The following is a 42,595-nucleotide window of genomic DNA, read 5'->3' on the forward strand; positions in this document are numbered from 1 at the left end:
CTTGCGGCGGTCCATCAGGTACTGGATCTCCGGGGAGTCCATGCCGGGGTGGTAGTACGGCGGCCGGTAGAGGTCCGCTTCGAGCTGGTCGTCCGTGATCGGGATGCGCAGGTGGTCGCGGAAGGCCTTGAGGTCCGCGAGGGTGAGCTTCTTCATCTGGTGGGTCGCGTTGCGGCCCTCGAAGTGGGTGCCCAGGCCGTAGCCCTTGACCGTGTGCGCCAGGATGACCGTGGGCTTGCCCTTGAACTCGGTGGCGGCCTTGTAGGCGGCGTAGACCTTGTTGTAGTCGTGGCCGCCGCGCTTGAGGTTCCAGATCTGGTCGTCGGTCAGGTCCTGGACCATTTCCTTGGTCTGCGGGGTCTTGCCGAAGAAGTGCTCGCGGACGAACGCGCCGGATTCGGCCTTGTACGTCTGGTAGTCGCCGTCGACGGTCTCGTTCATGATCTTCACGAGCGAGCCGTCYTCGTCCTTGGCCAGCAGGTCATCCCACTCCCGGCCCCAGACGACCTTGATGACGTTCCAGCCGGCACCGCGGAAGAACGCTTCGAGTTCCTGCATGATCTTGCCGTTGCCGCGGACGGGACCGTCGAGGCGCTGGAGGTTGCAGTTGATGACGAAGTTGAGGTTGTCGAGCTTGTCGTTGGCCGCCAGCTGCAGCAGGCCGCGGGACTCGGGCTCGTCCATTTCGCCGTCGCCCAGGAACGCCCAGACCTGCTGGTCCGAGGTGTCCTTGATGCCGCGGTTGTGCAGGTACCGGTTGGACTGGGCCTGGTAGATGGCGTTCATCGGGCCGATGCCCATCGAGACGGTGGGGAATTCCCAGAACTCCGGCATCAGGCGCGGGTGCGGATAGGAGGACAGGGCGTGCCCTTCCTTGGACTTCTCCTGGCGGAACCCGTCCAGGTCCTCCTCGGAGAGCCGGCCTTCCATGAAGGCGCGGGCGTACATGCCGGGGGAGGCGTGGCCCTGGAAGAAAACCTGGTCGCCGCCGCCGGGGTGGTCCTTGCCGCGGAAGAAGTGGTTGAAGCCGACCTCGTACAGGGTCGCGGCGCCGGCGTAGGTGGAGATGTGGCCTCCGACGCCGATGTCCGCCCGCTGCGCCCGGTGCACCATCACGGCGGCATTCCAGCGCAGCCAGGCACGGTATTTGCGTTCGATCTCTTCATCGCCAGGGAATGCCGCTTCCTGGTCGACCGGGATGGTGTTGACGTAGTCCGTGGTGGTGACCATCGGAACACCCACGCTCTGCGCGCCGGCCCGCTGGAGCAGGCTTCGCATAATGTACTGGGCACGTTCGGTGCCTTGTTCCTGAATCAGGGTATCCAGGGACTCCAGCCATTCGGCGGTCTCTTCCGGATCACGATCAGGCAGCTGGTTTGTCAACCCGCTGAGGATATGGGAGGTATCTTCTCCTGCAGCCACGTCCACCTCACTCTTCATCGTTGAATGGTGATCAATATTTTTCATTATGTGGAAAAACTTTCTTGCATTTCGAGATTATCGAGAGAGGCTGGGACGCGTCAACATCAGCGGCGCATCACCGCGGCCCGGCAGTCACAATCGGTTGAAAGGTCGGTACACAAAGCAACGCGGGGTCAGATACGGCCCATAAAGCAGCCCGGCATCGGCCGTACCTGACCCCGCGTTGCCTTGGCGGTCAGGCTGAGGTGAGCAGCCTGCCCCACCGCGGGGAGAGCAGCGGGGCGCCGGCCATTTTGAGGCAGTGCCACAGGGTCACGGCCACCGAATCGAGCACGGGAACGCCCATGGCCGCCTCGATTTCCTCCGCGACGTTGGCACCGTAGAGATTGGTGCAGAGGTACACGAGCGCGTCCGGGTTCTGTGCCGCGAGTTCCAGGGATCCGGGCCGCATCTCGGCGTCGGAGACCCGGGCGAATGATTCGTTGTCGCTCAGGCCGAGGAAACGGTGGTCAAGTGTTTTGATCCCGTCCCGTTCGTAGGACGCCACGATCCGTTCGTTGACGTCCTCCGTGTACGGGGTGAACAGCCCGATCCGCTCGGTGCCGAAGGACCGGAAGGCCTCCATGTACGCCAGTGTGGAGGTGGTGGCGGGAATGCCGGTGGCGTCCTGTATTCCCTTGACGAGTTCGCGGTCGTGATCGGCGCCGAGCCACGATCCTGAAGTGCCGTTCCACGCGATGACGTCGACGTCGGCGGTCGCCAGGATCTCGGCGGCAGCCCGCATTGCCGGGGCATCAAATTGCCGGTCGGAGGAATCGTCGAGGGCGATCCGCGTGACCTGGATCCTGGCGAAGTGGATTGTCACGTCGTCGCGGTCGCCGAGGATCCGGTAGCTTTGCGGCTCGAGGCAGGTGTTGGAGGACGGCACGATCATGCCGATACGGGTGGGGCGGGTTGCGGAAGGCATGGGTGCTCCTAGCGGGCAGCGGGGTAGACAGCGGCGGGGGCGGGGGTGGCGCTGACGGGGGCGGTGGCCGCGGCCGCCTGGTGCTCGCGGAAACCGTTTCGGGCCACAAACTGGCCCACGGGGCCGGGGTCATGGAAGCCGCCGGCGTCCAGCACGACGCGTCCGGCGGACACCACGACGGCGGGCCAGCCGGTGAGCGTCCTGCCGTCGAACGGCGAGAAATCCGTTCCCATGTGCAGGGCAGCGCCGTCAACGGTGCGTTCCTGTGCGGGATCGAAGACGACGAGGTCGGCGTCGTACCCTGCTGCGATCGTTCCCTTGCCCGGCAGGGCGTTGATCCGGGCCGGACCGGCGGCGAACACTTCCACGAAATCCTCCACCCGGGCTGCCCCGCCGGTGGCGTCCATCATGGCGGTAAAGGTGACAGGCATGCGGGTTTCCACTCCCGGCAGGCCGTGCGGCATGGCGCGGATGTCATCGGACCGCTCGCGTTTTTGCGCGAGGTCGTAGCAGGAGTGGTCCGAGGCCACCGTGTGGATGGCTCCGGCGGCAAGCCGGTCCCGCAGCGCGGCGACGGTCTCGGGGCTGCGCATCGGCGGGCAGCAGGCGTACCACTCGGGGAAGGACGTGCCGTAGACGGTGTCGTCCAGGGTGAGGTAGTGCGGGCACGTTTCCGAGAAGGCGTCCATTCCGTGGCTGCGGGCCCCGGCGACGAGGTCTACGGCCCCCGGCGTGGACTGGTGCACAAAGTAGACGGGAGCGTTGGTGTACTCGGCCATCGCCAGGGTCTCCTTGACCGAGATCTCCTCCGCGAGTTCGGGCCGGGTCCGGTGCAGGTGTTCGATGCCGATGCGGCCGTCGTCCGCATGCTGCTGGGTGCAGTCGGCAATGATGGGATCGTGTTCGGCGTGGATGTAGGTAAGGCCGTCGAGCCGGACCATCTCGCGCATGACCTTCAGGATGGTGTCCCCGTCGGCCATGGTGGTGCCCCGGTTCGTGGTGTACATCTTGACCGAACGGACACCTTCGGCGGCGAGCTGTTCGAGCTGCCACGGCACAGTCTCGTCCCACTGGACCACCGAGCCGTGCAGGGCGACGTCGCAGCGGGACTCGCGTGCCAGTTCCTTCTTGTGCAACACCGCGGCCAGCGGGGTCTCGCGGGCGTCGCGGGGGATGCCGAAGTCGATAATGGTGGTGGTGCCGCCCCAGAGGGCAGCGGTGGATGTTGTCCGGTAGTCGTCCAGGGTGCGGAACCGTCCGGTTACCTGGGCGACATGGCAGTGGCCGTCCACGCCACCCGGAATCACCAGCTGGCCGGCGGCGTCGATGCTCCTGGCGGCAGCGGGGACCGGCTCAGAAGCGTCCACGAGCTGGACGATCGTCCTGCCGTGCACCACGACGTGCACATTCTGGCGGCCGAAACTGTTGACCACGGTGCCGTTGGCAATGACAAGGTCTGGGGTGTGGGACATCGTTGTCCTCCTTCGAGAAAGAAAATTAGTGGGACGGTGCGGGCAGCCGGGTGGCGTGCTGCGCCGTCGTGAGGGCGGCATCGAGGTTTTTCGAAAGCCCCTTGCGGGCCTTGACCGGTGGCGGCGCGAAGGCGCCGGCCCGGTGCGGACCGGACTGGAGGTTGACTACGGACTGGGCCATCTGGATGCCAGCGGAAATGCCGTCCACCACGGGTACGGGGATCTGGCCTGCAAGCTCGCGGGCAAGTCCGGCGAGCGGCGCGCCGGCGAGGATCACGACGTCGGCCCCGTCCTCGGCGACGGCCTGGCGGCTGAGCGCCAGCAGGGTCTCCTTGAAGTCCTGCTGCACGGAACCGATGCCGTTGAGGCTCTCGTTGATGGAGCGGATCGAGGCCAGCCGGCCGGCGAGCCCGAACCGTTCAACGCAGTCCAGATACCAGGGCCGGATGCGGTCCGAGATGGCGATGATCGAGAACCGGTGCCCCTGCAGGGCGGCGGCGCAAAGTGCCGCCTCGGTAATTCCGATGACGGGGACGTCGGCGAGTTCCTTCAGCGCCGGCATCCCTGGGTCGCCGAATGCGGCGACCACCACGCCGTCGACGCTGGCGCCGTCGCGAGTGTACTCTGCGATGATTTCGGCGACGGCACCGGCGGCGATCAGCGATTCAAAGCGGGTTTCGATATATTCGACGCCGTGGCCGGCGGTCCGGACTACCAGTTCGGTTCCGGGCGAGGCTGAACGCCGGGCTTCGGATTCGATCAGCGAAGTGACATCGTTGCTGATGTTGGGGTTGATGACAAGGAGTTTCATTACTTCTTCCGATGAAGGTCGGGTTCCGTCCGGCGGAAATTCTCCGGAAACTGTTCCCGGTATTTGTCGATGTGCGACGCCGACTGGGCAGCCGCCCGGTCAGGGTCACCGCTGGCGATCGCGGTGTAGAGCGCCCGATGTTCTTCGATGAGTTCGGGGAGGTCGCTCACATGCCGGAACAGCCAGTGCATCCGGCCCTGGAGGGGTTCGAGCGCCGATTTGAGGAAGCCGTTGTTGGCGATCCGGGTGATGGCATCGTGGAATTCGCTGTTGGCCCGGTGGGCGTCCATAATGGCGCCCTTGGCTAGAGAGAGCTCGGCCACGTCCAACAAGGCTTCCAGCGCACTGAGGTCCTCCGGTGTGGCGCGGGCCGCGGCCAGCCTGCAGGCCAGCACTTCGAGCGACTGGCGGACGTCGAAGAGATCCTCCACGTCTTTGGGGCTGAGCGAGCTGACTTCGGCCCCGCGAGCGCCGCGGTCGCTGACCAGGCCTTCCTGGCGCAGCATTCGCAGCGCCTCGCGGACCGGGAGGCGGGAGACGTTGAATTCGGCGGCGAGGTCGCGCTCCACCAGCCTGGTGCCGGGAACGTAGTGCCCTTCAAAGATCCTGTTGCGGAGGGTGTCCCGGACAGCCTCCCGGAGGGGGCGTTCCTTGTCCTGGGTTTCTTCTGCGGTAAGCATGGTGCTCCATTTCGGGTTCTTTATGGCACTGCGTTCCCGGCTTCGGGAACTGGTGTTTCGTGGCCTAGCTTAGACAGGGAGCCGCTTGTTGTAGTTCAGGGTCAGCACGGATGCGCCCATGATGATCGCGGATCCCACGAAGTACAGCAGCGCCCAGGTGTATGAGCCGGTGGCACCGACGATCAGGCCGACCGCGATCGGCGTGACGAAGCCGGAGATGTTGCCGCTGAAGTTCATCGCGCCGCCCAGGACGCCGGCGTTGGTCCGGCCACCCAGGATCGAGGGGATGCTCCAGAAGAGGCCCACCCAGCGAAGGAAGAACATGACGACGGAGAGCAGGACTACCGCCGTCGTCGGGTCGGCAACGACGGTGACACCGACAAGGCCGCCGATCACTACGACGCTTGAGGTGCCCAGGAGGGTGCGCATGACGCGGTTGGCCGAGGCGCCAGATGCCCGCCATTTGTCGGCGATGGTGCCGCCGAGGATTTCGCCGACGAAACCGGCGCCGAAGATCACGAACGTGGACCAGCCGATGGTCTTCAGGTCAAAGCCCTTGGCCTGGGCCAGGTAGAGCGGGCCCCAGGTGAGCAGGCCGTAGAAGACGCCGTTGAAGCCCAGCCAGCCGAAGCACATGGCCCAGAAGGAACGGAACTTCAGGTAGGGGAGCAGGGCGCGCTTGCCCTTGCTGCCGTCGAGCTCGGCTTCGGCGTCCTCGGCGGCGTGGGAGGCCTCGATGTACTCGGCCTCGGCGTCGTTGACTCCGCGGTGCTGGCGGGGGTTGTCCCGGACGTACCACCAGACGGCGAGGCCCATGAGGACGGTGGCGGCGCCGGCGATGATGAAGGAGCTCCGCCAGCTGCCCGTCGAGGCGATCAGGCCTGCGATGAGGATGCCGCCGAGCCCGGCGCCCAAAGGGGCTCCGGCGTCAAGGATGGTGGCGCCGCGGCCGCGTTCCGATTTGTGCATCCAGATGGCATTCAGTTTTCCGCCGGCCGGCATGACCCCGGCCTCGGTGACGCCGATGCCCAGGCGGGCGATGAACATGCTGACAAAGCCTCCGGCCAGGCCGGAGGCCGCCGTTGCGGCGCCCCAGCCGACGCAGGACGCGGTCATCACCTTGCGGGGGCCGAACTTGTCGATCAGCCAGCCGACCGGGATCTGCATGAGGGCGTAGGTCCAGAAGAAGGCTGAGAGCAGGAGGCCCACGAGCTCCGGGGCCATGTTGAATTCCTTCTGGATGATGGGCAGGGCAACAGAGATGGATCCCCGGTCGATGTAGTTCACGGACACGAGGACCAGCAGGAGTAGGAACATTTTCCATCGGACATTCGTGCGCCGTTGCACGCCGTCCTTGGAGCTTGTGAGGTCATCGGGCTGTACTGCTGTTTCGGTATTTGGAAGAGACACAACTTCTCCTTGATAGAGAGTAAACATGCCGGCAGGTGATGGGGGATTTGTTTGAGGGTCAGGATGCCGGAGCGTGGGGCGTCCTGTGCGCGGGCCCTGTGTCGATCGCAGCGGTTGATAGGGCTGATGTCAGCGCTGACATCAGGTTCGGATCAGGTGCAGAATCTGGGAGGGCGGGGCCCGGCAAGCTTTCTTGTTTTGGGATCCCGATTTGGGATCCCAAAATTCAGATTAGGAGTGACGTGGGCCACTGTCAAGGGTCATGGGCCGGCTGGGCCGGTTCGCCGCGAAAATGTCGTTTGTGACTGGCCCTGGGGGCCGGGCGGGCTGCGCCGGAACATGGCTGCGCCGGAACATGGCTGCGCCGGAACATGGCTGCGCCGGCCACCAGGCAGGGAGGCCTGTTCCCGGAGCGGTGCCGGGGCCGGTAGGGGTGTGACGTGGTGCTGGCAGCCGGTCTTGGCTGCTCCGGGCTTAGCTGCCCCGGTAGGTGGAGTAGGCGAAGGGGCTCAGCAGAAGCGGGACGTGGTAGTGGGCCTGCGCTTCGGACACCGCAAAGGTCAGTGTGACTTCGGGAAAGAAGGTCTCGGTCCCGGCGGCCGCGTAATAGGCTCCGGTGTCGAAGCCCAGGCGGTAGGTGCCGGAGCCCAGGCTGTCGGGGCCGAGCGACTTGACGCGGCCGTCATCGTCCGTGGCGCCGGCCGCGATCCTGACCCAGCGTTCGCCGTCGAGCATGTCCAAGGTGACTGCGACGCCTGCGGCGGGCTTGCCGGAACCCGTGTCCAGAACGTGGGTAGTGACGTGGGAAGTGCTCATGCGCCTATCAGTCCTTCGAGTCGGAGTACCGCGATTTCGCGCAGCTGCTGGCCGATGACCACTTGTTCTTCTTCGGGAGTGTGGGAGAGCCGGGCGTTGAGGGCCGCCAGGATCTCCTCGCGGCTGCGGCCGGCCGCGCGGATCAGGAAGACCTGGCCGAATTTCTCTTCATAGCTCCGGTTCCCTGCGGCGATGGCTGCGGCGACGGCCGGATCCGGAGCGCCCAGGCTCGCCTGCTCCGATTGGGAGAGCCGGGCCTCAACGCCGTTTCCTGCGGCCCGTTCGCCGATGCGGGGATGGTGGGCCAGCGCGGCTTCCACCTCCGCCTCGGTGAACGGTTCCGCCGCACGGCCGGCGGTTTGGAGGAGGATTTCCGTACTGTCGAAGGGCCTCAAGCCGACGATCTCCTCAATCCATCGCTCGATGTCCAGGCAGGGGCGCAGGGCGGCGGCGGCCTCCGCGCGTCCGGCGGCATTAAAGTCGTCCAACAGCATGTGCCAGATCCTTTGTGTCAATGCTGGCATCCACGGTGTAGGGCTATACGGACAAAATATTCGTATCGTGGAACTGTTATTTCAGCATATGCAAAAGATTGAACCGTACCCGTCTGAGCTGTGTCAACCAGGGGCGGCTCCGCGGCGGCCCCGGTCAGCTCGCCAGGAACCGCAGCAGAACCTCGTTGATCTCCGCGGCGTGGGTCCACAGCATGCCGTGCGGGGCGCCGTCGATCTCCACGTACTCGGCACTCGGCAGCGCCTTGGCGAACTGGCGGCCGGCGACGTCGATCGGCAGGATGTTGTCCGCCGTGCCGTGCACAATGAGGGCCGGGACATCGATCTTGGGGATGTCGGCTCGGAAGTCCGTGAGCCAGGTTGGCTGCGCCGCCGACGACGCCGTGGGCCCACCCCCGGTGGCGAGGTTCCAGCCCGCGTTCAGGACCTCCTGGCTGAGCCGGGGAGTGCCCAGGAAAGTGTCGCTGTTGTAGAAGTTCTTGAAGAATTCCGTGAAGAAGGCGTACCGGTCCGCCGTCACGGCCTCCATCAGCCCGTCGAACACCGACTGCGGGACACCGTCGGGGTTGTCCTCGGCCTGCAGCACGTACGGCTCCAGCGAGGCCAGGAACACCGCTTTCGAGACCCGGGCGGACCCGTAGGTTCCGAGGTAGCGGCCCACTTCGCCGGTGCCCATGGAGAAGCCCACCAGCACGGCGTCGTTCAGGTCGAGGGTGGTCAGGAGGGTGTTGAGGTCCGCCGCGAACGTGTCGTAGTCGTAGCCCTCGGTGGGTTTGCTGGACTGTCCGAAGCCGCGCCGGTCGTAGGTGATCACACGGTAGCCCGCGCCGAGCAGCGCCGCGGTCTGCTTTTCCCACGACGAGCCGTCCAGCGGGTAGCCATGGATAAGGACCACGGCCTGGCCGGATCCGTGGTCCTCGTAGTAGAGCTCAACGTCTGTGCTGTTTTCGGTTCCAACCTTGATGTAAGCCATGCCAGCGGTCCTCCCGGTTCGGCGCAATGCGCGGTGGTTCGGTGGTTCGGTGTGGGGTGGTTCGGTGTGGGGTGGTTTCGATCTGGTGTGCAGTCAGTACGTGGGCTCCACTTTAGCGGCCGGAACTCCCGCCGCCAGGGCCTGTTCACCATCCGGAACGAGGAAGTCCTCCGCCAGGTCGGCCCACTGCGGCCGGAAGGAATACAGGCAGCCGAGCCGCAGGCGGGTCGCGGCGGCGTAGGCGTCGAAGCGCGCCGGGGTGACATGCAGTTCCTCGGCCGTTGCGATGACGTGGCGGCGGGCGGTTTGGTACCTTTCGGCGGTCAGGCGGTGTTGGTGCAGGCGCAGCTGAAGGTGCACGGCGATGTTGCCGAGGTCGGCGGCGGCCTCGGCGCGGCAGGCTTCATCGAAGTCCAGCAGGCCCAGGGGAGCGCCGGGATCCAGGGTGAAGATCTGCTTGTCGTGAAGGTCCCCGTGCGACCAAACCAGCGGATCCGGATCGGTCCGGAGCAGCTTTTGGGCGGCCTGCCCCGCGGCCCCGCGGACGGCCGCGCGCTCCGCTTGCGCCGCCGGAATGTCCCCGGCGTGCACCAGCCACAGGTGCACCGTGTGTTGCAGTCTCGCCAGTTCGACGGCGGCCGTCCGGACAGGGAGCGCCTCGAGAGTGGGGCGGTGCGCGGGCGCCAAGGCCAGGGAATGCTGCCGGACCCAGGCCCGGGACCATTTTTGCCAGGCATTTTCAAAGACCACATCGCTGACCGCGGGGTCGATTCCCAGCTCGAACAGGGAACGGCCGGGCAGCGTCATGAGGGTGAGGCAGCCAGGGGTGGAGGAAACAATTTCCGGTGTGAGGAAGTCCCCTGCGCCGAGGAGCTCGTTCATCCGTTCGTGCCTGCCCACCGCTTCGTCGGACTGGCGGGCCCGGAAGAGCTTGAGGTGGTGCTCCCCGGCTCTGACCACGGCACGCTTATAGGCCCGGTGCACCACCACCACCCCCAGCGGCGACGCGCGCTTCAGGGCGGGCAGACGCCGGTCGCGGCCGTCCCGCAGGAGCTCCAGCTGGCCCGCCCGGAGGTGGGCTGCCCGGACCCCTGCCCGGCCGGGAACCCCCAACTCCAGGACATAGTCCTCCGCGGAGTCGTCGGGCCAGGAGCGGATGACCTGCCATTCGGTGTTGTCAGCATCCAGGATGGCGGCCGGGACGGGCGGGTGCCAGCCCATGGGGATCAGCTCCGGGATCCGAGGGGCCGGCTGCTGGCCAGGACGGTGGATCCGAAGGACTGACGATGCCTAACCCGGTCCTCGAGAACGCGGGTCGCCAGCGATGAGCCCGAAGGAAGCGAAGAACAGGCCAGTCGCAGCCAGCGTGCGTCCGAGTAGGCATCGAACCGATCCGGGCTGACCTGCAATTGCTCGGCCACGGCCAGCACCTTTGTGTGGGCCTTAAGGTATCGCGCCGGCGTCAGGTTACTGCGCCACATGCGCCGCTCCAGATGGAAATCCAGGTAGGCGAGGTCGCGGGCGGCCTCGGCCCGGGCAGTATCGTCGAAGTCCAGCAGCCCGAACGGGGACCGGCCGTCGCCAGCGATGATCTGCCGGTCATGCAGGTCTCCGTGGGCCCATACCAGCGCGTCCGGTACCGAGCCGAGCAGGTTCGCCGTGACGTAATCTGCCATGGCGATCAAGGTGCCGCGTTGGGTGGACAATTCCGGAACATTCTCTGTGTGGCGCAGCCATAGTTTCAACCAACGGGCCACGCCCCTCGCTTCCACCTCCGGTGAATGGACCGGCAGGGCGCCCAGAACGGTTTGTCTGCTGACGTCAGACGCCGCGCTCAGCTGGGCGAGCCAGGCGCTGGACCATTCTTCCCATGCGCCGGCAAACTCCTTGTCGCCGATCGTGACGTAGTCCTCGCCGATTTCGCCGAGCGTCGGTCCGGAGAGGGCGCTCAAAACGAGGGTGTCCGGGGAGCTCTGAAGCACCTCGGGCGCCGTAAAGGCGCCGGCGTCCAGCAGGAGGTCCATCTGGGCGTACCGTTCGGCCGGGACCGCGGCCCTGCCGGGCCGGAAGACCTTGATGTAGCATCCCTCCGCCCGGATGATCGCCCGCGTGTAGGGCCAGTGGGAAATGATTTCCCCGCGCTGTCTTTCGGTCCGAAGGGCCGGCAGTTCGGGATCGTCCTCCGGCAGGATCTCAAAGTGGCCATGGCTCAGATGTGCTCCCCGAACGCCGGGCCGGTCCGCAGTCACGACCTCAAGCAGGTATTCTCCGGGTTCTTTATCGGGCCACGCGTTGTGAACGCGCCACGCCGTGCCGGCGTCGTCGGTGTATTTCCAAAGCGGCGGGTGCCAGCTCATGCGATCAACTCCAGGGCCCGGCGGATATGCCAGCTCGTGTCGGCCGGCCAGTCGCTGGCCCGGTTCCTGAACGGGTCGACGCTGTTCAGGAACAACCGGAAGGCCGCCCAGGTCTCCACCCTGGCCTGCGATACGTGCCCGCCGGCCTCGCGGTAACCGTCGATCAGCTGGGCCGTCTTGCGGCCGCCGGCGACGGGCCCGACGCCGGCGGGGTCTGCGATGTCCTCCACCGCGGCAAAGGACCCAAGGTCCCTGGCCGGGTCGGAGGTCCTGACTCGGTCGAAATCGATGATGCGGACGGCCGGGCCGTCCACCAGTACCTGGTCCGCCGAAAAGTCACCATGGACCATCACCGGCTGTTGCCTTCGGGGGCCGGCGGCGCCGACAGCTGCCAGGAGCCGGCCGGTGAGCGCGTCCACCGGAGCCTCGAGCCCGGGGAGCAGGCAAGTGATCATGGACCGCGTGGCCATGAGCTGGCGTACAAGGTCCTCCATGTCCGCCATCGGGTCCGCCCCGGTTCCCGCGTCCATTCCATGGATCGCCGCCAGGGCTTGGCCGGCCCGGTAGGCGGCCGGATCGTTGTCGACGCCGCCCAGGTCTCCGTGGCCCCAGTCCGGGGAGGCGCTGATGCCGTGCGCGGCGCATTCCGGGTCGGCGAGTTCGGGCAGGACCGGGATGCCGTGGCTCTGAAGCCGCTGCCGCAGGCGGAGGCCTTCGGCAGCTTCGTCTGCTTGGACGGCGGTCTTGACGACGACGGGCAGTGTCGCCGATGGGATCCTGACAACGAGCCTGCGCTCCGGGTTGTATCTCAGCACGCTGACAGGGGGGTCCAGGAAGTGCCCTGCCGCGGGGAGCGCTCCGAGCCGTCCGAGTCCGTGGTCCCGGAGCCACCGCAGGTTGGGGCGCAGCGGCCAGTCCTCTTCGATGGGGCCGACAGCCACGACGACGTCACCGTGCGGACGGTCGGGCTGGACAAGCCGGATGCCGCCGTCGCGCTTTTGCGAGCTGTCTGCCCGCTGCTGCAGTTTCCCGACGTGCTCCGGTGTTGTGGTCAATGCCCAGCCGTAGCTGCCGGCGGCGTTGCCGGTCCGGCGGAAGGCGACGAGGGCGGAGGTGTGCGGTTTGTAGCGGGTCCTGATGATCCGGATACTTTCGCCCAGTAGCTCGGAGAGCAGCTCGTCGTCGAGCACCCAGTTCAGGGCCGGGATCCGGGGGTCACGGGCCGCCAGGGCACGGTCAGCGTCGCGCCGCTGCGCCTGCAGCCACTGTTCCTGCAGTCTTTGTCCCTGCGGGGTGCTCATGTCGGCACCTTGAACAGTTCACCCGGCTCGGGGGTCTGCTGCCTGTGGACCCAGCCGGCAAAGCGGGAATCCGGATCGGCCAGCAATGACTGCGGCGGCCCGTCTTCCAGGATTTGGCCGTCTTCGAGCCAGATCACCCGGTCGCACGATTGGGCCGAGTTGACGTCGTGGGTGATCGTGATGGAGGTCCGGCCCTCGGTGAGTGTGTCCAGGGCGCTGAGGACCGAATCCCGGGATGCCGGATCGAGCCCGGCGGTCGCCTCGTCCAGGATCACGATCGGGGCCTTGCGGAGCATGGCACGGGCGACGGCCAGCCGTTGACGCTGGCCCCCGGAAAGATTGTTGGCCGCCTCGCCAAGGACGGTTTCGTAGCCCTGGGGCAGCGCGCGGATGAAACCGTCGGCCTGGGCGAGGGCCGCCACGGCTTCGATCTCCTCATCGGTGGCATCGAGGCGGCCGAACCTGATGTTCTCCCGGACGGAGGTTCCGAACAGCACGGAGTCCTGGAGCAGGATGGAGACGTGGGCGCGGACGGAAGCGATCTTGAGGTCCCGCAGGTCCTCGCCGCCGAGGCTGACATTCCCCTTCCACGGGTCCACCATGCGAAGGATCATGCTTGCCAGTGTGGACTTTCCGGCCCCGGAGGGCCCCAGCACGGCGCAGTGCTGACCTGCCGGTATGGTCAGGGTGATTCCCTTGAGTACCGCGGTTTCCTCGAAGTGGCCGGCCCAGACGTCATCGAACACAATGTCCGGGTGCGGGTTCCTGAGGGCGACGGCGTGCGGTGACTCGGGCACGTCACTCTGGGCCTCAAGCAGGTCCGCAACCCGTTCCCCGGAGGCCGTCGCGCGGGCGATGCGGCTCGTGTACCTGGCCACATCCTTGAGTGGCCTCAGCCCGGTTTTCAGGTAAGTGAGGAAGACGACCAGATCACCCGGGGTCATCACGTGCTGCATCACCCTCCATCCGCCGGCAGCCAGGACCACCGCCGTCGCGATTCCCGTCAGGACGTCGGTCTTCCGTTGCAGGCTGGCGGCCAGCCGCAGCGTGACCACGCCGGAGCCAAGTGCCGACTGGTTGCTCTTACTGAAGCCCGAGCTGAGGGTGTCTTCGAGTCCATACGCCTGGACTTCGCGCATTGCGCCCAACGTCTGGGCGGCAGTGGTGGCCAGGGCGCTTTCACCCTTGCGTGACTTGCGGGCCGCGGTAGTAATCGATCCCGAGTTCTTGCGGGACACCAAAACGAATATCCCGATGGACAGGAACGTCACCAGTGCGATCAAAGGATCGAGCCAAAGCATAATGAACATCATTGCTATCAGCGACACGAAATTGCCGATGAGGGGGAGCCCCGCAGTGACGGCCACATCCTGCAGCCGGGACACGTCTCCGACGAGCCGCTGGACAGTGTCGCCGGTGGAGGCGCGGCTGTGGTGGCGCATCGACAGGCCCTGGAGGTGGCGGAAGGTTCGGGCGCGCAATTCGGAGGAAATCCGGGTACCCACCAGGGCAAACGAAATCGCGGACACGTAGCCGGCCACGGCCCGGATCAGGCAGATGACAACCACCGCGCCGGCGCAGAGGAGCAACACCTCCGCGCTCGCCTCCACGCTGAGCGGGGACCTGCGCAGATTGGCGCCGAGTGAGTGTGAGACGGAGTCCAGGACGATTTTCACCGGCCACGGCTCAAGAAGCCGGAAGAGGATTTCCACGGCCATAGCAATGAATCCCCAAGTGATGAGCAGCCTGTGCCCGCGCAAATGCGGGCGGACGCACCGCAAGGTCCGCCGCAGCGGTGAGAGTTCAGCCGGTGGGCTGGTGCGGGTCCGTCGCCACAAGGTCCGCCAGCTGCGGGGGTGCGAATGCCTGGCAGTGGTGGTCATTGCCTGGCCAGTCTGCGTGCAGGCGGCAGCGCCTCGGTGATCCGGGACAGCACCCCGCTCCAGCTGAACCGCTGCACGGCGTCGTTGCGGGCCTCGAGCCCCAGCCTTTCCCGCAAATTCGGGTCTTGGCCGAGCCGGAGGAGGGCGTCCGCGAGCGCGGCGGGGTCCCCGGGCGGGACGAGGATCCCGGTGCGGCCGTCCTGGATGATGGACGGGATCTGGCCCACGGCGCTCGCGATCACAGGCAACCCGGCTGCCATGTACTCAAAAACCTTCAGCGGCGAGAAGTAATCGTCCTGGCCAGGTCCGTCCGGGGGATAGGGTGCGGCGGCGGCGTCGAATTCTGCCAGGAGGCCGGGCACCGCAGCCGGCGCGACGGGGCCCGAGAAAACCGTCGGCACGCCGAGGGATTCGGCGAGGCGTTCGAGGTCCTGCCGGCCGGGGCCGTCACCCACCACATGGAGCTGCCAGCGCAGGCCCGGGTCGGCGGTCTGCTGGTTGGCCAGGGCGACACCGTGCAGCAGGCCGGGGACACCGTGCCAGGGCTTCAAGGTTCCGACGAACCCGACGGTGAGGTGGTCCGGATTCCGGCGGCCGGGGCGGCGGGCCGTGATCCGTTCGACGTTCACTCCGTTAGGCGCCAGCACGGTCCTGGCGGTCGGCACCCGCGCCCGCACCCAGCGGACCACGGGATCCGAGACGCAGGCCACGACGTCGGCCGTCGCGGCGTTGCGGCGGAACACCGTCTCAGCCTTCTTCACGTCGAGCAGCTGGCGGTACCGCTGCTGCTCCTCGATCAGCGGCGCATTGACCTCCAGCACGGACGGCACGTCCAGGATGCGGGCCACCACGGACAGCGCCGGGCTGAACAGCGAATAGCGCTCGTAGAACAGCCCGCAGCCGTTGCGCAGGACCTCGTCCGCCAGGCCCAGCGCGGCGTCCTGGACCGCCCGTTCCCGCGCGGAGGCGGGGACCGATTCCGGTTTGACCTCGACGACGTCGAGATCGGCAAGATCGCTGGGCCGCTCGGTGCCGAGCAGGGTGCAGTAGACGGTGACGGCGGCGCCGGTGCCGCGCCACGCCCGGACGATTTCCTGGACATGGACGGAGGAGCCCTTGGTGCCGAAGACAGGAACGCCGGGGTCGGCGCAGAGATAGGCCACGCGGGTCATGCGACTCTCCTTTCAGAACGGGAGAGGGACCTCAGGAGCTCGGCCTGGCGCTGGACGTCGTAGTCCTCCTCGATCAGGGCGCGGGCGTTGCGGGACATGGCGAGCCTGTCCGTGGCAGGGGAGCCGAGCTGGCAGATGCCGCGGGCCAGGGCGTGCGGGTTGCCCGGCCGGACCAGGACCCCGGTGGAGCCGTTCCGGACTACTTCGGGGATCCCGGTGACGGACGTGCTGACGCAGGGGACGCCCGTGGCCATGGCCTCGAGCAGGACCGTAGGCATGCCGTCCGCGTTGCCGTCGGCGCCGACCACGCAGGGCGCCACGAAGACATCGGAGGAGTGGAGCAGCTCGTGGACCTGGTCCTGGGTCTGCGGGCCGAGCAGGCGGACATGGGCGCCGAGTCGGAGCTGGCCGATGCCGGCCTCCAGTTCCTCGGCCAGGAGCCCGGTCCCGGCGATCCGGAGGTCCAGTTTGACCCCTTGGTCCAGCAGTTCGGCGGCCGCGGGCAACAGATACTGGAAGCCCTTTTTCTCCACCAGGCGCCCGACGGCGGCGATGCGGAGGGTGGCTTCGAGCGGCCGGGGCTCCCGGTACGGGAAGCGCTCCAGCTCCAGGCCGTTGCGCACCAGATGGAGCCGGGCGGTCGAGGACGGGAAGCGGCGGCGCAGGTAGCGCATGTTGTACTGGCTGATGGTCACGGCGTGGTGGGCCTGCTCGAGCTTGAGCCGCAGGTCCTCGTCCTGGACCGATTCATGGAAGATATCCACCGCGTGCGCGGTGAACGAGAACGGGATGCCGGTGATGAGGGACGTCAGCCGGGCCACGGTGGTTGATCCCGAGGCGAAGTGGACGTGCATGTGCCGGATGTTGCGGTTCTGCAGCGCGGTGGCCAGGTTGATGGCCTGCACGGCGTCGTCTGCCGAGGCGGCGGCGAGTTCGCCCAAATTCCGGCCGACGGCGGCTGTGAGCCCGGCCGCGTCGGCCATCCGGAGGCTCTCCCACAGGGCCACAGTCTTGATGGGGCGGTCAATGTACGTCACCGGTGCCTGGACCCGGGCGAGCTCGGGGTGGAACCGGGGGTCGTCGGTGGGACGGAGCGAGAAGATTTCGATCCGGTCCCCGGCGGCCTCGCGGGCCAGGATCTCCGAAACGATGAACGTTTCGGAGAACCGCGGGTACATCTTCAGGACGTACGCCGTCCCGGGTTCAAACGGCGACACGGCTGGCACCTTTCACGCTCGCTGCGGCCTCGCTTTCGTCCGCGCTGAATTGTTCGGCACTGGCCCGTTCGGCGGTGACCTGATCGGCGCCGTCCCGATCCGCTTGGGCCAGCTCGGTAGTGGCCAGCGGCCGCAGCAGCTCGGCGGCCAGCTGCGGAACCCGGATCAGGCCGTCCAGCACCGCACGACGGCGGTCCACGGTGGTGCCGATCCGGGCGGCCAGCCAGGCTGCCAGGATCTCCGGCGTCAGCGTGCCAATCTCGTGTTGCTCCAGGTACCCGGCCGCGGCGAGGGACTCGGCCCGGATCCGCTGCTCGGCGCGCGACTGCGTGCGGGGCACGATCAGGGCCGGGACAGGGGTGCTCATGATTTCGCACACCGTGTTGTAGCCGCCCATGGCCACGACGGCGCCGGCGTGCCGGATGTGGAACACGATGTCATCGACTGCGGCGACCACTTTGACGCCGGGGCGGGCCCGCTGCCGGAGGTCATTGAGCTGCTCGGCGGGCATCTGGGGCCCGGCGACCACGAGGTGTCCCAGCCCGTCCGGGACCGGGGTGGCGACGGCGACGCGGGCCAGGGCATAGCCGTCCGAGCCGCCGCCGACCGTCGTCATGCAGTACCGCCCGGGCATGCAGCTGGTGCCGGAGGCCGGAGGGCGCCCCACGGCCAGGTAGCCCGTGTACCGGATGAGCTTTCGGAGGGCGAACGGTATTTCGCCGGCGGCCACGGGATCGTGGACGGCGGGATCGCCGTAGACCCAGATGGCGTCGAACAGGTCCTTCACCACGCGGGGACCGCCCACCCTGGCCCATTCGGCGAGGGCCGCTGCGGGCGAGTCGAGGACCTCGCGGAGGCCCAGCACCACGCGCACGGGCCCGGCGGTGCGGGCATGGCGCAAGGCTGTTTCGAGTTCGCCATGAACGCCCGTGGCGTGCCGGTCGACCACCACGAGGTGGGGGGAGAAGCCGGCCAGCGTTGCCTGCAGCAGCCTGGCCCGCAATGGCACGAGCTCCCCCATGGGCAGGGTCAGGTTCCGCGGCAGGTAGCCCGCGGAACCCTTCGCCACACCGGGAAGGAGCACCCAGTCCCACCCCTCGGGCAACCGGAACGCCGGTGCGAGGGCTGTGCCCGTGATGAGGATTCCGGTGACGGGGCGGCCGATCAGCCCGGGAAGCTGATTGTTCAGTGCGTGGGCCAGTGCCAGATTCCGACGCACATGTCCCAGGCCCACTGAATCATGTGAGTACAGCACTATCCGCAGTGGCTCCACAACAATCCTCCCCCGCCCCCGGTGCCCCCGGACAAGGCCGCGGTCGCGACTGTGTCCGGGCAGGTGCTGTCTGATGTTAAGCATCAGCGTGCGCCCCGAGAGTGAGGGTGGGATGAGGGGAAGATGAAGGATTCCTCATCCAAGGGCCCGCTTTTGCGGCGCCGCGCTTAGGCACGGGCACCAGCGGGTGCGGTTCAGAGGGGAGGTGCGGGCCAGAGGGCGGGGGCAGGTCAGACGGCGGGGCAGGTCAGACGCGGACGCCGGAGGTCTGCAGGGGGATCCGGATCAGGAAGGTGGCCCCGTGGCCGTATTCGGATTCCACCGTGGCCACGCCCCCGTGTGCCTGGGCGATGGCCGCGACAATGGCAAGGCCCAGTCCCGAGCCCTCCACGCCGCGGCCCGTGTGCGCCCGGCCGAACCGTTCGAAGATCCGTTGCTGGTCCTCGGCGGCGATGCCGATCCCGTCATCGCGCACCCAGAGCACGAGGGTGTCCTGCGGGGGCAGCGAGGTGCCGTCGTTCGCCGTCGGGCGCTCAATCCGGGAGCCGAGCGCGATGGTGGAGGACGGTCCGGTGTACTTGACGGCGTTCGCGGCGAGCTGGACCAGTGCCTGGGTGAGGCGCTGCGGGTCCGCCTCCACCACGTAGTCGGCTCTTTCATCGATCTGCCAGTGCCGGTCGGCCAGGACGTGCACTTTCTCCATGACCTGATCCAGGAGTTCCGGGACCCGGACGGGTTCACGCTGGATGAAGCCGATCTCGCCGGAGTTGGCGAGCAGCAGGAGGTCGTCCACCAGGCGCTGCATCCGGTCCACCTCGTCCAGCAGCACGTCCCTGGTGGCGATGACATCGTCCGGATCATCGACCGTCACGAGCTCGAGGTGCCCGCGGAGAATGGTCAGCGGGGTCCGCAGTTCATGGCCGGCGTCGTCCAGGAACTGCTGCTGTTGCTGGGCGCCCTCATCGAGTCTTTCCAGCATGGTGTTGAAGGTCTTGGCGAGCAGGGTGACGTCGTCCTCACCTTTGCGCACCGTCACCCTTTGCGTGAGGTCCTCCGGGCCGACCGCCCGGGACGTCTCGCGCATACGGCGGAGCGGATCGAGCAGCCGGCCCGCAACCACGCTGCCGATCACCGCTGCAGCCAGGAGCATGCCGAGGGCCACCAGCGAATACGTCCGGACCGAGCTGGCGTTGTGCTCGCGCTGGTCGCCCGCGTCCCGGCCGACCAGGAAGAATGTCCCGGGGGCGCCCTTCATGGGCACCACCACTGTCCTGAGTGGACGGCCGTCCGAGTTCAGCTCGCCGAAGGACGCGCCGGCCGGGTTGCTGAGCTGGGCAGCATCGGCCAACATGCTGTTGTTCAGGAGGTTGCTGTCCCCGTTGCCTTCAACGGTCCATGCCACATGCCCATCCACTATCCCTGCCATGACCTCGTTGCTGCGCGGCTCGATATCCTCCGCGGCCTCGTGAAGGGCACTGACGTACGTCCTGTTGGCGTAGTCACCGGACGTTTTCTTCTTTGTCTGGACGACCTTGACCACGGCATTCGCCTTGTCGAGAACCGCCTGGTCGGTCCTGGCATCAGAGTCCTGGAACTGGACCACGAACGTGACCATCCCGGCTGTGACCACCCCGGCGAGCATCATGCCCAGCATGGCGGCCACCACCCGGAAACGCACCGAGTGGATCTTTGCGCCCCAGCCGGACGGGTCCTGGGTTTCCGCCTCAGGGAAGGCAACCGCCGGCGCGGCCTGGCCGTCTTCACCGGGATGTTCATCCAAGGTGGCCACTCTGTTCCCTTCCTGCGCGGATCAGCTTGCTATGCCTAGCTGAGGCGGTACCCGGCGCCGCGGGTGGTGAGGATCCGGTCCGCGCCGAGTTTCATCCGCAACTGGCGCACGTACACATCCACCACGTTGGACGTGCCGTCGAAGTCGTAGCCCCAGACATGGCTGAGCAGTTGCTGCCGGCTCAGGACCTGCCCGGGGTGGAGCAGGAACATTTCCACCAACGCGAATTCGCGGGCAGAGAGTTCCACCATCCTGCCGTCGACGCTGACCGAGTGGGTGAGCAGGTTCAGCTCCAAGTGCCCGTAGCGCATGACGCTTCCCGCCAGCACATCGCCGGTGTCCGACTTGCGGATCCGGGCCTTGATGCGTGCCACGAGTTCCTCGAAGTGGAAAGGCTTGACGATGTAGTCGTCGGCGCCGCCCTCCAGCGCTGCGACGGTGTCGCTGGATGATCCGCGGGCCGTGAGGAAGATGACCGGGATGCCCACCTGGCCGCGGCGCAGCGCCGCGAGGACGGCGTACCCGTCCAGGCGGGGGAGTCCGATGTCCAGGAGCAGGAGATCGAATTCGCCGCTGGAGGCGTAGTCCACGGCCGTGACGCCGTCGGCGACCACCGTGGGCACGTAGCCGGCCGCGCGCAGGCCCTTTTCGATGAAGCGGGAGATGCGTTCTTCGTCTTCTGCAATGAGGATGCGGGTCAAGGTGACTCCCTGGACAGCCCGGCTCCGGAAGGCTCCCCTAGCCGCGCATCTGCACGGTCCTCTTCGCGGGATCCTGGGCCTGCTCCAATACTGCGGCGTCTCCTACATGTGACTGGGAGGAATTCCGGGGCCCCAGCAGCCTCGATCAGCCCGGAGTGCGGGCCGCACCCGTGCCCCGTTGTGTGGGGCCGGCGGTTGAGCTGGCGCGGACCCGTCAGGGCGGCGCCGCGGCCCGTGCGGGACCGCGCGCTGGACAAGAGGCCCCTGCGTCGGGGCGACTGAACGTTCTTGATTCAGAAGGAATGGACATCTGGTGCTCCTCCAGAGGACGGCCCCACGGCGTGGGGTTCCATCGGGCAGCTGCGGCTGAGACTATTCCCGCTTCTTTCATCCTGCCCCCGTAATGGAGCCTGCGCCACCTCTGATCGGTTGATTTTCAGCCTGTTAACAGCTCACTCGCAGGAGCGGGCCCCTGCCGGCCCGTTATTGCCCAAAAAGCGCGCCGGTGAGCTGGTGAGTCAGGTCGTGGATGAGGTCCAGGCGGTCCGCACTGTCGGCGTCGTCCGGGCCCCACGTGTAGATGACCACCGCGTAGGAGCGGTCCCCGGCGCTGAGCAGGGCGGCGTCGTGGACGTAGCCCTGCACCACGCCGTACTTGTGGTGGACCGTGATGCCGGGCGCGACGGCGGCCGGGATGAGGTCCTCGTCATTGGTGTGCTGCATGTAGCCGAGCAGCTCCGCGGTGTGATCGGCGTTGAGCAGCTTGCCCGTGGTGAGCTGCGCCAGGAGCCGCGCCATGTCCGTCGGGGCCAGCAGGTTTTGTTCGGGATCGTAGGTGATGCCGAGGGTGGCGGCGTAGGCGGTGAGGTTGGGGTAGCCGATGTCCCGCATCAGCAGGAGCCATGAGTCGTCGCTGCTGGTGTTGATCATGGCTTTGAGCTGGAACGCGGCATTGAACGCGCCCAGGGGAGCATCGAGTGACTTATCGCCGGTTTCCACGAGGTGGTAGTAGGCGGCGGCCGTCAGGACCTTCGCGGTGCTCGCCGCCGTGTAGGGTGCCACGTCGCCGTAGCTCTGCAGCTGGCCGTCGCGGGTGTCCAGCACGGCGACGCCGATCCGGTGGTCGGGGTGCGCGCCGATGATCCGCTGCATCTCGGCGGGAAGGTCGACGGCGGCGGCCGCCGGGGCTGCCGGTGCGGTCTCCGCCGGCTCCTGCTGCCGGGCGACGGTCAGGACGTCACCGGTCAGGAAGTCGCGGGTCAGGAAGTCACGGGTGTGGGAATCGCTGCCGGGTGCGGTGCGGATCGCGCCGAGGACCACGACGGCGACCAGCACCAGCACGGCGGCGGCCCAGACGAGCACCACGTTCCTGCGGTGGTTGGGAGCGGCCGGCCGGGGGCCCGGATTCGTCATGTACGTGGGCCTTTCCGGACTCGACTGGGTGGTGCCTCCGACGTTAGGCCGGGCCAGGGGCGAAGTCCACGGAGCGCGCGGCGCGCGGCCCAAGTGGTACAAAAATCCCGGATGCGGGTCCACTACGCTGGCATTCATGACCCGGAAAATTACTGTCAGCCTGCCGGACGCCGCGCTGCGTGAGTATCTTCAGCCGCACCCGGACGTCACCGTCCTGGAGTGGGACCTCGCCGGTGAGCCGCCCCTGCCGCGGATCGACATCGTGGTCCCGCCGTACATGGGCGGCCCGGAGGTCCTGCGGAGCCTGGCAGCGGTGGACACGGCCCTGGTGCAGAGCCAGTCGATCGGGTACGACGGCGTGGCGGAGTTCCTGCCGGCCGGGCGGGTCTTCGCCAACGCGTCCGGCGTGCACGAGACCTCCACCGCGGAGCTGGCCCTCGCCCTGATCCTCGCCAGCCAGCGCGAACTGCCCCGCCTGATCCAGAACCAGCAGGACGGACGGTGGGACGCCCGGCCCACGGCCAGCCTGGCCGACCGCCGCGTCCTGATCGTTGGCTACGGCGGGGTGGGCAAGGCGATCGAAGACCGGCTGCTGCCGTTCGAGACCACCGTGACCCGGGTGGCCAGCACCGAACGGACCGATGGCCGAGGCCGGATCCACGGCATCGCCGAGCTGCACACGCTCCTGCCGGAGCACGACATCGTGGTGGTGGCGGTTCCGCTCAGCGACTCCACCCGGCACCTGATTGATGACGCCTTCCTCGCGGCCATGCCGGACGGCGCCCTGGTGGTGAACGTGGCCCGCGGCCCGGTGGCGGACACGGAGGCCCTGGTCCGCCACACCGCCTCCGGCCGGATCCGCGCCGCGCTGGACGTCACCGATCCCGAACCCTTGCCGCAGGACCACCCGCTCTGGCGGACCCCGGGCGTCATCATCAGCCCGCACGTGGGCGGCGCGAGCTCGGCGATGCGCCCGCGGATGGGCCGGCTGCTGCAGCGGCAGATCGAGATCATGCTGGCGGGCGAGCCGCCGGTGAACGTGGTGCTGAACGGCTAATCGGTCGCGGGCCACCGCCCAGGGCGTGTCGCTTTAGCCCTCCTGGGTCACGGCCGACATGTCGCCGACGCCAGGTGTGCCGTCGGCGAGCGCGTAGCGCTGCAGCACCGCGCCCTTCGGTGAGGCGACGACCGGCTCGATGAGCCTGAGGTTCGTCGGAACCACCCCGTCCGCGAAGACCTTCTTTCCGCCGCCGAGGAGGATCGGATACACCCAGAGCGTGAGTCGGTCGAAGAGCCGCTCGGCAAACAGGGTCTGCACGAAGTCGAGGCTGCCGATGACGTGGATGTTCTCGTGCCGGTCGCGCAGTTCGCGCACGGCGGCGACGATATCGGGACCGAGGAGCGTGGAGTCGGCCCACTCGAGGGCCGGCGACTGGCGCGATGCCACATATTTCGGGATGCGGTTGAACAGCCGCGCGATCTCACCGTTGGCGTGCGGCCAGTACCCGGCGAAAATGTCGTAGGTCCGGCGCCCGAGCAGCAGCGCGTCCATCCCCGTCATCCCGGAGGTGACCTGCCCGCCGACCACCTCGTCAATGAGGGGCGCCTGCCAGCCGCCAAACTCGAACCCGCTGTCGGTGTCCTCGTCCGGGCCGCCGGGCGCCTGCGCAACGCCGTCGAGAGTGGTGAACAGGTCGATATGGATCAGTCCCATGCCGTGCTCCTTCTCCGTCGCCCGTCGTCGCCGCGGCGACGGGATCACTTCGAGGCTGGCACACCGTTCCCTCGCGAAGCAACAGGTTTCAAGGGCTCCCGGCGGTGTCCACCACGCAGAACCTGTTGCCCTCCGGATCGGCCAGGATCACGTAGTCGGCGTCCGCTGGCCGTTTGCTCCATTCGACTCGGGTGGCGCCCAGGCCCAGGAGGCGCTGCACCTCGGCGTCCTGGGTGTCCGTGTAGAGGTCCAGGTGCAGGCGCGGGGGAATCTGGACGGCCGCGGGGACGCGGTCCAGGGAGACGCAGGTGCCCACCCCGCCCGGCGGCTGGAGGATCACGAAGTCGCCGTCGGGCTCGTAGCGGGGCTCGTAGCCCAGGGCGGCCTGCCAGAAACTCATCTGGCGTTCGAGGTTGTCCACCCGGATGACGATTGAGCCAATGCGCAGCATCCGGATCAAGCTACACCCGGGCCGCAGGCCCGGCAAGCAGGCCGGCCGGGCAAGCAGGCAAAGCGGATGAGCCACGGTCGGGTTGCTCCGACCTGCAGTCTTGTGCGGCGCGGTGGCATCGGCGAGGATGAACGCGACAGCCGTGCTGCGAAGAGGGAGTCCACCCGAATGACCAAGTATCAGATCTCGTTTCCGAGTGCCGCCAGGGTTGTCCCCGAGGAAGAGTTGCGGGCCGCAACGGAGGCGGCGCACGCGGTTGTCCAGGAGGCGAAGGACGCGGGCGTCTGGGTGTCCGGCGGCGGCATCGATGAGAGCATTCCGCCCGTCATGGACGACGCCGACGGGAGCGTCCGCGCGGGTACTTACCCGCAGACTGCGCAGTTCCATGGAAGCATCGTGGTGCTGGAGCTGCCCTCGTACGAGGCGGCCTTGGAGTGGGCGGCGAAGATTGCAGCCTCGTGCCGTAGTGCGCGACAGCCGCCCGTCTTCCAGGACGGCCCGGCTGACGTGGGCGATCCGAAAGAGATCGACGTAACCTTCGACTTCCGTTCCGACACGCCCACAGGCAAAGATCCGGATAGGTTTAGCCCAGCCCTCCGCAGTACCCATCGGAGGCTCTGGGGCAGGCCCGTGCCGAATGGTGCGCTGTTCGACCTGGACGTAAACAACCCCAACCGATACCTCTATCACGAGTCCGACTTGGGCCGATTCTTTCTGTCGAGTGACGCGATCATTCGGACCTTCTGCCGGCACCCAAGGGCCGCTTCGATCATGGCGCACATTCCGGAGGCAGAGCAGGAAGCCTTTAGCCGGCAGGGCTACACCATCGGCGGGATGATCGTTTTCCCGGGCAACAGGGTCAACAACAAGCAGACGATCAATCAGCGCCGAGGCACTCACCCCCGCATCGCCGACCGGTTTGACCTGACTCTCGAGTGCATCCGGCGTCACTATCTCCGCCAGTCCAGCCCGCTGGCCGACACCTTGGAGCTATACCCCGAGTTCTTCGGCTTGTTTGGCGACTTCCGTGGCTACGTGGACTTCTTTCTGCTCCAGGACCTGGTAACGGAGGACTACGCCAGCGTCCGGTTCTTCCTGCCGTTCGCCGATTTCACGACTCGTGCCATACCAAAGACCCTCGATGAGTATCTGCTCTACCGGCAAGCCAGCCTCGAGTTCGTGGGTGCACGGAACGCTCAGATCGCTGACTTCGTCGCCGAGCCAAAGTAGCCTCCACCATTCGAGCTTTTGGTTGCATTCTTAGACGACGTCGACGCGCGCCACATCGCGGCCATCGGCCCCGTATGCAACGCCCACCAAACGCACCCCCAATCCGCCCTGAGAGGAACCCCCTCTGCTCCCAGCCTCCGGACGTAAACTGACCTCCAAATCACCGTGTGTGAACCGCGCGCCAAACAGTGCGTGAAGCAGCGTGAAAGTGGAGACCGGATGCTCTGGAAACTGCTCGTCGAATACCTGAGGCCGCAGCGGCGGCTGCTGCTCGCCGTCGTCGTCTTCCAACTGGCGGCGTCCATTGCTTCGCTGTACCTGCCCACCCTGAACGCGGACATCATCGATCAGGGCGTGGCGAAGGGCGACACCGAGTACATCCTGCGCATCGGCGGGCTCATGCTGGCGGTTACCCTATTGCAGGTCATCTGCACCGTCGTGGCCGTGTACTTCGGGGCGAAGGCCGCGATGGCGCTGGGCCGGGACGTCCGGGGTGCCATCTTCAGCCGGGTGGCCGCGTTTTCCGAGCAGGAAGTCACCCGGTTCGGCCCGCCCAGCCTCATCACCCGCTCCACCAACGACGTGCAGCTGTCCTGGCTGATCGCCGTCAGCGTCCCCGTGCTGCTGGCCGCGGTGGGTTCGATCATTTTCCGGATGGTGCCGCTGTTCCGGGTGATGCAGGCCCGGATCGACACCGTCAACCGGGTGCTGCGCGAACAGCTCACCGGCATCCGCGTGGTGCGGGCCTTCGTCCGGGAGGACGTGGAGACCGCCCGCTTTGCCCGCGCCAACGAGGACGTCACGGACACCGCGCTGCGCGCCGGCCGGCTCATGGCGCTCGCGTTCCCCACCGTGATGCTGGTCCTCAACGTCTCCAGCACGGCCGTGATCTGGTTCGGCGCGTTCCGGATCGAGGACGGCTCCATGCAGGTGGGCACCATGATCGCGTTCCTGAGCTACCTGATGCAGATCCTGATGTCCGTCATGATGGCCACGTTCATGGCGATCATGATCCCGCGCGCCGCCGTGTCCGGGGACCGGATCGGCGAGGTGCTCGGGACCGAATCCAGCGTCCGGCCGCCGCTGCGCCCGGTCTCGCGCGCGGCCGGCCGGGCGGCCCGCGGTGAGCTGGAGATGCGCGACGTCGGGTTCGCCTACCCGGGTGCCGAGCAGCCGGTGCTCCAGGACGTGAACTTCACCGCCCGTGCGGGGCAGACGACGGCGATCATCGGCAGCACCGGTTCCGGCAAGACCACCCTGGTGAACCTGATGCCGCGGCTCTTTGACGCGACCTCCGGCTCGGTCCGGATTGACGGCGTGGACGTCCGCGAGCTCCACCCGGACCTGCTGTGGGGGCACATCGGCCTGGTCCCGCAAAAGCCCTACCTGTTCTCCGGCACGGTGCGCAGCAACCTGCTCTACGGCAAACCCGACGCCACCGAGGACGAGCTCTGGCGGGCCCTGAGGATTGCGCAGGCGCAGGATTTTGTGGAGGAGCTGGAGGGCGGACTGGATGCACCGATCTCGCAGGGCGGCACCAACGTCTCCGGCGGCCAGCGGCAGCGGCTCGCGATCGCCCGGGCGCTCGTGAAACAGCCAGAGCTTTACATCTTTGACGACTCCTTCTCCTCGCTGGACACCGCCACGGACGCCCGGCTGCGGCAGGCACTCAAACAGCACACCGCCGGGGCCACCATGGTGATCATCGCCCAGCGGGTCTCCAGCATTGTGGACGCGGACCAGATCCTGGTGCTCGAACGCGGCAGGATCGTCGCGCACGGCACGCACGAGGAACTGCTGGAGGCATCGGAGACATACCAGGAGATTGTGAACTCCCAGCTCGCAGCGGAGGAGGCAGCATGAGCCGCACCGACAAGGCGCCGACGCCGGCCCCCGCCGCCGCTCCTGCCACCGGGACGCCGGGGGCGCCCGGGACTACTGGGGCTCCCGCGGCGCAAACCCCCATGCGGATTCCCCGCCCGGCGGGCGGACCCGGCCGCGGCGGCCCGTTCGCCGGGATGAACATCCCGGCCGAGAAGGCCATGAACTTCTGGCCCTCCGCCCGGCGGCTGCTGGGGGAGCTGCGGCCCGAAAGGCTGTGGCTGACGCTGGTCCTGGTGCTCGCCGTCGTCGGGGTGACGTTCTCGGTGATCGGGCCCCGGCTGCTGGGCGAAGGCACCAACCTGATCTTCGCCGGCGTTGTGTCCAAGCAGCTGCCGCCCGGGGAGACCCAGGACCAGGTGATCGCCCAGATGCGCGCCGCCGGGCAGACCCAGCAGGCGGACATGCTCAGCGCCATGACGCTGACCCCTGGCGCCGGGATCGACTTCACCGCGCTGGCCACCGTGCTGCTGTGGGCGCTGGTGCTGTACGTGCTGGCGTCGGTGTTCGGCTGGATGCAGGCGTACATCCTCAACGGCGTCGTGCAGCGTACGGTCTTCCGGCTGCGCGAGCGGATCGAGGCGAAGATCAATAAGCTGCCGCTGCGCTACTTCGACTCCGTGCAGCGCGGCGAGCTGCTCAGCCGGGTGACCAACGACGTCGACAACATCTCCCAGAGCCTGCAGCAGTCCATCAGCCAGGCCGTGACCTCGGTGCTGACCGTGGCCGGGGTGCTGGTGATGATGGTCCTGCTCTCACCCACGCTGGCGCTGATTGCGCTGGTGACCATTCCGCTGACCCTCGTGACGACGGCGGTGATCGCCAAGCGCTCGCAGAAGCTGTTCGTGGCCCAGTGGAGGCACACCGGCGAGCTGAACGGGCAGATCGAGGAGACCTACACCGGGCACGCGCTGGTGAAGGTGTTCGGCCGGCAGCGCGAGGTGGAGGAGCGGTTCCGGCAGAAGAACGCGGAGCTGTACCAGGCGAGCTTCGGCGCGCAGTTCATTTCCGGCCTGATCATGCCGGCCATGACGTTCATCGGGAACCTGGTCTACGTGGGGATCGCCGTGGTGGGCGGGCTGCAGGTGGCCTCCGGGGCGATGCAGCTGGGAGATGTGCAGGCGTTTATCCAGTACTCCCGGCAGTTCACCCAGCCCCTGGCCCAGCTGGGGTCCATGGCGAACCTGTTGCAGTCCGGTGTGGCCTCGGCCGAACGGGTGTTTGAGCTGCTGGACACCGAGGAGCAGGGGCCGGATCCTGTCCCGGCTGTCGCGCCGAATGGGGGCCGGGGGCGGCTGGTGTTCGAGGACGTCTCCTTCGCCTACTCGCCGGACAAGCCGCTGATCACTGACCTGAGCCTGGTGGCTGAGCCGGGGCAGACGGTGGCCATTGTGGGTCCGACGGGCGCGGGCAAGACCACCCTGGTGAACCTGATGATGCGCTTCTACGAGCTCGACTCCGGGCGGATCACGCTCGACGGCGTGGACGTCACCGCGATGACCCGCGACGGGCTGCGCTCGCGGATGGGCATGGTGCTGCAGGACACCTGGCTGTTCGGCGGGACCATCCGGGACAACATCGCCTACGGCCGGCCCGGCGCCTCGGAGGACGAGATCCTGGAGGCCGCCCGGGCGACGTACGTGGACCGTTTCGTCCGGTCCCTGCCGGAGGGCTACGACACCGTGCTCGATGACGAAGGCGGCAACGTCTCCGCCGGCGAGAAGCAGCTGCTGACCATCGCCCGGGCGTTCCTGGCCCGCCCGTCCGTGCTGATCCTGGACGAGGCCACGAGCTCGGTGGACACCCGGACTGAAGTGCTGGTGCAGAAGGCGATGAGTGCGCTGCGGTCCGACCGGACGTCGTTTGTCATTGCCCACCGGCTCTCCACCATCCGCGACGCCGACCTCATCCTGGTGATGGAGGCCGGGCAGATCGTGGAGCAGGGGACGCATGCCTCATTGTTGGAGGCCGGCGGGGCGTACGCCGCGCTGTACGCGGCGCAGTTCGCGGCTCCGGTGGCGGAGGTCTAAGGGGCGAAGGCGCTCAGGGGTTGGTTCTCAAGTTGATGATCCGGAGTGCGACAGGTTCGCCTCATCGGTCTCAGCCGAAGGCGGTAGGAAACGATCTTGCCATGTTGATGTCGGCCCCATGCCGATTGGCTGACGAGACCCTGCGGCTCACGAGGGCCCCATCCGCAGCCTGGCTCAGTGAACTGCCGACGACGAGGGCCAGGCCGTTCGACCCGGCCCCCGTATCACGAAAGGGTTAGTGCAGTGCGCCAATATGCGAAGGAAGCTTGATTCCCAAACGTTCAAATCGCTTGGTAAATGCGGCCTCACCGCCTTCCATGATCTGGCATACAGCGCTTCGGACATCCTTTCTTTCAAGTGCTCCAGTCGCATGGATGGATGTCGTTTGAGCGGATCTTTGGAGGACGATGACGTTCTCAGCGTTTCCGTTCACCACAATGTTCGCGTTGTGGGTGACCACGATGACTTGACGGCAATTTTTGATTGAGCGCAAGGTGCCAACAACCAAGGAATAGATGAGCTGGTTCTCGAGATCGTCTTCCGGTTGGTCCAGAATGAGCGGCTCCGTTCCCATGCTTAGAACGAAGGCAAGCAGCGCTGCCGTTCGTTGTCCAGGGGACCCCTCGGAAATGGGGCTCCAGGGAGATTTGTCGTCGGACTTGTATCGCACGTGGACTGAATCCTCGGGAAACCACGTGTCGATCTCGTGCAAGTCGGACCGAGACAGGCTCCGGATGTGATCAACTAGCCTTCCGTCGATTTTTTTGCCATTGAAAAGAGACTCAACCTCGCTGCCGCCGGCTAGATCGATAGTTGCCTTCTTGAGCCCCTCAACTTTTATGGCAAATTGCGGAGCTCGACCGTCAGGGATGCCTTTGAAGAAACCCTCTGCACTAAAGGCCTTTTCGAAGGCTGACTCCTTTTTCAGGAGTCGTCGCCAGTTGATCTCCAGCTCCGAACTGTTGCCCATGGAGTGAAGTCGAACTTCTACGTTCGGAGTCGAAGCCTCCAGTGAAGCTAAGTATTCAGATCGACGAAGCGATAGATCCTGCCGACTTCGTACAAGAGCCGCTCGTTGTTCCCGGATTTTCGGTTCGATATCAGCGAGCAACTTTTTCGCCTGGTCGATGTCGGCTTGTTCTTTGCGTGCCTCATTCGCCTGGTCCGTCCATGCGGAGACTTGGGTCAGAGTCTCAAGTAGGGATACTGATGACTGCCCTCCGGCTTCGTCGGCTATCCGTTGCTGGATGCGCGCTACGCGACCCACAAGATCGGCGTTTTTCGCTGCTTCTCGTAATCCACTGAGCGTATTGTCGATCTGTTTATTCAACGCTTCGATGAAATTGCAAGTATCGGACATGGCGAGGAGGCTTGCGTCTACAGCGTCAGCGAGAGTCTCATCTTCCTTGAGGACGCTGTCCTGAAGAGCCGGGGAAATCTGAAGTTTACTCTGGAGCCCTTGAATCAGTGCGGCGAATTCCTGCGACTCATCCAAGGCTCGGTTCAGAACCGCAGCGACATCTTGAAGTTTTCGGAGTTCAAGGACTTCCGGCGAAGTTGAAAGTGTCTCGGCAGCAGAAATTCGACGTTCAAGGTCCTGGATCTGACCAGCAATTCGGGCGCCGTCCGCAATCAGGTCGCGGTAGCCGTCTGCCTCAGCGACCAGCTTGCGGTACTCATCTCGGATTCGCTGATTTTCACTCGACCAGGATGCAAAGTTAACTTCAGGCGCTGCGTCAATAATTCCGAGAAGTGCCTGCGGCTCTTTAGCAAGTTCGAAAATCTGTTTTTGACTGTAAATTCTTATAGGGAATCTAGTCTTGATGTCGCCAGGTACGTCCTTCCAGGATCCGTCACAAATCTCTCCGACTTTGGTCCCCTGCGTCTCATCCCATGAGATTCGATACGTGTGGCCGTCCTTGAGGTAGGTCACTTCTGGAGGGCCCTGCTTCGACCACGCGCGGTGCTCGCCGCTCGTCCTTCCATGTGGAGAAAACCACTGAAGGTCATCCGCAAGCTCCGAAGGGAGCTCCCCAAAGCGATCTAAAGCAACTCGAATCAGTTCAACCGCGGTGGATTTTCCAACACCTCGGCCGCCGATGATTGTATTCAGCCACGGATTGAACTTCAGCTCGGTATCACCGAATTTTATTCCAGTGATGCGTGCGTGCGGGCTATCGGCCATATTCCCGTGGGAGTCAGAGGGCCTGATTGCATTCGGTCCGTCAGAGAGCGCGTTGCGAATGCCCGCAAGCGAAGGGTTTTCCATTTTTACCCAAGTGAAGTGGGTGCCGGGGTACTTAGCCGTTTCTTCCGCGGGGCACGCGCTTCCATCAAGATGGTGCGCGTCAGATCCTAGAACGCGGACCAACTTTCGGAAACCGGCCAGGTCAAACTTGGTTTCTGGGTCGGTAGTCTCAATTGCGAAGATTGGAGCATTCTTCTCGACCTCCGCCAGTCCGGTGGAAGTCTGGCCCAGGAGTCCAGCGGGACCGTCGGCATGTGCTGGGATAGCGAGGCCGCCGTTGTCATGAATAATTCGCGCTACGTCGCTGATCGACTTCGGTGCTGCTTCGCGGCTATGTCCGTATTTACCGTCATAGCCTGCGAGGGTGAGGACCTTCGTGACGACGCTTGGTTGGGTGTCCGTGTCGAACACACCGAGAAGGTGGATTCCGGTGGCAACGGTGATTTCGACACCGGTAAGCAGCGCGATTTCACGATATGTACTCGGGGGAGCCGATTCCAGTCTTGGTCCTTCGGCTGGGCGCATGGCCTTGAGAGCTTCGCGTGCCTGATCTATGCCTTCGGCAGAGTTGTGGTCGGTTATTACGATGGCATCGATACCGGCGTCCATGTAGGTCTGGAGCCATTCCACGAAGGTTGGTTTGTTTGCGTTCGAGCCCCCTTCCTTCTCCGCACCGTAATCAAACGAAGCTGGTGAGTGGGCGTGGAAGTCCACCTTCCACCAACTGGCTCCAACATCTCTGTACATATTTCCCCCATCTAGGTCACTATCGAATTTCCGCGCTGATGCCAGTCGAACTCGGTGGTGGCATCGGAATCCCACCAATGTGATTCTATGGGTTGCACATTGCACCAATCGGACGCCAGCGACATATGCGGTGCGCCGAATGATTCAGGTACACAATGCTCCCCCAAGTTGTAGAGGACGCGGTTCCAGGAGGCGGGCAAGACCGATGCCAGCGGACTCTGCGCTCAGAAGGCGCCCAGAGGCGGTTATGGGTTGCTTGGCGTGCCGGACATATCATGAACCCACGCACCCCCTTACAGTTCAGATTGATCGGCGCTCACCTTGGGGGCCACCATCCGCAGAGGAGCGCCATTCATGTCATCTCGGAGCCTGGCTGCATTGGAGGCGACAGCCGCTGAAAAGGTTGGTCATTACACGGATCCTGCGCGTCACTTTGCGTTTTGGACTTACGACGTTCAGGGCGACATGGATGTTCCATTGAGTGCCGGAGACGTACTAGCGGCAAACCTCTTGAGCTTGCGGCTGACATGGAAGGAGGTTATTCCACTGTTTGCCGAGGGCTCGGGTTCTGAACAACGACTGCGTTTGGCGTTGGACGCGGCTCTTCGAGATCTCAAGGAGGCGAAACCGCTGGAGTCCTATGAGTCCTTGGACGCGCTCGAAGCGGCTGTCGGGAGCCTTGCGGCGGCCAACGACGCCACCACAGATGTGAAGAACTGGACTCCCGTGACCGTTTCGAAGGTGCTCCACCGTCGTCGACCGTCAATTGTTCCGATCAATGATTCTCGAGTCAGAAAGTTTTATGGCGTGAAGAAGACCGAATCGGTGCAGCTGCGAGCGGCACTTTGGAAAGACATTCGTGAGAACCAGGACTGGTTGCAGCCCCTTGCCGACAACACCAAAACGCCGGACGGTCGTCAGTTGAGCCTGCTGCGGTTGGCGGACATTCTCATTTGGAGCGCTTGAGGGAGAACATCCAACGGGGAACGCCCATGGTTCGATGCCGACACCTCACATCGCTAAGCGCCGGAACCGATGTGGAATATTACGACGAGCTCCTCGAATACTAGAAGACGGCGATGCTGTAGGTTTTCTCTCTGCACGTCTCGAAAGGTTGACGGATCTTGAGCAGGAATTTACGCGACTGCAGGGGGTAACCATGAGGCGGCACAGTGCTGCCGAGTGGGGCTCACTGGCTGAATAGCCCATTGAGGTAAGGGCGGCCCTTTGTCCGCTGTGGTGCCGCTGATGCTGGACGCCGGGACCGGCTCCGTGGTCAACGTCGCCTCCGAGGCCGGCCTGCGCGGGTCCGCCGCCGGTGCCGCCTACACCGCGTCCAAGCACGCCGTCGTGGGCCTGACCAAGAACTCGGCCGTGATGTACGGGCCGAAGGGCCTGCGCTTCAACGCCGTGGCCCCGGGCCCCACCATCACCAACATCGTGGCCACCTGGGGATCCCAGCTCGCGGCCGAACGCCTCGGCCCGCTGATGCAGGCCACCGTCCCCACGCCCGCCACCGCCGCGCAGCTCGCCGCGTCCATCACGTTCCTGCTCAGCGACGACGGCACCAACATCAACGGCGCCATCCTCGCCTCCGACGGCGGCTGGTCCGCGCTGTAAAGCACCTCACCAAACGGCAGGCGGGCGACGGCGGGAGGTCCCGCCGTCGCCCGCTGGATTGGGATCAAATCCGTGATTGCACCATCGGATCCGCTGGTGCAATCACGTCCACACGTCGCGGGTGAGTCCGGATTTTACGAAGACGGGAAGGTGGGCGCGTCCGGTCGCCGGCGAGCGGCAATGGATTTGGCACCCAGCCCCGCCGATGCGATGACTAGGGCCAGCAAGATTTTGGGAGCTGCTCCGCCCTCGGGTCCAAGTGTTACCGCCAAGATTTGCCGACTCATTAACAGCATCTCCTGCAGGTCGCCAGCCAGGATACGGGTCCCCAGGACGTAGTTGACCGAGATGAACAGGGCGGGAACCAACCACAACAGCGCAAGGTTCACGGCCCACACCGCGGTCCGCCGCGCAGGACGCAGGCCGCACCATGCCAGGGCGCAACCAACGAGGATGGCCGGAATCCAGTGAGCGATTGACGGCACTGTGACGGGGACGTTGATGTGCCCAACGAAGCCGACAACCCACTCCACCGTCCACGAAGCGAGCGGCACCGCCACGAGTCCGGCGGCCAATGCCGCCAGGCTCCGTGACCTCGAACAGAGCAGCAGGTGCGCCACGAGGGCCGCAGCGAGGGAGGCGGTCACGCCCGCGAGTAACCCGGCGAAGTACAGGCTCGCCGTTGTTCCGCCCGTCAAGCCGCCGTCAAGCACTGTGAAGGACTGGACGGCCGCCGTGCACTGAACCACAAGAACGCCGGCTGCCGCGCACCACGTCACCAGTCGCCGTCGGGCGGGAGACCAGATGCGCACCGCGAGTCCGGCCGCCGCACCTCCCACGGTAAGGAGGGCCACGATCGTGGTGAGTTCGTATTGGCTCAGCGGCAGTAACGACACGGGCATCTGGTCCGGAGCGACCTCTGCGCCCCACAAATTCTGCAACGGGAGCTGTGCGCCGGTCACCAGCCAAGGGCCCAAGCCGAGCAATCCTGCGAGGATCCCGATCAGCCACCCCCAAGCCGTGTCCCCGGCGGGAGTTAGGCTTCGTGGTCTGCTGGGAGCTGTCTGTTCCATCGCTTGATCCGGAAGGCTCACGGAGGCTCCTAGCGTATGAGCGCTCTGGGAGGGACGCGCACGAGAAAGTAAGTTATCCCGTCCAGAATAATGCACCGAATGGACTAACCCCCTGGGTCCGATCCACGAGGTGGACGACGACCTCTGGGACCGCGTGTTCCGGATCAACGTCACGGCCCTCATGCGCCTCACCCACGCAAGCGGACGACGGCGAAGAGCTCCCGCCGTCGTCCGCGGGAACGGCGACTCAATTGAAATAAATTTTGCATCCTGCCCGGGAACCGGATAAATTGTGAGCTGTGTCACCGACCAATGGCACAGCTTATGATCTGCGGCGGGAGAGTCCTGCCGGTACGTTCAGCAGGCGCCGTAGGAGCAAATCCTCCCCAGGAATCTCTCAGGCCCACGTACCGCCGCGGCAAGGCAACTCTGGAAAGCAGTCCGGGCAACCGGGCTCACCGACGGTGCAAGTGGCGCGCTGCTATCAGCAGGGCAAAACGGAAACTCTCAGGTCCAATACAGAGCGGGGAGGAACCCGAATCATCGTGGCGTCTTGATGCCACCTGAATTATGGAGTTCCTCTCATGACGGTTCAATCGTCCCCGTCCACCTTCGCAGACCGCCACATCGGCGCCCGCCGCCAGGCCGACATCGACACCATGCTCAAGGCCGTCGGCTACGACAGCGTTGATGGCCTCGTTGACAACGCGGTCCCCGATTCCATTCGCCAGGAAAAGCCCCTCACCCTGGACAGCGCCCTCAGCGAAGTCCAGGTGCTGGCCGAACTGCGCAAGCTCGCCTCCAAGAACAAGACGGCCGTGCAGATGATCGGCCAGGGCTACTACGACACCGTCACCCCGCCGGTGATCCGCCGCAACATCCTCGAAGCCCCGGCCTGGTACACCGCCTACACCCCGTACCAGCCGGAAATCTCCCAGGGACGCCTCGAGGCGCTGCTGAACTTCCAGACCATGGTCCAGGACCTCACCGCGCTCCCCGTCGCCAATGCGTCCCTCCTGGACGAGGCCACCGCGGTTGCCGAGGCCGTGCTTCTCATGCGCCGCGCCAACAAAAACAAGTCCGCTGCCGGGGCCAAGACCGTCCTCGACGCCGACTGCCTCCCGCAGACCATTGCCATCGTCAGGGGCCGAGCGGAGGCGCTGGGCTTCGAGGTGCAGGTCGCTGACCTCTCCGCCGGTCTGCCCGACGGCGACATCAACGGTCTCGTCCTCCAGCAGCCGGGCGTTTCCGGCCGGGTGTGGGACCAGTCCGGCGTGATCGCGGAGGCCAAAGAACGCGGCGCACTGGTCACCGTGGCGGCGGATCTGCTTGCCCTGACCCTGATCACCCCTCCGGGCGAGCAGGGGGCGGACATCGCCGTCGGCTCCACCCAGCGCCTGGGCGTGCCGCTGTTCTTCGGCGGCCCGCACGCCGCGTACATGGCGGTGCGCGAGGGCATGGAACGCACGCTCCCCGGCCGCATCGTCGGCGTCTCCAAAGACAACGCCGGCGTCCCGGCGTACCGCCTGGCCCTGCAGACCCGCGAGCAGCACATCCGCCGCGAGAAGGCCACGTCCAACATCTGCACCGCGCAGGCACTGCTGGCCATCGTGTCCTCGTTCTACGCCGTCTACCACGGCCCGGACGGACTGAAGGCGATCGCCGAGACCGTCCACAACAACACCCGCGCCCTCGCCGCCACGCTGAAGATCGCCGGCCGGGAACTGGCGAGTGAGTCCTTCTTCGACACCCTCACGGTCCGCGTCCCCGGCAAGGCCGCCAAGGTCATCGCCGCCGCCGAGGCCCGTGGCATCAACCTGCGGCTCATCGACGCGGACACAGTTGGCGTGTCCGTCGATGAAACCACGACGCCGGAGGTCCTCTCCGCGGTCGTCGTCGCCTTTGGCGCCGGTCCGGTGGTGGAGGCCAAGGGCTTCGAGCTGCCCGGGAGGGTGCTGCGCACCTCCGACTTCCTGCAGCATCCGGTCTTCAACACGCACCGCTCCGAAACCCAGCTGCTGCGCTACATCCGCAAGCTCTCGGACCGCGACCTCGCCCTGGACCGCACCATGATCCCGCTGGGCTCCTGCACCATGAAGCTGAACGCCACGGCCGAGATGGAAGCGATCTCCTGGCCGGAGTTCGCCTCCATCCACCCTTTCGCGCCGGACTCCCAGACCGAGGGCTGGCGGGAACTCGTCAGCGGCCTCGAAGCTGACCTCGCCGAAATCACAGGCTACGACCAGGTCTCCATCCAGCCCAACGCCGGATCCCAGGGCGAGCTCGCCGGCCTGCTGGCCATCCGCGGCTACCACCACTCCCGCGGGGAGGCCCAGCGCAACATCTGCCTCATCCCGGCCTCCGCGCACGGCACGAACGCGGCCTCCGCGGTGCTGGCCGGCATGAAAGTCGTGGTGGTGGCCACGGCTTCGGACGGCACGATCGACCACGCGGACCTGACCGCGAAGATCGAGGCGAACAAGGACGCGCTGTCCTGCATCATGATCACCTACCCGTCCACCCACGGGGTGTACGACGCCGACGTCCGCGAGGTCTGCGACGCGATCCACGCCGCCGGCGGCCAGGTCTACGTCGACGGCGCCAACCTCAACGCCCTCGTCGGGCTGGCCCAGCCGGGCAAGTTTGGCGGCGACGTCTCTCACCTGAACCTGCACAAGACCTTCTGCATCCCGCACGGCGGCGGCGGACCGGGCGTTGGCCCCGTGGCCGCCAAAGCGCACCTGGCGCCGTTCATGCCAGGGGACGCGAACAAGGTCGAACCGGGAAAGGGAGTTGCCATCTCCGCTTCGCGGTACGGATCTGCAGGTGTGCTGCCGATCTCCTGGACGTACGTGAAGTTGATGGGCGGCCAGGGCCTCACCGAGGCGACCAAGTCCGCGCTGCTCGCGGCGAACTACATCGCATCCCGGCTGGATGAGCACTTCCCGGTGCTCTACACGGGGGAGAGCGGCCTGGTGGCCCACGAGTGCATCCTGGACCTGCGTGAACTGACCGCCAGGACCGGCGTCACCGCCGAGGACGTGGCCAAGCGCCTCATCGACTTCGGCTTCCACGCCCCCACACTGTCCTTCCCCGTGGCGGGCACCCTCATGGTGGAGCCCACCGAGTCCGAGGACCTTGCGGAGATCGATCGCTTCATCGAGGCGATGATCACCATCCGCCAGGAGATCGACCAGGTCTCCAACGGCGATTTCACGGTGGAGAACTCCCCGCTGCGCAACGCACCCCACACGGCAGCCGCCGTCGTCAGCACCGACTGGACCCGCGAGTACCCGCGTGAGCAGGCCGCATTCCCCGTCCACACACTCAGGCAGGACAAGTACTTCCCGCCGGTCGGACGCATCGACGGCGCCGCCGGAGACCGCAACCTGGTCTGCTCCTGCCCGCCGCTTTCCGAATTCGAAAACTAAGGATTTTCTGATGAGTGAGAACTACACCGCTCTCTACGAGCAGCACAAAAAGGCCGGCGCCTCCTTCACGGACTTCGGCGGCTGGCAGATGCCGCTGAAGTACAGCTCCGAACTCGCCGAGCACCACGCCGTCCGCAACGCCGCGGGCCTGTTCGACCTCTCCCACATGGGCGAAGTCTGGGTCACCGGCCCGGACGCCGCGGCGTTCCTCGACTACGCCCTGGCCGGGAAGCTGTCGGCCGTGGCCGTCGGCAAGGCGAAGTACTCGCTGATCTGCCAGGAAGACGGCGGCATCATCGATGACCTCATCTCCTACCGCCGCGGTGAGGACAAGTACCTGGTGGTCCCCAACGCAGGCAACGCCAAGGTCGTGGCCGCGGCACTGGCCGAAAGGGCCGGTTCTGCCCAAGAAGGCGGGTTCGACGTGACGGTGGAAGACGTTTCCGCCGAGCTCTCGCTGATCGCCGTCCAGGGCCCGAACGCCGAAGCCATCCTGCTGACGCTGGTCCCGGCCGAGCAGCATGTCCTGGTCACCGAGCTGAAGTACTACGCTGCGGTTGAGGTTCAGATCAACGGACAAGATCTGCTCCTCGCCCGCACCGGTTACACCGGCGAGGACGGCTTCGAGATCTACATCTCGAACGAGGATGCGGCAGGTCTCTGGGAAGCACTGCTGGAAACCGGTGCCAGCCACGGGCTCATCCCGGCCGGCCTGGCCTGCCGTGACTCGCTGCGTTTGGAAGCCGGCATGCCGCTCTATGGCAACGAACTCTCCCGCGAAGGCAACCCATACGCAGCAGGCCTGGGCCCGGTCGTCTCGCTCGCCAAGGAGTCGGACTTCGTCGGCAAGGCCGCCCTGAGCGAGCTCAAGGCAGCCGGCGCAGGCTCCACGACCGGCCGCAAACTCGTCGGGCTCAAGGGCCTCGGACGCCGTGCCGCCCGCAGCCACTACCCGGTCCTCAAGGACGGCAACGTCGTCGGCGAAGTCACCTCCGGCCAGCCCAGCCCCACCCTCGGCTACCCGGTCACGATGGCCTACGTCGACATCGAACACGCCGCACCGGGCACAGCCCTGGACATTGACCTCCGCGGCAAGACGGAGCCTTTCGAAGTCGTCGCACTGCCGTTCTACAAGCGCCAAAAGTAGCCGGTCGCCGCTGGCTGAGCCTGCCGAAACCACATACGAACTTAAGGATTGAGATAAATGAGCAAAGTTGTAGCCGAACTGAAGTACTCCGCTGAACACGAGTGGGTTGCTGCCGACGGATCTGGCCCTGCAGGAATTGGGATTTCGGCCGTGGCCGCCGACGCCCTGGGCGACATCGTCTACGTGGACCTGCCCGAGGTCGGTTCCGCGGTGACCGCGGGGGAGACCTGCGGCGAGGTCGAGTCGACCAAGTCCGTCTCGGACCTCTACGCGCCGGTCACCGGCGAGGTGGTGGAGATCAATGACGCCGTCGTTTCCGATCCGGCGCTGATCAACAGCGATCCGTACGGGGCCGGCTGGCTGTTCAAGGTCGCCGTGACCGAAGAAGGCCCACTGATGTCGGCTGAAGAGTACGCGTCCAAGAACGGCGGCGAGCTGTGAGCGCCGCGACGGGTACCGTCGCGTTTGAGCAGGTCGTCTCCGCGAGCCTGGACGCGGAGCTGTCCGCGCTGGATCCGGAGATCGCCGCGAAGATCGACGCCGAGCTGTCCCGCCAGCGGGACGGGCTGGAAATGATCGCCTCGGAGAACCACACCGCCAAAGCCGTGATGCAGGCGCAGGGTTCCGTGCTGACGAACAAGTATGCCGAGGGCTACCCGGGCAAGCGCTACTACGGCGGCTGCGAGCACGTGGACGTTGTGGAGCAGCTCGCGATCGACCGGGTCAAGGCCCTGTTCGGCGCCGGGTACGCGAACGTGCAGCCGCATTCCGGTGCGCAGGCCAACGCCTCCGTGATGCACGCCCTGATCCGTCCGGGCGACACCATCATGGGCCTGAACCTGGCGCACGGCGGGCACCTGACGCACGGCATGAAGATCAACTTCTCCGGCCGGCTCTACAACGTGATTCCGTACCAGGTCCGTGAAGAGGACCACCGGATCGACATGGCCGAGGTCGAGGCCCTGGCCCTGGAGCACAAGCCGGCGCTGATCGTTGCCGGCTGGTCCGCGTACGCCCGGCAGCTCGACTTCGCCGAGTTCCGCCGGATCGCCGACTCCGTCGGGGCTTACCTGATGGTGGACATGGCGCACTTCGCCGGGCTGGTCGCGGCCGGGCTGCACCCGTCCCCGGTCCCGCACGCGCACGTCACCACCTCCACCACGCACAAGACCCTTGCCGGTCCGCGCGGCGGCATCATCCTGTCCAACGACGCCGAGATCGCCAAGAAGATCAACTCCGCGGTGTTCCCCGGCCAGCAGGGCGGGCCGCTGGAGCACGTCATCGCCGGCAAAGCCGTGGCGTTCAAGATCGCCGCGTCCGAGGAGTTCAGGGAGCGCCAGGAACGCGTCCTGGCCGGCGCCCGGATCCTCGCCGAGCGCCTGGTCCAGCCGGACGTCACCGCCAAGGGCATCAACGTGATCTCCGGCGGCACCGACGTGCACCTGGTCCTGGTGGACCTGCGCAACTGCGAGCTGAACGGGCAGGAAGCCGAGGACCGCCTCGCGGACATCGACATCACCGTCAACCGCAACGCCGTGCCGTTCGATCCGCGCCCGCCGATGGTCACCTCCGGGCTGCGGATCGGCACCCCGGCGCTGGCCACCCGCGGCTTCGGCGAGGCGGCCTTCGCCGAGGTTGCCGACATCATCGCCGAGGCCCTGACCGCCGACGCCGGCGCGGACCTCTCCGGTCTGCGCACCCGGGTCCAGGCCCTCGCCGCCGCCCACCCGCTCTACCCCTCGGTTGCTAACCTCGCCTAGCGCTCAATGGGCGCATCATCGCACCGGTCCAGGGTCATTGGGGGGCCGGGACCGGTGCGGTGAGCCCCGCCTCTAGTCATTGACCATCATTCTCTTTCTCCGCGGAAGGTACGCATCATGGCAGTTGGAGTCTTCGACCTCTTTTCCATCGGAATAGGGCCATCCAGTTCCCACACCGTTGGCCCCATGCGGGCCGCCGCCGTGTTTGCTGAAGAACTCAAGGCCCTCGGCAAGCTGGCAGAGGCGGCGTCGCTCCGGGTGGACCTCTACGGCTCCCTCGCCGCGACCGGCCACGGCCACGGCACCATGACCGCCATCCTGCTCGGACTCGAGGGCTTCCACCCCGAGCAGATCCTCCCCGAGGAGGTCGAGGAGCGGCTCGCCGCGATCGCCGAGACCGGCACCCTGCAGCTGGGCGGGGCTGTGCCCCTGCCGTATGGGGTGAAGGACATGGTCCTGCGGCCGCTGACCATCCTGCCACGGCACACCAACGGAATGACGTTCACGGTCTCCGACGCCGGGGGCCAGACCCTGCACCAGGCCACGTTCTTCTCCGTCGGCGGCGGCTTCATCGTCCGCGAGGGCGAGGAGGACGCGGCACTGCAGGAACTCGCGGAGTCGAAGAAGGTACTCCCGTTGCCGTTCCGCACGGCCGCCGAGCTGCTGGAACACTGCCGGACGACCTCGCTGAGCATCAGCGAGGTGATGCGGATCAACGAAGAGGACAGCCGGACAGAGGCCGAAATCTGTGCGGGGCTGCTGCACATCTACTCGGTGATGGAAGGCTGCGTCGAGGTCAGCCTCAAGCGCGTTGGGCTGCTGCCCGGCGGGCTCAAGGTCCGCCGCCGCGCGCCCGACTGGCACGAGCGGCTCATGAAGGAGGATAAGGACCGGGACCCGAAGTACTGGCAGGAATGGGTCAACCTGATCGCGCTGGCCGTGAATGAGGAAAACGCCTCCGGCGGCCGCGTCGTCACCGCCCCCACGAACGGCGCCGCCGGCATCATCCCGGCCGTGCTCTACTACGCGCTGCACTTCGCCCCCGGCATGGACCAGGCCACCCAGGCCGACCGGGACGAGACGATCGTCAGGTT

The 42,595-nt window shown here is 66.2% G+C and carries 32 protein-coding genes, 2 pseudogenes and 2 riboswitches; of the genes and pseudogenes, 11 read left to right on the top strand and 23 right to left on the bottom strand.

Going from position 1 to position 42,595, the window contains the following annotated elements:
- From AC1DKN_RS20365 to AC1DKN_RS20455, 19 genes and pseudogenes are all read right to left on the bottom strand, one after another.
- Nucleotides 1-1,440, bottom strand: a pseudogene (locus AC1DKN_RS20365) (pyruvate dehydrogenase (acetyl-transferring), homodimeric type); the annotation flags it as partial.
- A 217-nt stretch (nucleotides 1,441-1,657) separates the two neighbouring features.
- Nucleotides 1,658-2,389: a maleate cis-trans isomerase family protein gene (locus tag AC1DKN_RS20370; protein WP_476872330.1), complete on the bottom strand. Its 732-nt coding sequence runs from the start codon at nucleotides 2,387-2,389 to the stop codon at nucleotides 1,658-1,660.
- Nucleotides 2,390-2,397: 8 nt separating this feature from the next.
- Nucleotides 2,398-3,861: an amidohydrolase family protein gene (locus AC1DKN_RS20375; RefSeq protein ID WP_476872331.1), complete on the bottom strand. Its 1,464-nt coding sequence runs from the start codon at nucleotides 3,859-3,861 to the stop codon at nucleotides 2,398-2,400.
- 25 nt (nucleotides 3,862-3,886) lie between these two features.
- Complete coding sequence (locus AC1DKN_RS20380; RefSeq protein WP_230009168.1) at nucleotides 3,887-4,672, bottom strand: aspartate/glutamate racemase family protein; 786 nt, start codon at nucleotides 4,670-4,672, stop codon at nucleotides 3,887-3,889.
- Entirely contained in the window at nucleotides 4,672-5,352 is a 681-nt protein-coding gene (locus AC1DKN_RS20385; protein WP_476858188.1) for a GntR family transcriptional regulator, read from the bottom strand. Before AC1DKN_RS20385 ends, AC1DKN_RS20380 begins: the two co-directional genes overlap by 1 nt.
- 69 nt (nucleotides 5,353-5,421) lie before the next feature.
- Nucleotides 5,422-6,762: an MFS transporter gene (locus tag AC1DKN_RS20390; RefSeq protein WP_476858189.1), complete on the bottom strand. Its 1,341-nt coding sequence runs from the start codon at nucleotides 6,760-6,762 to the stop codon at nucleotides 5,422-5,424.
- A 474-nt stretch (nucleotides 6,763-7,236) separates the two neighbouring features.
- Nucleotides 7,237-7,578, bottom strand: coding sequence for a hydroxyisourate hydrolase (gene uraH / locus AC1DKN_RS20395; RefSeq protein ID WP_230010411.1), 342 nt, complete (start codon nucleotides 7,576-7,578; stop codon nucleotides 7,237-7,239).
- A complete protein-coding gene (uraD, locus tag AC1DKN_RS20400; protein ID WP_476872332.1) occupies nucleotides 7,575-8,072 on the bottom strand; it encodes a 2-oxo-4-hydroxy-4-carboxy-5-ureidoimidazoline decarboxylase in 498 nt (165 codons plus the stop codon). Before uraD ends, uraH begins: the two co-directional genes overlap by 4 nt.
- 154 nt (nucleotides 8,073-8,226) lie before the next feature.
- Nucleotides 8,227-9,063, bottom strand: a complete 837-nt coding sequence (locus tag AC1DKN_RS20405; protein ID WP_476849758.1) for an alpha/beta fold hydrolase — start codon at nucleotides 9,061-9,063, stop codon at nucleotides 8,227-8,229.
- Nucleotides 9,064-9,156: 93 nt separating this feature from the next.
- Complete coding sequence (locus AC1DKN_RS20410; RefSeq protein WP_476849757.1) at nucleotides 9,157-10,284, bottom strand: phosphotransferase; 1,128 nt, start codon at nucleotides 10,282-10,284, stop codon at nucleotides 9,157-9,159.
- Nucleotides 10,285-10,289: 5 nt separating this feature from the next.
- The gene (locus tag AC1DKN_RS20415; protein WP_476872333.1) at nucleotides 10,290-11,420 is read right to left on the bottom strand and encodes a phosphotransferase; all 1,131 of its coding nucleotides are present in this window, start codon (nucleotides 11,418-11,420) and stop codon (nucleotides 10,290-10,292) included.
- Nucleotides 11,417-12,721, bottom strand: a complete 1,305-nt coding sequence (locus AC1DKN_RS20420; protein ID WP_476872334.1) for a phosphotransferase family protein — start codon at nucleotides 12,719-12,721, stop codon at nucleotides 11,417-11,419. The genes AC1DKN_RS20415 and AC1DKN_RS20420 overlap by 4 nt, the downstream gene beginning before the upstream one ends.
- Nucleotides 12,718-14,439, bottom strand: a complete 1,722-nt coding sequence (locus tag AC1DKN_RS20425; RefSeq protein ID WP_476872335.1) for an ABC transporter ATP-binding protein — start codon at nucleotides 14,437-14,439, stop codon at nucleotides 12,718-12,720. Before AC1DKN_RS20425 ends, AC1DKN_RS20420 begins: the two co-directional genes overlap by 4 nt.
- A gap of 161 nt (nucleotides 14,440-14,600) precedes the next feature.
- Nucleotides 14,601-15,776: a glycosyltransferase gene (locus AC1DKN_RS20430; protein WP_476849753.1), complete on the bottom strand. Its 1,176-nt coding sequence runs from the start codon at nucleotides 15,774-15,776 to the stop codon at nucleotides 14,601-14,603.
- Nucleotides 15,773-16,993 carry a glycosyltransferase gene (locus AC1DKN_RS20435; RefSeq protein WP_476860488.1) on the bottom strand — a complete coding sequence of 407 codons (1,221 nt, stop codon included), beginning with the start codon at nucleotides 16,991-16,993 and terminating at the stop codon, nucleotides 15,773-15,775. Before AC1DKN_RS20435 ends, AC1DKN_RS20430 begins: the two co-directional genes overlap by 4 nt.
- Nucleotides 16,980-18,212, bottom strand: a complete 1,233-nt coding sequence (locus AC1DKN_RS20440) for a glycosyltransferase family protein (protein ID WP_476872336.1) — start codon at nucleotides 18,210-18,212, stop codon at nucleotides 16,980-16,982. The genes AC1DKN_RS20435 and AC1DKN_RS20440 overlap by 14 nt, the downstream gene beginning before the upstream one ends.
- 301 nt (nucleotides 18,213-18,513) lie before the next feature.
- Complete coding sequence (locus tag AC1DKN_RS20445; protein ID WP_476872337.1) at nucleotides 18,514-20,046, bottom strand: sensor histidine kinase; 1,533 nt, start codon at nucleotides 20,044-20,046, stop codon at nucleotides 18,514-18,516.
- 44 nt (nucleotides 20,047-20,090) lie between these two features.
- On the bottom strand, nucleotides 20,091-20,756 hold the full coding sequence (locus tag AC1DKN_RS20450; RefSeq protein ID WP_223913445.1) for a response regulator transcription factor: 666 nt from the start codon (nucleotides 20,754-20,756) through the stop codon (nucleotides 20,091-20,093).
- Nucleotides 20,757-21,239: 483 nt separating this feature from the next.
- On the bottom strand, nucleotides 21,240-22,169 hold the full coding sequence (locus AC1DKN_RS20455; RefSeq protein WP_476872338.1) for a serine hydrolase: 930 nt from the start codon (nucleotides 22,167-22,169) through the stop codon (nucleotides 21,240-21,242).
- A 136-nt stretch (nucleotides 22,170-22,305) separates the two neighbouring features.
- Here AC1DKN_RS20455 and AC1DKN_RS20460 point away from each other — a divergent pair, with 136 nt between their 5' ends.
- Nucleotides 22,306-23,226, top strand: coding sequence for a 2-hydroxyacid dehydrogenase (locus tag AC1DKN_RS20460; protein WP_476872339.1), 921 nt, complete (start codon nucleotides 22,306-22,308; stop codon nucleotides 23,224-23,226).
- Between the two features lie 33 nt (nucleotides 23,227-23,259).
- On the opposite strand, the gene AC1DKN_RS20465 is transcribed toward AC1DKN_RS20460, so the two are convergent.
- Both AC1DKN_RS20465 and AC1DKN_RS20470 read right to left on the bottom strand, forming a co-directional pair.
- Entirely contained in the window at nucleotides 23,260-23,883 is a 624-nt protein-coding gene (locus AC1DKN_RS20465) for a dihydrofolate reductase family protein (protein ID WP_476872340.1), read from the bottom strand.
- Nucleotides 23,884-23,971: 88 nt separating this feature from the next.
- The gene (locus tag AC1DKN_RS20470; protein ID WP_476872341.1) at nucleotides 23,972-24,334 is read right to left on the bottom strand and encodes a VOC family protein; all 363 of its coding nucleotides are present in this window, start codon (nucleotides 24,332-24,334) and stop codon (nucleotides 23,972-23,974) included.
- A gap of 168 nt (nucleotides 24,335-24,502) precedes the next feature.
- Between AC1DKN_RS20470 and AC1DKN_RS20475 the strand changes: the two genes are divergently transcribed.
- The 3 genes from AC1DKN_RS20475 (at nucleotide 24,503) to AC1DKN_RS20485 (ending at nucleotide 29,475) form a co-directional block, all read left to right on the top strand.
- Nucleotides 24,503-25,564 (top strand): YciI family protein, encoded by a 1,062-nt coding sequence (locus tag AC1DKN_RS20475; RefSeq protein WP_476872342.1) that lies wholly within the window; start codon nucleotides 24,503-24,505, stop codon nucleotides 25,562-25,564.
- A 219-nt stretch (nucleotides 25,565-25,783) separates the two neighbouring features.
- Nucleotides 25,784-27,427, top strand: a complete 1,644-nt coding sequence (locus AC1DKN_RS20480; RefSeq protein ID WP_476872343.1) for an ABC transporter ATP-binding protein — start codon at nucleotides 25,784-25,786, stop codon at nucleotides 27,425-27,427.
- Nucleotides 27,424-29,475: an ABC transporter ATP-binding protein gene (locus AC1DKN_RS20485; RefSeq protein ID WP_476872344.1), complete on the top strand. Its 2,052-nt coding sequence runs from the start codon at nucleotides 27,424-27,426 to the stop codon at nucleotides 29,473-29,475. The genes AC1DKN_RS20480 and AC1DKN_RS20485 overlap by 4 nt, the downstream gene beginning before the upstream one ends.
- A gap of 235 nt (nucleotides 29,476-29,710) precedes the next feature.
- Here the strand turns inward: AC1DKN_RS20485 and AC1DKN_RS20490 are convergent, their stop codons facing one another.
- A complete protein-coding gene (locus tag AC1DKN_RS20490; protein WP_476872345.1) occupies nucleotides 29,711-32,470 on the bottom strand; it encodes a TrlF family AAA-like ATPase in 2,760 nt (919 codons plus the stop codon).
- Between the two features lie 354 nt (nucleotides 32,471-32,824).
- Between AC1DKN_RS20490 and AC1DKN_RS20495 the strand changes: the two genes are divergently transcribed.
- Complete coding sequence (locus AC1DKN_RS20495) at nucleotides 32,825-33,436, top strand: DUF6308 family protein (protein WP_476872346.1); 612 nt, start codon at nucleotides 32,825-32,827, stop codon at nucleotides 33,434-33,436.
- A gap of 267 nt (nucleotides 33,437-33,703) precedes the next feature.
- A pseudogene (locus AC1DKN_RS20500) lies at nucleotides 33,704-34,090 on the top strand (SDR family oxidoreductase); the annotation flags it as partial.
- A gap of 134 nt (nucleotides 34,091-34,224) precedes the next feature.
- Here the strand turns inward: AC1DKN_RS20500 and AC1DKN_RS20505 are convergent.
- On the bottom strand, nucleotides 34,225-35,052 hold the full coding sequence (locus tag AC1DKN_RS20505; protein ID WP_476872347.1) for a hypothetical protein: 828 nt from the start codon (nucleotides 35,050-35,052) through the stop codon (nucleotides 34,225-34,227).
- 436 nt (nucleotides 35,053-35,488) lie between these two features.
- Nucleotides 35,489-35,586: riboswitch (glycine riboswitch) on the top strand.
- Between the two features lies 1 nt (nucleotide 35,587).
- A riboswitch (glycine riboswitch) is annotated at nucleotides 35,588-35,695 on the top strand.
- Between the two features lie 52 nt (nucleotides 35,696-35,747).
- Here AC1DKN_RS20505 and gcvP point away from each other — a divergent pair.
- The 5 genes from gcvP to AC1DKN_RS20530 all read left to right on the top strand — a co-directional run.
- Nucleotides 35,748-38,594, top strand: coding sequence for an aminomethyl-transferring glycine dehydrogenase (gene gcvP / locus AC1DKN_RS20510; RefSeq protein WP_476872348.1), 2,847 nt, complete (start codon nucleotides 35,748-35,750; stop codon nucleotides 38,592-38,594).
- A gap of 10 nt (nucleotides 38,595-38,604) precedes the next feature.
- Entirely contained in the window at nucleotides 38,605-39,741 is a 1,137-nt protein-coding gene (gcvT, locus tag AC1DKN_RS20515; protein ID WP_476872349.1) for a glycine cleavage system aminomethyltransferase GcvT, read from the top strand.
- 57 nt (nucleotides 39,742-39,798) lie between these two features.
- Nucleotides 39,799-40,182, top strand: coding sequence for a glycine cleavage system protein GcvH (gcvH, locus tag AC1DKN_RS20520; RefSeq protein ID WP_223913460.1), 384 nt, complete (start codon nucleotides 39,799-39,801; stop codon nucleotides 40,180-40,182).
- Nucleotides 40,179-41,501 carry a serine hydroxymethyltransferase gene (gene glyA / locus AC1DKN_RS20525; RefSeq protein ID WP_476872350.1) on the top strand — a complete coding sequence of 441 codons (1,323 nt, stop codon included), beginning with the start codon at nucleotides 40,179-40,181 and terminating at the stop codon, nucleotides 41,499-41,501. Before gcvH ends, glyA begins: the two co-directional genes overlap by 4 nt.
- 117 nt (nucleotides 41,502-41,618) lie before the next feature.
- A partial coding sequence (locus AC1DKN_RS20530; RefSeq protein ID WP_476872351.1) for an L-serine ammonia-lyase occupies nucleotides 41,619-42,595 on the top strand: 977 nt, incomplete at its 3' end.

This window comes from Arthrobacter sp. 01N444 (genome assembly GCF_056399305.1).

Excerpts from the sequence above, each read along its gene's own strand:
- AC1DKN_RS20405 (WP_476849758.1), bottom strand. The coding sequence starts at position 9,063 with ATGGCTTACATCAAGGTTGGAACCGAAAACAGCACAGACGTTGAGCTC.
- AC1DKN_RS20485 (WP_476872344.1), top strand. The coding sequence starts at position 27,424 with ATGAGCCGCACCGACAAGGCGCCGACGCCGGCCCCCGCCGCCGCTCCT.
- AC1DKN_RS20465 (WP_476872340.1), bottom strand. The coding sequence starts at position 23,883 with ATGGGACTGATCCATATCGACCTGTTCACCACTCTCGACGGCGTTGCG.
- uraD (WP_476872332.1), bottom strand. The coding sequence starts at position 8,072 with ATGCTGTTGGACGACTTTAATGCCGCCGGACGCGCGGAGGCCGCCGCC.
- AC1DKN_RS20420 (WP_476872334.1), bottom strand. The coding sequence starts at position 12,721 with ATGAGCACCCCGCAGGGACAAAGACTGCAGGAACAGTGGCTGCAGGCG.
- AC1DKN_RS20460 (WP_476872339.1), top strand. The coding sequence starts at position 22,306 with ATGACCCGGAAAATTACTGTCAGCCTGCCGGACGCCGCGCTGCGTGAG.
- AC1DKN_RS20430 (WP_476849753.1), bottom strand. The coding sequence starts at position 15,776 with ATGACCCGCGTGGCCTATCTCTGCGCCGACCCCGGCGTTCCTGTCTTC.
- AC1DKN_RS20385 (WP_476858188.1), bottom strand. The coding sequence starts at position 5,352 with ATGCTTACCGCAGAAGAAACCCAGGACAAGGAACGCCCCCTCCGGGAG.
- gcvP (WP_476872348.1), top strand. The coding sequence starts at position 35,748 with ATGACGGTTCAATCGTCCCCGTCCACCTTCGCAGACCGCCACATCGGC.
- AC1DKN_RS20455 (WP_476872338.1), bottom strand. The coding sequence starts at position 22,169 with ATGACGAATCCGGGCCCCCGGCCGGCCGCTCCCAACCACCGCAGGAAC.
- AC1DKN_RS20470 (WP_476872341.1), bottom strand. The coding sequence starts at position 24,334 with ATGCTGCGCATTGGCTCAATCGTCATCCGGGTGGACAACCTCGAACGC.
- AC1DKN_RS20410 (WP_476849757.1), bottom strand. The coding sequence starts at position 10,284 with ATGGGCTGGCACCCGCCCGTCCCGGCCGCCATCCTGGATGCTGACAAC.
- AC1DKN_RS20370 (WP_476872330.1), bottom strand. The coding sequence starts at position 2,389 with ATGCCTTCCGCAACCCGCCCCACCCGTATCGGCATGATCGTGCCGTCC.
- gcvT (WP_476872349.1), top strand. The coding sequence starts at position 38,605 with ATGAGTGAGAACTACACCGCTCTCTACGAGCAGCACAAAAAGGCCGGC.
- AC1DKN_RS20425 (WP_476872335.1), bottom strand. The coding sequence starts at position 14,439 with ATGGCCGTGGAAATCCTCTTCCGGCTTCTTGAGCCGTGGCCGGTGAAA.
- AC1DKN_RS20415 (WP_476872333.1), bottom strand. The coding sequence starts at position 11,420 with ATGAGCTGGCACCCGCCGCTTTGGAAATACACCGACGACGCCGGCACG.
- AC1DKN_RS20490 (WP_476872345.1), bottom strand. The coding sequence starts at position 32,470 with ATGTACAGAGATGTTGGAGCCAGTTGGTGGAAGGTGGACTTCCACGCC.
- AC1DKN_RS20495 (WP_476872346.1), top strand. The coding sequence starts at position 32,825 with ATGTCATCTCGGAGCCTGGCTGCATTGGAGGCGACAGCCGCTGAAAAG.
- AC1DKN_RS20375 (WP_476872331.1), bottom strand. The coding sequence starts at position 3,861 with ATGTCCCACACCCCAGACCTTGTCATTGCCAACGGCACCGTGGTCAAC.
- AC1DKN_RS20380 (WP_230009168.1), bottom strand. The coding sequence starts at position 4,672 with ATGAAACTCCTTGTCATCAACCCCAACATCAGCAACGATGTCACTTCG.
- uraH (WP_230010411.1), bottom strand. The coding sequence starts at position 7,578 with ATGAGCACTTCCCACGTCACTACCCACGTTCTGGACACGGGTTCCGGC.
- AC1DKN_RS20475 (WP_476872342.1), top strand. The coding sequence starts at position 24,503 with ATGACCAAGTATCAGATCTCGTTTCCGAGTGCCGCCAGGGTTGTCCCC.
- gcvH (WP_223913460.1), top strand. The coding sequence starts at position 39,799 with ATGAGCAAAGTTGTAGCCGAACTGAAGTACTCCGCTGAACACGAGTGG.
- AC1DKN_RS20480 (WP_476872343.1), top strand. The coding sequence starts at position 25,784 with ATGCTCTGGAAACTGCTCGTCGAATACCTGAGGCCGCAGCGGCGGCTG.